This is a genomic window from Rhodococcus sp. BUPNP1 (genome assembly GCF_002215235.1).
GTDB lineage: Bacteria > Actinomycetota > Actinomycetes > Mycobacteriales > Mycobacteriaceae > Rhodococcus.
In genome coordinates this window covers 401,483-446,704 of sequence record NZ_NERM01000001.1, presented here as the reverse complement: position 1 = coordinate 446,704, position 45,222 = coordinate 401,483, and the positions used below count along the sequence as shown (strand labels likewise).

Here is a 45,222-nt window from a genome sequence, read left to right as displayed (position 1 = left end):
AACGCGCCGCGATCACCATGCTCACCGACACCCTACAGATGTCGGAGCGGTTCGCGTGCAAGGTCGTTGGGCTCTCCCGATCGGTTTACCGGCGGTTGCCGTTGGCGCAGACACCAGGCGACCCGGACGCCGATCTGCGCGCAGAGTTGCGCAGGTATTCCCGCAAGCATCCGCGGCACGGGTTTCGTCGGGCGTGGGCATGGCTGCGCTACGACCAGGGCATCGAGGTGAACAAGAAGAAGATCCACCGCCTGTGGAAAGAAGAAGGATTGCAGGTCCGGCGTGCTCCACGCCGCAAACGTGCCGGCCTGTCCTCCGTTCCGGTCGTCGACGCGGATGCTCCGAATGTGGTGTGGGCATTGGACTTCCAGTTCGATTCGACCGTCGACGGCAAGACGGTGAAGATCGCGTCGATGGTCGATGAACATACCCGGATGTCGTTGTTGAACATCGTGGACCGCTCGATCACCGCCGGGCGGTTGATCGAAGGCTTGGAGAAGGCGTTCGCGATGTGGGGTGGGCCGCCGCTGGTGTTGCGCATGGACAATGGGCCTTCAGTTCATCTCGGAAGCGCTGCGGGACTTCTGTGCTGGGTCGGTGGGGGTGTCCTACATTCCGCCGGGTACGCCGTGGAACAACGGGTTCATCGAATCGTTCAACAACCGGTTGCGCGATGAGTGTCTGAACCGCAACTACTGGCCCACTCTGCTCGAGGCCCGGGTGGTGATCGAGGACTTCAAGGACGACCACAATCACCGACACCGTCATTCGGCATTGGGGTACAAGACCCCCGCCGAGTACGCTGCCGGATGCACCCACCGGCACCAGCCGGTGGCGTGCGAGATCGACTGATCGACTGCACAGAGGAACCGGCTCTAGAAACGACCGGACCGACTATCGGGGACCTGCCAGTGGTCACATCGAACAGCAACAGTCCCAGCCCGCCGGTGCCGGCCGCGTACTCGAAGCAGCGGCGAGCGATCCGGTCGCGGTAGTCGCCGGCGATGATCCGCGCGAGGTGGCGTTGAATCGTTTTGTACGACACCGATTCCGTACCGAGATCGTCGAGAACGCGCAGGGCATCGATCTTCGAGGTCGGTTCCACGAGCCGCGCGATGACCAGGTCTTTGAACACCGCGTCGTCGATGATGTCGAAGCCGAGCCGGTCGTAGACGAAGGCGAGCACGTCGTAGAGCAACCGGGCGCTGGTGCGCACGGTTCGTCCCGCGCCGGCGAGTTCGCCGCGCGTGCTGGTGGTCGAGCCGGGCAGTTGACCGGTCCGCCAGTCGGCCACATCGGTGATCTGCTCGACGGGCGTCGGCACATCGAGATCCAACATGCCGTGATCGCCGTGCAGGAATTGTCGGGCGCGTTCGAGCAGAATGCCCAGCTCGACGTCGGTGTGCGCGGACCCGACGTGGGCGAGGATCTCGTGCCGGCCGCGGTGTTTGCGCACGACCTGCACCGCCACCGCCCCGGATGCGGTACGCACTTTCCGCACGAATGCCACCGCCCGAACCTACCTGCTTAGTGTCCCGATCCGCTCCGGCGACGCCGTGTATGCGCAGGTGGAAGCCCTGGCAGATGTTCTACCTGTCAGTAATGTCCTAACCCAGGTGGGGGTCGGTAGCTCCCATTAGGTTTGAGTATGGCAGCAGTGAGCGCCTTCTCTGAGCGACGAGGCACTCGGACTCGCTTGCCGGCAGCCCGACCAGCTAGTCATGATGTTCGATCAGCTCCGCCGGTGGCACCTATGCGAATGTAGGTCACGCTGAAGGACTTAACCTGACGGTATTGCTGAAGTTTCACTGCGAGGTCGAACGGATCGTTGGCAACGTACTGGAAAATGTCGAGACCTCGCCCTAAATTAATGCGCCAACCTGAGTTGGCGACGATCGATCGGTCGTGAATCGTTGGGTCAAACTTGACGTCGAGAGTTATACCAGCAGCCGCAGCGCCCTGTTTCACCTTGAGAAGGAACTCGAACTGCTTTTGGAGCTTCTCTTGACCATCAGAAGTCTCGGAAGTCACAAGCAGAATCTTGACCTCGTCTGCTGGATCTTTGATGGTCGCAATCGCCTCGATCAGTTCCATAAGGTTACGCGCTTGGTGGAACTGGCGGATATACGGGTCGACGATCGTGATCTCGGAGGCGCCACGCAAATAAGGGAGTAGTACGTTTTGGTAGGAAACGCCACGCTGGTTCTCCTGGAACTCACGGTGCCCTTCAAAGAGGGGCTCAAGTTCACTCTTCGACTCAACCGTCGACTGTGAAGGGACTTCAGTCACAGCATCTTTGGACGTCTCCGAAACTTCCCTATCTGCGACGTTTCCGCGGTGATAGTAGGCCGGGTACTCGTCTTCTTCGAGTGTAGTGACTCCGTGCCATTCTCCTGCCTTGTCGAGAAAGCCGAACTTAACCTCTGCCATCGTGGTGTCGATCCGCAGGATCTGGTCCTTGACGCGTTTGCGGCCTTCGATGGCGAACCGGAGGATTTCCTCGATCTCCCCTTCCGTGGCTTCTTGGTGGGGGTAGAGGATCTTCATCAACCCGGAGAACGTCTTGTGGATACCGTCCCGGTCTCGCGTGGAGATGTCCGATCCGAGGGTGAAGTACTGCTGGTAGCGGTCGGAATAGTCCGCATTACGCATGGATTTGAGCACTTCGGCGATGTAATCGACCACGAAGCCGTAGCCTTCGGAGAACATCTCGCCGCGGATGGTGTCGACTTCCCACCCCGGAATGTAGTAGTGGAGCCGGTCGAGGTAAGCGGAGTCGTGGTAGCTCTCGGGGAGTTCGTCGAACAGATCGGAATGTTTGAGCATGTAGGGCACGTTGTGGGACGTGTTTCCCACGAACACCATGGAGGCTTCGGCGCCGAGGGTCTCGACACCCCGGGAGAACGATTTGTTCGCCATGTAGTTCTTCATGATGTCGACGAGAGCTTTGTCGGTGCGCTTCTTCTTGCCCGCGAACTCGTCGAAGGCGACGACGTCCCAGTAGCCGACGAGCCCAATTCGGCCGTTGGAGTTGTTGACGAACAACTTGGGGACAGTGATTTCTCCACCGGAGATCAGCATCCCGTGCGGTGAGAATTCGGAGAAGATGTGGGACTTGCCGGTTCCCTTCGGTCCGAGCTCGACGAGGTTGTAGTTGCGCTCGACGAACGGAATCAATCGGACGAGCTGGATGAGTTTCGCACGGCGACCGAACATCTCGGGGTTGAAGCCGATGGACTGGATCAGCAGGTCGATCCATTCATCGGTCGTGAACTGGCGGCGTGCCGTCAGATAGCCATCGAAGTCGAAGTTCGACAGCTGGATCGGCTTGATCGAGCCGAGAATCCAGGGCACAACGCGTGCGTTCTCACTGTGGAAGTACTCGATGTCACAGATGCACCATACGCCGCTGACGAGCAGTTTCGGGTGCGCGTTGATGATGGCCGATTCGATCAGGACCTGTTTGATACCCAGGTTCGCGAACTCGGCCTCGTAGACGTCGTCTTTCTCGTTGAGGGTGACCGACACCTTGTCGATGACCTTGTAGCGACCACGTTCCTTGATGGTCGACTTGACCAGCTCGGCTTGGTTTCGGTGGACGTAGTGATCGGCGAGGATCTGCCGGACGGTATTGATGCCGGCGTTGATCGTGGACTCGTCGTCGGAAGCGGCGTACTGGCCCAGCAAGTACTCCAGGACGTAGGACGGCACGATGGCGTTGCCCTTGACCGCCTTGACCAGGTCCTTGCGGACCACCACCCCGGGGAAGTGCTGGTTGATCTTCTCGTCCAGAGCGGTCTTGGGGCGAGCCTGGCCCGGCGCCTGCTGGCTGAGCACGCCGTCGATCGGTTCCAGTTCCGTGTTTCCTGTCATCGCAGCCGCCTCAGAAATCGAAATCCGTCGTGAAGGAACGCTTGAGCGTGTACATCGCCTTTTCGTACGTACGCCACTGCGTCGTGTTGGGGATCTGCTCTTCGAGACGGAACTCCACGACACGGTTGTTGTAGTCGTCGGCGTCCTTGTTCAGCAGCAACTGCACACTGTGGTACCGGTTGCGCTGGTCAGCCGAGGTCGAATCGAAGGTCAGCTCCGGCTGCGGGTCGGTGGAGATCAGCGTCTCTCCCACATACAGGCCGGCGCGCAGAGACCTCGGCTTCACCTTCTCGCTCACCGGCTCGGACTGGAACAACCTCACGACGAGCTGACCCGTGGTGATCTTGTCCGTGTCCGGGAGCACCGTCACGTTGACCGCACGCGTATCACTCTTGCGCTTTTTGTTGATTTTGAGTACCGGTACGACGACTTCTTGAAGCGTTGCTCCACCGTGAACGAAGCGGGATCCCCCACCGGCCAGACGGAGGCGATGGATCGACTTGGGGATCTGGACCTCGATATCGCTGTCGAGTTCGAGTTGCACCGAGGTGAACGTGGTGAAGGCGACGTCGACTTTGAGGCCGTGGCCGAGGACGTATCGGCGGTTCTTGACCAGAATAGTGTCCCCTTGGGGTGCCTCCGAGAGGAAGAACTGTTCGGGGACCTCGTTGTTCTGGAACAGGAATCCGTGGTCGGCGGTGACGAAGATGTTGGTTGCGTTGGCGTTTGCGGCCTTCTTGACCAGGTCCACGATCTCGCTCAAGGCTTGCTCGGCTGCTTCGAACACGCGTCGCTCGGTACCCGGCTTATCGCCAGTGGCATCGATCAGGTCGTGGTAGATGTACAGCACCCGGTGGGACTTGTAGAGCTTGCGACGTTCCTCCGGGCTGAGGGCCTTGAAGTCCTCCGACTGGATGGCGGTGCCCCCGACCGAGGCGAGGATCTTCGCGCGCTGACTGGTGCCGTTGGTCGGTTGACCGTCGACGAGGACACTCTTGCCGTCGGCCGCATGCTCGAGCGTGCGATGGGGCAGCAACGCCGCCATTCCCAACTGGGTGTAACTGGGAAGCACCCCGAGAACCGCATCGAGGTCGGCGTCGAAACGGTCCTCCTGACGGATCCTCGAACCCAGCTCGTCGGCAACCTCGTACCGCAGGGCGTCGGAGACGATGACGACCGCCTTTTTGCCCTCGCCGATGAGCTTGTCGACGTAGTCGTCGTAGAACAAGCGTTGGGACCGCACCGTCGCCGACGTCCATCGACCGACATCATCGACCTGCTTCTGCCATGCATTACCGAGCTCGTAGACGAACGTGTTCGTGTAACGCTTCTCGACCAGCTCACTGAGGGGGCCGAGGGGGTGGCTTCCTTCGAACGCGCGACGTGCATATGTGAACTGTCGATACAGCTGGTCGATGCGGTACCAGTCGGTGCGGTAGCGCTCCAACGCCTCATCGAACGACCCGAAGGAGATCTCGATCGTGCTCAGCTCGGACAGAAGCTCAGCGGCCGCCTTGAGAGCCGTATACAGGGGACGGTAGTCATCGATCCACGCGCTGTTTTGTCGTGCCCGGACAACCTCGGCGACCTCACGGGCGCTGACCGTCTGTTCGGTGACCGCGGCCGCGAGATCCGCAATGATCTTGCGGTCGATCTCTTCGAACAGATCCACCGACACCAGCTCTCTGAAGCTGACATCCTGAATGCTCGCCTTGTAGTCGATATCACCGGCTACTCGCTTGGCCAAGGTCAGCATCGCGCTCTGGCTGCGTCGATCGTTGCGGAGACTCGCGAAGTCGAGCTGAATGTTGTGGAGGCCACCTGGCCGATCGGAGGTGAAGCCGTCGATGGCCTTGCGGAAGATCCACAGAATCAGATCATCGACGCTCGGGGACTCGGACTCGTATCCGTAGATGGACGCCGCGCCAGCCCAGTAGAAGGCGTCGAGGCCGAACTCGGCGAGAGCGGCGTACTTGGCGTGTTGGCCTGCCGCATTCTCCGACAGCAACGTGCGGGTGATCTCCAGAAGGCTGTGTTCCTTCTGGCCGAGCACAACGGCGCACATCTTGGCACGCAACCGAGCCACATCATCGGTCGGACTCAGCAACACCTTGAGGTTCCGCACACGCGTGCTGTCGTCGAAGAACGTCTCGTGCTCGTGCACGACCTCGTCGATGCCGTCCGCGGCAAGGCCGAGGTCCTGGGAAACCAGAGAACTGCGGTCCGCCGTGAAAACTCCGTAGGCCAACTCCAGATCCAACAGCCAGTTCTCGATACCGACCGGAGCCGGCCCGGATCGATAGATGAGAAATTTGTCTTGAGGCTGCTGGTGAAGTACACGATTCTTGATCGTGTACTCGTCGTTCGCCACCCGAACCGTGACCACACCTGGAAGGTCGAGGCCGTCGATGACCTCGGTGAACTGCCCCTCCGGGTCGTGCCAGAACACGACACGTCGGTCGAGAAACCGGCGCTCGAGATGCGGCTTGACCGCGGCGAGTTCACTCATCGGGGACCAAGCTTGTTCAACGCTGTTCCGAACTTCGGGTAGTTCACAGCCACCCCGTCATCCAAATCGATCTCGATGTTCCGGGAGGCCAACGGATAAAGCACATCGTGCTCGTACTCGTCGAGCTCCAGCAAAACCTTGCGGAGCCGATCGGCTTCCTTCGCGTTGTTCGAACGCTCGGCATGCTCAAGACTTGCCTTCAGCTTCGCCTGGAACTCACGTAGATACGTGAGCACCGTCGACACAGTGGACGGCGTATAGCGGTGCATGTAGATGAGCGCATTGAACGAACCCTTGGGGCTGGAGAACAGCCAGTAGATCGGCCGCTTCTTGTACCGTTTGACGTGATCATCATAGAATCTCGACCTACCAGATTTTGTGACGAAGTAGTCGCGCATGTTCTTTACGCCGAGCGATTCGGCAGTAAACCGAAGGTTCTCCTCGAAGTGCCGTTCACCAAACGCTACACGCAGAAACTCGCGGAATCGTTCTACGATGTCGTCCTCGAACCAGTTGCCGTCGACAATCGGCAGGACGCCGTCGGCGTCCGGGGTGAACGTCGGCGCCGGAACCTTCGCGAAGTAATCAGGCAGCGTTGCCCTCTGGCAAGCGAGGACTAACCCTGCCTCATCAATACTGTACCGACCGAACATGCAGCCTATTGCATATGAAATAAGGTCTCGAATGAGGTCGGCCGTCGCCAACGACTTGTACTCGGATTCCGAAAGCCCCGAACCATAGCGATAGCTAGGGTTCGCGAGTAGCGAGTGCTCGTGCCATGGGATCGGCTCGGGATCCGGGAGGCCGGCTGCGACCGCAACCTCTCGCTCAATCGCATTTTCGGCACTGGAAAGCGCAGCTGTCATGGCAGCACCCTCCTCCAATACCGTAGACACAGCGTCCGCCAGACGATCTTGTCTTCCCGAAGCCAGCAGAACTGATCGCGTGTAATCCAGGGAAAGTTCATCCCTGTCCCAGTCGCGCTTACTCAACTCTCTGCAGACTTTGCCGATCTCTGGGCTTACATCGACGAACGGGAAGTCAAGGAGCGCTGCCGGCCGCAAATTCAGGGTTGGATTCAGCTCCTTAACCAGAGACGCAACGGTTCGGGAATTCAGATAGGCCGAGATGCTATCAAGGGGCGTATCTCGTGCAACGACGAAGCAACTCGCGTCATTATGGACAACCCTGTCACTGCTGTAGCGGAAGGACGGAATCTTCGTGCCAATCTTGCTCCAGGACAGATTCTCCCGGAAGTACAGTCCGGAATTTCGGATCACTGCCCCTGGGCTTTCCCGCTTAATCAGCCCACCGTCACCCCGCCAATCCATCACGCTGATCGTCGGGTCGTACCACCGACGAAATTCTCCACCCTTGGTAGTTGGCGTCCACCTGCTGCGATCAACGCCCTCTCGTCCGGATAGATTCAATTCGTTGTAGGAAACCTCAAACCAGTAGCGAACGAACCGTTCATTTGCTCCAGTCTGCGATCCAACGCCAGCTTCCACGTAGTTTCGGATTGGCGTCCCTGCTAAGAAGTCTGAGATTGTGTTATCAGCAAAGTATGCGAGGAGGGCCCCACGGAGCGCGAGAAAATCAGTTGACGATCTATCGAATCGCTTCGCGTGACTCGGGTCGCTGGCAACGACGAAAAACAGCGATTCGCGATCCGCATCCCCAAGGAGCCGAAGATAGGTCCCTCGCGCTGGGGTGGACACGTGCCGGAATACAGTAGCTACAACGGCAACGACCTCGCCGCCAAAAGAGTCAAATACTCCCGTCCCAAGATGGCATAAAGTCGCGATACTCCTCGTTCGCAAGAGATGGCGTCTAAATAATTCGAACGAGGACAGGTACATCCAACTCTGCATCGTTACGAGCGCGCTCAGGCCACGAAACATGACCATTGAGCCAACACGCTCGATAAAGCATGCGTCAAGTCCACCCGAGGAATTCGAGTAGTTCGAGTCAACGAACTCCGTGAGGCACGGGCCCATATTTCCCCGCCCCATGTAGGGTGGGTTCGCTACTGCGACCGCGTACCGAGGAAGCAAATATTCTGCCTGCGCAATCACGCGCCTAGCCCGCATAAGTGCATCGGCCCTGAGTAGGTCTCCGTCATCGCCGAGCGCGCTAAGATGGCACGTAAGCGAAGCGACAAGCGAAGCATCGGGCTGAATTAACGATCCCAGCGTGTCAGCCTTGGCAAACTGGTTCCAGAATGCTTCCTCCGTATAGCGGTCACCGTCCTCAGTAACAAGGAAGTTGAGTTCGTATGGACTGAAGGAAATCGGTTCGATCACACAGATAGAGGGCTCGATTTTCTTGGTGAAGAACGTGCGTTGCTTGGCTCGGGCCTTCATCGTCAACGCGAACGCAGCGAGCGCACCTGCTCGCGGATCAATCTCAGTCCCGTAGAGGTTGTTCTTGAGGATCAGTCCGGGGATCTCTGCTGGTGCGTAACCCTCCTCCTCGTAGATCGCGTAAAGGAGGTCGAACGCATAGGTCAGCATGTGCCCCGAGCCGCAGGCCGGGTCGATGACCTTGAGTTCTTCGGGCCCGGCGATCTTGAGGAAGTCGGTCTCTTCGTCGACCGGGGCGATGTAGTACTCCATCCGGTCGACCAGCCTGGAGGACGGTCGGTTGAGCAGCCAGAGGCGGCCGAGGGAGTTTTCGACGAGGTAACGGACGATCCAGTGTGGGGTGAAGAGCTGGGTGGCTGCGGGGATCTCGGCGGCGCCGGCCTTCTTGTTCTTTTTGAACCCGGCGAAGACCTCGCTCTTCCGTTCCGAGATGTAGAACTGGTAGAGCCAGCCAATGACCTCGACGTCCTTGCAAACGTCTTCGGTGAGTACCTTAACGGAGCGGTTGAGCACCGAATCGTCGGCGAGAAGGTTCGCCGGGATAAGCAGTTCGGTGAAGTCACCTGCACGCTCGAACATGAACGGCATGGTCGTGTTCCAATAGCGGCAGTAGGCCGTCAACAGAAGCGCATAGGCTTCACCCTGCGGGTCACTGCTGGTGCGGGTGCCATCGAGCAGAGCGGTCACTGTCGCGTGGGTAGCCTGTCCGACGACGTCGCTGTCGATGACGCCGCGCTTGGCCTCTGCCAGGATCTCGGGTTGGCCGACGTCGACCCCGGCCTGTGGGGAGACGATGCCGATGCCGGTGTAGCCGTTGGCGTCCATGAAGCGCAGCGCGATGATCCGGTTGAACCAGGTGTAGGCGACCTTGTCGGCGACAGCGGCCCGTCCCGTGTCTCCTCCACCCGCTGCGGAGACTGCTTTTTCCAACGCTGCAATGGCTTTCGGCTGCTCGACTCGCTCTGGTGCGCCTGGAGCGAGTACACCAGCCATGCGTGCGGTCACCTCGCGGATGAGGGAGGTGCGCGCCCACGTTGCGAAGTTCTTCAACGATGCGGTGTCCATTACAGGCTGATTCGCTTTCCGTCGTTCAGGGTGTGCACAAGTGCGGTGCGCAGAGCAGCGAGATAGGTATCGACGTCGTCTTCGGATTCGAGGACGCCGGATACGCCCGGAACCGAAATGCTCTTGACCGAGACCGTCTGCTTGGGCAGCGGCTCGTCATCTCCACCGCTCTGCTGCGATGCAGCGAGTAGATCAAGGAGAGCGGGGTAGTCGCTCGATTCGAATGTCGAGCCGATCTGGAGGATGAGCGCGATCTGGTTCTCACTCGCCACCCGGTCGAGCGTGTGCTCGATGCGCTGGGTTGCCTGCTGCTGTGCATCCGGCGTTGCGTTCTGGTAATACGCGCTGCCGACAAGCTCGGTCCGGCGCGCCTCGATGGCGACCGACACCTCGGTGCGGTGGGAAGTGGCGACACTGTCGATCTGGCTGCGCAGCTCGTCTGCCGCCTGCTTGAGCTGGGCCATCTTGTTGCCGCGGAAAGCATTCGGATCAGCCAGCGCAGTCGTGACGAGGTCGTCACTGCCGGCGGGCAGGTAGTCCAGGTTGGTGCGGTGGGTCGAGAGCAGTTCGACTGCATCGTCGTAGATCGACCGCTGCGCACCGTTGAGAAAGCCCTGGATGGGGTCGATGAGGTTGTCTTTGGCCTCGAGCAACTCGTCACCGATATTGAACCCGCTCAGATACCAGTCGTCGGATCTTCCGACCGCCTGCTCAAGCAGACTGATCGGTGCGCTGAGCTGCTCGACGAAGGGGTACCGTGAGCCGCTGACCATGGCTTTGAGCTCGTCGAGCTTACTGTTGAGCATGTCGGCTCCGTGGCGAGCGAGCTCGAGCGGATCCTTCGGGGTCGTGCCTTCGTCGAAGAAGTCGATGCAGAACCGCCGGAAGCCGGCGACCTTACGCTCATCGAACGATTTCTGGGGCGCCACCACCGTGTGGGGGTGCTTTTGTGTATTGCGCAACACGGCGGCGACTTCCGAGCGTTTGAGCACGTTCCCGTCGACCGTCAGGGTGATCTTGGAACGGCCGACCAACGACGCGACGAGAACCTCGATGGAGGCCAGATCCCAGCCGTAGGGTTTGGTTTGGAAAGTCTCGACGATGGTCTTCATCGTGACCTGCTCGCCAAGGGCCTCCTTGCGGATGACCGCGGACAAGATCTCCTCACTCGGCTGCACCAGCTGAGAGGACAGTTCCTCGTCGAACAGCCCGTTGTCGGGGTTGGCAGCACCGGCAACCTGCTGTTCGCTGTAGGTCATGCCACCGAGCAGCTGAAGCTGGGTGTAGGTGCGGCTGATAAGTGATTGGAACCCTTCGGTCACACGACCGAGCGCATCGGAGGACGACACCGGCACGTCCGCGGCGTTGTGCACGAGCGTTGCCTTACCGACGGCGCTTTTGATGCGTTGGACGAGTTCTTTCTCCCGCTCCCGGTTCAGGGTCGCCTTCGCCTGCAGGATCTGCTCTTCGATGGCCGAAAGCGAGGTGGTTCGCTTCCTCTTGGTGTACTTGTCGGTCTTGAGCAGCAGCCGCAGGTCGGTCAGGATGCGATCATCCGGTGCCAGGATGACGCGCAGCTCGTCCTTGCCGGCACTGTGCATCCGGATCTGGTCCATCTCGTAGGGATAATCCGCGGTGATGAAGTGGACCGTGAGTTCCTTCTGCGACCCGTGCACCTGGTCATCCAGCTTGAACCCGAATGCGAAGTCCTGTCCGTTCTTGGCGTAGCGGATCTTGGTCGTCTTGAGCACATCGCCCGACAGGATCTTGAACAGCTGCGAGCTGACCTCGGAGGAGTCGATGTCGACGTTCTTGATTTCCTCCTCGATGACCTGCTCTTCGTTGGTGAGGTACTCGTAGACGTTCCCATTGCGCTGGATGTAGGTCTGCCGCTCAAGCTCGGCGAGCGCCTCCTTGACATCTTCGGCGAGCGCGGGAAGGTCGAGTCCGAAACGGTCGTACACCAGCACGGTGAGGTTACGCGGCGTGGCCTGGAAACTGTCGACGTACTTGACCAGGAACAGCGCTTTGAGCAGGCGGATGGCCAGTTGGTTGTCGAGGTTTCGTTCGGCGGTGAGGATCTGTTTCTGGGCTGCGGTCTTCAGCGACGCTCGGATGCCGGCGAACATGTGATCGAAGGTGGCCAGCGTGCCGACCTCGACGTTGCCGATGTCCTTGGCGACCTGCTGCACGACACCGAGCATCGAGCGTTCCCCGACCGAACTGTTGCGACCCTCGAATGCGTTGTGATCGGAGATACCTTCGATGGCCGCCTGGAACAACGGGAACTGGTAACTGACGAACGGGTACGTGCCGACGAAATGCTCTGCGCTGGTGTAGTTGCGGTAGTTCTTGGCTCCGTCGACGAAGTCGAACAGTGTCTTGAAGTTGCCCGACTGTTCGGCGTAGAGAGCTTCGAGCGCCGCCACACCGCGGTCGTTTTTCTCGAGCAGACGCTTACGGATGACCTCCTCGACGTCTGCGCTGGTGAGCTTGACGCGTGTCTTGAAGCGGGCCTGGATCTTGGAAAAGTCGTTGCCCTGGCTCCGGGTGCGGTCGCCGACAACTTTGTCCATGTCTTCTTGCGAGGTGACGAACACCCATGCGCGTCCTGCGCACTTGGTGTTCAGGCTCTCGGCGATCGTCTGGAGATTGAGCATCAGGTGCGTGTTGGAGCCGATGAACTGGCCGACCTCGTCGACGAAGAAGTTGAGCCGGTAGCCGGCCGGCTGCGTGTCGAGCCACGTGCTGACCTGATCAGCGAAGTCTTCGATGGACAGCCCGTACGAGGACTGGTACTGCTTGATGATGCCGGTCGATGCTTCGCCGTTGACCTCCGCGAACGCGCGGTCGATGCTGGCCCCTTCCAGCGCGCTCTGTTCGCGTCCCTGACTCCACGGAATGCCGGCGATCTTCTCGAAGGCCGCCTTGAAGGCGTCGTACTGACCGCGCTTGTCCAGATCGCGCTCGAACTGCGCGACGTGGCCTTGATTGCCGTAATAGCCGAGGCTTTCGTCGAAGACCTTGGCGAACACCTTCAGCAGAGCATCGGTCTGGTCCTTGGTGATCAGCGTGGCCTTCTGATCGATGTTGAACAGCAGACTCTTGGCCGGGATCCGGGCCGCCTTGTCCAACAGCGCCGGCAGGAACGCTCCACTGGACTTCGCCCGGAAGCTCGCCGTGACCTGTGCCCGGTCGAAGTGCTGTCCCTCCACATCCCCGAGCAGGTGGGCGAGCATCTTGAGCAGGTGGGACTTACCCGACCCGAAGAACCCGGAGATCCAAACGCCGTTGGCATTGGTGTAGTTGGTGTAGGCCTCGAGCAGCAGTTCCACACCCTTGGCGGCCTCGTTGGTGAGGACGTACTCGTCGACTTCGGTCCCGAGATGTGCGACATCGTCGGCCTTGATGACGCCCTCGATCGGACGCTGGACGTCCTTGGCGAAGATCTCGTTCAGCAGCATCGGGTCACGCTTCCTGTTCCAGGATGTTCTTGGCTCGGTAGTACTGGTCGTCCTTCAACCGCCCGAACAGCACCAGCGCCGAACCGAGGGTCTCGGACTGCTCGTAACGGCCGGGGAAGAACATGAGCATGGGCTTGCCGATCACCACGCTCTGAAGGTTGTTGAGCACGTTGTGAGACCGGATGTAGGGGAAGACCTCACCGATGCCCGAGAGGAAGAAAATGTCGAAATCGTTGCTCTCGACCTTGTCGCGGATCGCCGGTGCGAGGTGCAGCTGCGGGTCGAGCATCCCCTGAAGCATCTCGCGGAAATCGGCCTTATCGGTCTCAGGCTCCGCCCGCAGCAGCCGCTCCCACACGCCCCGCGCCTGGAGCATCTCGACCGCCAGGTCGTACAGGTTGACCTCGAAGACGGTGATGCCCTTGTGCGCAAGCTTGTTCTTCACCCGCTTCTTCGCGCTGTCGACCTGCAGGGCCGCCTCGGCGGGGTAGGGATAGATGAAGAACGGCACTTCGTTGCCCAAGCCCTCCATCTGAAGAAAACGCCTACTGCTGAGCACGTTGAACAGGTGCTCCTCCTGCTCGTGCAGATCAGCAACCACACTCATGCGAGACCACCATCCGTCGGAAAGAATCGGACATCGCTAGGGACGCGAGCGTCGAGACGCTCGGCCACGCGTGCCGACAACACCGCCGGCACGATGCGGCCATCGGACAGCAGTCCCGCTTCAGCGAGCATGCGAAAGACGGTGGCGCGGAGCTTGATCAACGTGGATTCCTTCAGATCGACAACTTCCTCATGCCACAGCGCCTTGCTGCGGATGAAACTGTCGAAGTCGTCGTAGTCGAGCGTGTGAGCGAGAACCAGAAACCGTTCCCGCAGTACTTCCTCGGCGAACTCACCGATGAGGGCATAGCGGCGGCAGGCGGCAACCCACATCAGTTGCCCCCGCTCGGTAGGCGTGGCGTCGAGGAACAACTCGATCTCGTCCACACTCAGCGCCGCCAACCGCTGTGCCACCTCACGACCGAGACGAGCTCCCGACGAACGCGTGCGGGTCTGGAGGAGGTTATCCTCCGCGATCCGCGTCCGCACCTTCGCCCAGTCCCGCTCTTGCAGATAGATCGGTGCTGCGATGAGCGCTTCACGCAGGAGGAGTGCACCGCTGGTGAAGGACAACGCGTACCGAGCTGACGCCGAGCTAGCCATAATATGCACCTCCCTCATTGTGATGAACAAAGTCGTTCAGGCTATCAATGCCGACCGACAGAACTCGTCGCACCGCTTCTATCCGCTTGGCGGTATCTCATCGTCTGATGCGGCGTCCCCACGACGGACCCAGTCATCAACCTCGCTGGCTTGGAACTTCCACAAACGGCCCACCTTATGGGCGGGCATGGACTTCTCCGAGATCCATGCGTAAATCGTGTCCTTGGTGACACCCAGATGGGCTGCGATGTCGTCGGCAGATAACCAGGGTTCAGACATCATCGGCACGCCTCCCGCGTTAGTGGACCGGATTAGTCCGGTATGACCTATCCAAACCGAGGATGGTACTGGTTTGCAAGGATTTCTCGGCACACGCGTGCCAGGGGCGACCTGAAATCGTCGGATAGACCCGGACTGATACGGTGAATCGGCCTCATGCTGGGGCACAAGCTGGCGTGGACCGCTCTTACGGGCCGCCGCTCAGTGCTGGTGGGATTGCCGATCGTGCTGGCGAGTACCCTATACAGCGCATCGGAAGAACACGACGAAGACTTTGCCCATTGGGGACGAACTTTCCATGTAGGCCAACAGCAGGACAGGAACGATTGATGCCTCTTCCGAAGATCGACATCCACTATCTCGGCACCGTCCACTCCCCGTTCAGCGGGCAGGTCGCTGAGACGGACGACGGATCGAACACCAGTGACCCGACCCTACTATTCGTCTACTACGGCGATGCCGGCATTTGGGACCACATCAGTACCAGGGTCACGGACCACCTATCCGACGATGCCGGGACTCCGGAGGATCTCGACCCAGACGAGCTCGCCGCACTTCTCGACATCGACGGCGGAATGGTCATGGTCGTCGACACCGACTGGAACGGCCTCAACTACTATGGATTCGCCCCAGTCGAAACCGGTGACTGATTTCCCTGCACATCAATCGTCTCCGCCCAAAGAGCTGGCGGAGCTATCACCTCGGATTGACAAACGAGCGGACGTTTCCTACCCGTGGCCCAGGCATTTTGGTCTGACGGACTGCAGCATAGGTAGGCGATCCTGTCATCCTCAACTCGATCCCGACGAAGCTGTTCTTTCACGACTTGAGACTCGGCTACGAAATGTTCACAACCCTACGGCGAGATCGACAACTCGGACTCCGCCGAGGACTATCACGATTGGCTCGTGCCGATCGTGTGGGAACCGACGGTCGACCATGAGTTGGCAGTTCGCGAGGCCGGTTTGTTCGCAAACAGAATTCCGCCCTTCAAGCTTCGCGACGAGCACACGCTGAACCGAGCGACAGAGTCTTCGGCGTCACGAATCTCGATCAATCTGTTCCACCACAAACGGGCATTGAGATTGGGGCGTGCTAGCGTCGACCTTCGCACACCCTTCGCGGCTCGCTCGTCTTCACCCAGCGCTGCGGAAACGCCCGTAACTGATTGCCAAGAGTTCTCGGTCGGGACGCTCATTGCGAGCCGGCGGAACGACCATGAGCTTCTGTCCGTGCCGTTCCTTGAGGCCGTGTTCGAGCATCGGGCCGTCGATCTCGTCGAGAAGGTCCTTGCGGATCTCCACGACCAAATCCGGCGTAATGCCGAGGATATTCACGTCGTACGCTGCGTGATGGATCTTACACAGCGCAAGACCATTCGTCACCGACGCGATGCCGGCCTCGTGTAAGTCAGGCACGATATGCGCAGCATCCAGCAGCTCACTATGACCGAGAGCGCAGACCGCGCACCGCGTTTCGTATGCGCGCATCACAGTTGCACGAAAGACCGGCTGATGGAGTCGACGTTTCGTCTCAGCCACGACATAACGCCGAAGCTGCTCCTCCGCTTGCGAATCAGGGCGATGGAGATCGCGAGCGACTTCCGTGGCAATGACGAACTGATGTTCGTCAGGTTCTTCCCCAACGATGAACACTGGATAGATAGGCTGGAACAAACTCGGACCGACGCCGTAGAACCAGATCAGCGGCACGCCCTCGTTCATGGCCGCGCGCAAACCACGGTTGTCCATGTTGTTCGGGTCGGTCGTCGACCACTTGTAACGCAGAAGCCCGTCTGAACCGACCCGATCCTCGTATGGGCGCTTCGCACCGGGCGCGCGGTACGTCGTGCTGATCGACAGGGCCGACGAAAGCTCTTTGGGCTTCCGGATCCCGCGCGTCGGGTCCATGAGCCGGAACATCTTTCCGTCGATCGTGAAGTCGAGGAGGTCCTGGCGACTGATCGGATCGCGACCGTCATTCGTCCTGATCGTCAACCATGCCATCGCCTCGCGGCGGAGACGAGCATCGAAATCGTCGCCGCTCCACGAACCGTCACTCACAGAACCTCCCGATTGTTCCGTCTAAAAACGCCTGACCCGACAAAACGAATTATTCAGTTCAGAACACCTGCCAAGAACCGGAAGGACTACCACAACCCGCCTTCAAGCTTCCATTCCTTGGTCAGCATCCCCACCAGTTCCTGCTGGCGCTCCTCGAGGATGTCGGCAGTCCACTTCTTCTGCTGCAAGACCTGCGTGGTGATCGCGAATGACGTAACGCCGTACCTGGCCGTGAAGTACTGAGTCTTCTTACGGTCGAAATCGTAGTTCCCCGCCGAAGCATTCTTCGTTCGATTCAGCAGCACCAAGTTGCTCAGGCGGTGCGTCCAGAACTCCCGCTGCGCAGGCGTGAACCACTTCATCCAATCCGATCCCGCCTTCGGATTCTGCGGAAGCACATGCTCGACAGAGATTCGGGGGTGATCGTACGAGACACCGGAAGCATTCGACAACAGCTCGTCGAGGCGCAAGAGCACATACTTCCGCACCGGGGCGACCTTGTAGATCTCCCCCTGCAACCGGTCACCGGTTTCTTTGATCTCTTCGTCGGTCAACCTGAAAGCAGGAGCATCGAGACCATGGCCCGCGGTGAGGTCCTTGAGCAATTGAATGTAGCGGGAAGCGCGGGGAGTTGCGTACACCCGGCGCAGGAGCATACTTGCCGCGAGTCGCTCCAGTGAGCAGAAAAAGCTGTTCAGGAACTCCGGGTCATCGCCCTTATTCCTCAACGCCCACAGAGCGGGTGCACGCCAATCACTGTTGTCCAGTTGATCCAGACGCTTCAGCCACCGGTTTACTTCCTCCGCACCCGACGAAGAGGTGTAGTTCTGGTCCCGCAGGACTCCATACGCCTCGGCGTACGGAACCACGACAGTGTCGACGAAGTCCGCTCCCCTACCGGGGATGTACGCGGAAAGAACCGATTCCTCGAATTCCTTCAGCAACTCCTTCTTTGGCCGTTCTCTGACGACAATCGTCCTGATGTGCAGGAACAGATCAGCGAAGTCATCCGTGCCCAGAGCTTCCTCGGCGTCATCCCACCTGTCGGCATACTCGTCTCGCAGACTCTCTGCCACATCGCCCACTACCCGCGCCTTGAAGATGTCCGCGGCCGAGAGGTCCAGCCCGCGAGAGTTCATGACGCTGAAGATTCGGTGTGCGCTTGCGAGGTCCGGGGTAGTCACCACGACAAGGAAGGTTCGGGCCGCAAGCATCTTGGTGAGCTGGAGCCTACGTTCCTCCGCCCATTCCGATACGGTTCCGAACAGCGCGAGACTGTTTCCATGGATCGAACGCTGTGCATCTGTCCTCAGGTTGTCCGGCCTGACGTCTCGGAGAAGCTGGATCCCACCTGATGACTGGACATGCTCGGCAAAGAACTTGCGGTCTCGTGCCCGCAGCGCCAAGCGCGGCTTGGCTTCGAGCTCGAGCATCAGGTTTCCCGGCTCCTGGAGCATCGCGTCGATCTGCTTCGCGAGCTCCGGATTCTCTGTGGAGTCACGAAGCACCGCAAGCAGGATCGTCAAGGTGGTCAGACGCTGCTGGCCGTCGATGACTTCCGCGCGTGTCGCGTTGGGAGACTTGACGAGAACGATCGATCCGAGGAAGTACGGCTCGTCGTCACCCCGGTCCATGGCTTCCACGAGATCTTCCAGCAGCTGACCGGCCTGCTCGACCTGCCATGCATAAGGCCGCTGATACTCCGGAATATGGAAGTCGTAGTCGCCACAAAAGACCTTGTTCAGCGGCACTTCACGCGCCTCGAGCTGTTGCATGGCGTCCATCATGCAGCATGCGCTACGGACTCAATGATGCAGCCCCCCAAGGCTACATAGATCAGCGGATCAGGCTCAACACACAACAGCGATGGCGAGCTTTGCAAGATCCGCGACGAGGTACCCGGCGCCCGTCAGGCCAATTGCCGTTTGAAGATCGCAAGGTAGAGCTGACCCTTCACATTCCCCGTCAGATTGCCCATCAAAGGGATGTTCTGGTAACTGATCATTTCCCACCCCTGCGCTCCGAGACCGTTCAAGCGGTCGCTGAAGTTCCGCAGCGACTCTGCTTGCTTCTTCGGGTTCCACCGCTCGGTGACACTGATCGACTCGGTGAGATATTCCCACTTGACCAAAGGATGCACGTTCACTCCGTTGCCCTAGTATCCGAGCCGGGGTCGTCACTGTCAGCGCGACCCCGGCTTATATATTCGATGTCGAATCAGCAGGGATTCGGCTCGGTCAGCTTCACCACCGAGAGCACCGCGTCACCTTCGCCGATCGGAACCCCTACGCCCGGAGCCTGTCCGACCACGACCCAGTTCGCATCGAGTACCTGGTTCCGTCCCTTACCGGTCGCATCGGTACTACGCGAATAGAAGACGCCGAGCTCCTGAATAAGATTCTGCGCGTCCTGAAGATTCATGCACACCACGTTCGGCATGGGCACCGTCGTCGGGACAGGCGCAGCCGACGACGTGGTGGTTCTCGGGGCAGCCACAGGAGCAGGAGGCAGCTCGGTGGTGGAAGAACTCGCGGGTGCTTTCGTCGTGGTTTCCACCGATGCACGTGACTGGGTCGTCGTAGATGGTTGAGACACAGACGATGTCACGGACGTCGAGGCCGATTCTGTCGTGGACTCGGAATCCGAGCCGCAGGCCGACAGACCTGCCGCCAACCCCACAACCGTCAAGATGGCTCCTGCACCACGAACAGAAGTACCGACGCTCCACGACATGTTCTATCTCCTTCTGGATACCGGCACTTCGAGCCGGCCAATGGAGAATCGCCGCGAGTAACTCTGTCGTTACACGGGATTCGGGATCGAAACAGCCTTGTCGACCGCGCATGCGTTCTGAAGCCAGCCGGCTATCGCACGCGCTGTCTCATACCCACACCCCACGCTGAGCAAGGATCCACCTCACCGGGTCCAAGCACCGGAACGGCGAAATGCCGTTGTGGTGCAGCCGATCCCCCACCGGCGACTCGCCGAGAGCCGACACAGCGAAGAATCTGCTGTTCAGCGTCACTCCGGTATGCGGCTGATCCACCGACATCACCATCGACTTCGCTTCGAGCTTGTCCAGCAGACTCCGGACCTCCTCGTGAAGGAGTCGCCCGTCCATCTCGTTGTACGGCGCGTACTGCAGACTCGGGTCGCGGGAGAACGCTGCACCCGGTTGCCCCATGATTTCACTCCAGTCGCTGCCCTCCACATTGTGAAGCGCTTGGAGCGCATCGAATTTGGACAGCACCACGGCAAGATTCGGTGTGGAGTTCCCGATGATCGAGAGGACTGTGCGCAGCACCGAACGCGGGTCGCCGCCGACCCTCTCCTGCACCGGCACCAGGTCGTGCAGCTGCTGACGTACGGATTCGACCCGGAGCGGATCGAACATGAACACCACCCCGTCGGCTTGCGCGAAGAAGCGCATGTGCTGGACGTGGACGTTGTTCGGGTTCTCCAAGTCCTCCCCCGCCACGTCCCGCAGGATCAGGTACTGACGACGTCCGTTCCATACTCCGAGCGAGAAGATCAGCGGCTCGCGCTGATACTGGTTGCTCGTGTGCGCGGCGGGAGTCGGTTCGAGGATGCCGCGTTCTTCATAAAGCGGCTTCTCGTACAGCTCTCGATACACCATCTCCGTCTCGGACGTCGCCGGCTCCACGACGCAGTTCAGTCGCTCCCCGAGCAGCTGGAGCGCCTTGACAAGAACCGCAATGTAGACGGTCTTTCCGGTGGCACGCGCTCCGGCCATGGCGATACAGGTGGTCTGGGCACCCCGAAGTCCGACAGGGAGTCGGTAATGGCAGGTCGGGCATGCCTCTACAGCCGGCCCTCCGGCCTTCTCCTCAACCGTCTCGGCCTCGGGCCACCAGTCCGCCCCTGCTCCAGCCGGGCGGTCGAGGTAGACAACCTTCCCCGACCGGACAGGTGTCCCTTGATGAGCAGTGGCGATCTGGTCCGGCTCGACCTCGGTGGGAGCAGTGGGCAACCAAGCAGTCCGGTCGGCCGGCAGGTCGGTGAAGCACCGTGGGCATTTCGTCATCAGAGGGCACCTTCCGTGTGCGTGCCAACGGCCAGTCCCGCCACGAGCGACTTCACGGTTCGGAACAGATCCTGCGGATCGTCCAGCCATCCGCGACTCGCGTGCGTATCGGTTGCGGTCGATACGACCGTGCCGCCCGCTTCGAGCTCGTTCCGTGAGTCTCCGGCCTGCAGGATGATGGGACGCCGGCGCACGCCCTCGACCGGCACCGCGGTGTGATCCGCCGGCACGGCGTCGGTCATCGTGAAGACAAGAGTGGGTTCGGCGGGGTGTGACCGGTCGACGGTGGAAGACCGGAAACCGATACCCAGTCCGGCAGCGTCCAGAGCACCCTGCACGGTGTCGGCGGCGCGACGTAGTACCTCGATCGGCAGGGGCGTCACTCTGTGTCCGATCAGGTTGACGTGCAGTTCCTCCCGGCGTCCGACGACAGCAGCGATGCCGGTCAGAAGATCTACGACGTCGCGTACGGTGCCGTTCTCGATGAGGGGAAGCATCGACATCGTGGTGTCGATGTCGACCTCGACCCGGACCTGTCCGGACTCCGGTAAACGGTCCACACCGAGCACTCCTCGGGCCGCCGAGCGCGCTCGCGCACCGAGTTCGTTCAGCGGGACGTCGACTGCGGTCTTGCGCGCGCGGACGACGAGCCGATCATCGACCGGGGTGATGGTGGCAAGTTCGACATGGTGCAGTCCCGACACGTCCAGCGGTGTGAGCTCGGCCCGATCCGGGTCGACGACATTCGTCGTGTCCACTGCGACGATCGCCTGAAGCACCGTGCCCTGCGGGAATCCCGATTCGTTTCCAGGGGTGGCAACCACGACGACATCCCTGTCGATCCGCGGCAAGACCACGAACCCGGGCTTCGGATGCAGCGCCGATGGTAGGTCCTGGCCGTCGGCGGTCGTCGCACGAACGACCACCGGAACGTCGAGCGCTGTGACGGTGACGGCGAGCGGTTGCCGAGGCAACTCCACCCGCCCTGCACCGTCGAGTACGTAACCCGGCATCAGATCGATCCTCTCGGTCCGGAAATCACACGTTCGGCGTCCGCCAGCCGCTGGTCGAACCACCACACGACGAAGGCTTCGTAGGCTTCGCACACCCGGCTAGCATCGCGGCGACCGCGAGCTCGCAGTTCTGCGTGGATCGTCGTCATCACAGCCCCGGGCCCACGGAACCACGACGCGGGCAGCAGACGCGTCACCACCTCGTCGAGCAGTCCCTGCCGGCCACCGTCGGACTCGATCACGAGCCGAGTCAGCAACTCGGTCTGCGCCGACAGTCCGCCCTCTCTCGGTGCTCTGGGCGAACTGAACACCGCATGCGCGAGCAGCCACTCGATTCCGATGACACCGGATTCGACGAGTTCGACGATCGACTCGACTGCATATCTCGCTTCGGTTGCAACTGCGTCGACGAGTGCGTCCTGGTGTGTCGCCGGCAGGTCGAGTTCCGCCCACGGATCTCGATGCGGTCGTGCAAGTGCTCCCAGGAGAAACACGACAAGCCGCGCGAGCACGTCGCTCGGAAGGTCGGCTGCGTAGTGTCGGGCGTAATCGGTGAGTACCGGTAGTCCGTCCTGCTGCCAGGCACGATCGAATTCGGTCCCTCCGACGGTCGACCAACTCTCCTGCCAACGGATCGCGGCCCAGCTCTCGGCGAGGTCATCGAGGTACCGATGCCCATGCCAGCGTCCCCTCAGCTCACCGCGACGTACTCGGATCAGGTGAGCGGCGACGGCTTCGACATCCGACGCCCATGCGTTGCACACGACAGCGTCCTGCAGATAGCGCGGCGCGACCACCTGTGGGAACGTCTCGATCGCCTGACACCATTGAACGGCACTCCACTTCTGGGCTGCGACCACCTCATCCAGGTTGTCGACACTCACAGCACCGTCTTCGAGTTCGAAGAAGGCACGCCACGACGCAACCGTCGCAAGATCGCTGCGAACACGTCCACCGTCGGCGGTGAGCCCGAAAACACCTTCGGCAACAAGGACACTCACCGGCGACGTAACGACGGAGCGGTCCGTCACCAGTTCGTCGAACGTCGGCCGCTCCCTCATGCTGCTTGCGACCCATGCGAAGACCGAACGCTCCAAGCGGCGCCCCAGTGGTCGGGCGAGGAAGTCGGGATGCGTGACTACCGCTGGCTGCACGAAGTCGACACAGGTGCTCTCCCCCACCTCTCCGATCTCGGCGACCACCGCAGGTCCTGCCTTCGGATCGCACAGGACGGGCACGACCGCGAGTTCGAGAATTTCGAAAACGCGATCCTCACTGCGTGCGGTGAGGAGTCCTGCTCGCACCACCACGTCGATCGTGCGTAGAGCTTCCACAGTGACGTCGATGCGGTTGCTTCCCGCGCCCACCTGGTGTCGAAGCCGGTCGATTGCGCGCTCTGCCGCGGTGACGAGTTCCGGTGCGCGATCGCAGTGATCGAAGAACTCGCGGCGCGTCGGGTCGGCACTCGCGATCCATCCGACCTCGGCGAATGCGCGATGCGCAAAGACCACGGCGGCGAGAGTGCGCACCGCCGGCGCCAGGGTGTCGTCGCGTGACCAGCGATCGAGTCCTCGAGCCGCGTCCTCGGTGCTGTCGCCGAGGTTGTGTTCCGCAATGTCGGCGATCAGTGCCGCCCATTCCGTACCTGCGACCGTCTCCGGACTGTATTCCAACAGAATCGTTGTCGCTTCGTCGAGAGCGTCGTGAAGTTCGTCGTCCGACACCACAGCTATCGCCAACGGCCACATCGCTGAGAGACCGTCGTCGCCTACTTCCGCTGCGATCGCGTCCTGACGGGCAAGCGCACGTCGCGCCGGTTCTTCCTCCACCAAGATCGTCTGGGCGAGCAGCGACCACGGAGTCACCGGCACAAGATCACCGTTGTCGACACAGTGCGGTTCGCCGTCGAGTTCACCGAGATCGGGCGACTCGTCTTCTCCGAAGACGACGCATCCGGGCGTATCTCCGGGCAGATCGTCGAGCGGCACGGCGATCAGGTGTGCGCCGCACGCGACCGCGTCGTCCACCGCATGGAGTCGATCGAACGTCGACCACCCGAACCGCCGGCTCGTGCCGGGCGACATGAAGTGCGAGACCGAGGCGATCCACAATGCTGCTCTGTGCGGATCCCGACAACCGAGAACCACCGGCGGCCCGCCTTCGAGCGCTCGTGCCACTGCATCCAGAAGAACGCTGAAGACACCGACGCGCCATGTGTCCGGATCGAGCAGGAACTCCAGCACGGCGTCGTGGGAGACGAGATCGCTCGGTTCCGGCTCGGTGGCACCGAGAGTTGCTGCAGCGACCTCGTCCGCACCGTAGGGCACGAGCCAACCCGACGAACCCCACCGCTCGATCGGACGACCATCGGCCGCTTCGCCACCGACACGATCGATGAGACAGTGCGCGAAGACATTTCCGGGTCGTCCCGACGCATCCGCACCGGCCGGAACCGTGTGCCAGTACATACCGGTACGACCTGCCCCGGGCGCGTACATCAACCGTCGTGGGCGATTACGAAGCTCCTCCGCATTCGGGAAACGAGGGATCGGAGGTATCGCGTCGAATCGGGTCACGATCCCCGCTCGCAACCGTTCCTTCTCGTCCGCGTCGAGGTCGCCGGTAGTGTCCTTGACCTGCCAACCTCCCGCGGTCGCGGTACCCGGACGGTCGAAGGAGGTATAGGTGAGCTGGCCGAACCTCGGGCGTTCGGTGTCGTGGGCGCTCACGTCACTCCAGCGGATCGTCGATCGGACGCCGGTCGATCAGATCGAGGTTGATCTGCTCCACCGGCGGGTCGAGCAACGCGATGGTGCGCGCCTTCTCGGGTCGCACATCCGCGAACACGCGCACGAATCCCTTCGGGTCGCTCACGTCGACCAACCACGGCTGAGACCACTCGCGACGCAGGCCGTTCGGATGGAAGCTCCGCGCTCCCGGTTGCGTACCACTGCCTCCGCGGACCTCGAGCGGTTGACCGTCCCGCGCACTCAGCGGCAGCCGCCTGAGATTGTGCACGATGAGGAAGGGTGGTGCGGTGGACAATTCGATCTCCGACGCCAACCGGATGGCCAGGGCCAGTCCTCCACCCGGAGCAGGCCGGGATTCGACCGTGTACTGGATTCGCAACAGTCCCGGATAGTCGACGGTGGACGGCTTACCGACGATGCGTTCGCCCGCCGTGTAAGCGATGGCGACGACATGCACGGCGCACCCCTGCTCGGGAAGCTGGTCCCGCAGATGCAGCCCACCGTCCCGCTCGTATTGCGAACGGGAGATCTCCGCGACCGGTCGCTGCTCGATGGCGTGTTCGGCAGGCACCTGTGCCGCGCTCACGTATACCGACACCGACGCGGCGCCGTCCGGCCACGGAAACGTCACCACCTGCTCGGCACACCGCTCGACGATGCGAACACCCTCGAGCGCCGGGAGCGGCCGGGTCGCGATGACGGTACGACCCACCTGCACCTGCCCGTCGAGAACGGTCACCGGAGTGAAGTAGGCACGCACCCACCCCCGCGGCCACGACACGTTGGCCATGCTGTGGCGGCCCTGCGAATCGATGACGACCGGGTGCACGAGCCGCGCGGACGCGGGAAGCCCACCGGAGACGTCCAGGGCACTCGCTTCCAGGAGTTCCCGGTCGATGCCCGCCTTCGGCGCGGTCTCCGTGCGGTACATGACGACGCTGCCGATGTCGGGCGGGGTCCACCCGAGGTCGAAGTGGAGACCGTCCTCGTGTTCGTGAGTGGTGACCTGCAGATCCGTCACCGGTTCGAGTACGGCGGAGACGAGTACCTCGGCCTGCGCCGCCGGCGACAGACGCGTCTGACCGTCCACCTCGATCTCGCAGATCGCGCGGTAGAGGTAGCGGTGACCACGCAGTGCATCACGGTCGACGAACCCACCGAAGTTCGGCTGATCAGCAAGGATCCGGTAGCGCGGGTCGTTCGTGACGGGCGAGCGGCCGTCGAGCGGGATGCGGAGAACCCGGACGCGGGAAACGCCCGGCCACACCGACCACTGGCCGATCACCGCACCGTCGTCCTCGATGACGACGAAATCCTGGACGGCACTGAGGACGTGTCCTTCGGCGATGAGCACCGGCTGACGCTCTGCGGCATCGCGCTCGTTGCTGCCGATGTGCGCCCACACCTGCAGATGACGTACCGCCGCTGCAGCAGGTTCGGTATCGACGATCATCGAGCCTCGGGTGACGCCGACGAGTCGACCTGCCTCGGGCTTGTAGGCCCGATGGGTCTCCCCCGATACGACTCGATACAGCACCGTAGTTCCGGACCGCCCGGGCAGCGGTGTCCATTCGATGCGGTGCCCACCTCGCGGTTCAGCGGTGATGGTGAGCGGACCGACCTCGTACTCCGACTCGCCGTGCAGATACTCGCAGAAGTCCTCGGTTCCGAGGTCGACCAGGAATTCGCTGCCAGGTAGAGGTTCGACCGGTTCGACCACCGGTTCCGGTTCGGGCTGCCGTGTCGCGGACGTCGTCTCGGACGGAGCGGTGTCGGGGCTCTGCACGCTGGCCGATGTGAGCGCTTCGACGAGACCCTCGACGAGAGGCTTCGCGTGGCGAGGGAGCATCGACTCGATCTCGGCGACAGTGCGCCGATTGGTTCGGACGATCTGCTGCAGATGGGTGTCCTTGATCAGTCCTGGCCGCAGTCGACCCTTGTCGATCTCGGTCTGCCGCCACTGCTGCAGCGCTTCGATGACACCTTCCGACACGGAAATCCTCGCTCTCAGAAGTTGATGCCGTCGACGGCAGGCGCGATGTACGAAGTTCTGCCCGAATTGTCGGCGGGTGCTTCCTCGCGCTGCGCGGGACGCAGATCGATATCGGGGATCTCGTGGATCTCCTCGGTCCGGACATGCTTCGACGTCGGTCGGGCGAGATCCTCTGCGGAGACACCCTCGGTGAACTGGGTGGTGACCGCGACGAGTCCGCAACCGACGCGTGTCCGCGAGTAGAGCTCACCGGCCACCGCCGAGGCACCGCGCATCGTCGCAGTGTCGGTGAAGGCCGCGCGGTCGAGGAAGCCACCCTCGGTCGGCACCCCGACCCCGGCGAGGAAGTCGTCGATACCGGAGCGATGGACGGTGCCGTCGATGCGGTACTCGATGACGTCGAGAAGGTCGCGTGCGAGTTCGGTGCGAGGACCGGTGAGTTCGCTCATCGCCCGCTGCCAGAGCACTGCCGCACCGGTCGACTGCACCCGGCCGCGGTAGAACATGAGCGACCATTCGTCGAGGGGAGAGCCCGAGCCGGCACCGGCCTTGGTGGTCAGCAGGCTCGGGTCGCGGGTGATGTCGTGTGCTACCCCGCCGAGAGCCACACCGGCTCCTGCCGAGACCGTGTCCCATGGTTCGGTGAGCCATCCGACGGTGAACAGATCCTGCCGTAGCTGATCGGCGACGCGAGCGATCTTGTCGTCGTCGGGACTGCCGGATCCGATGGCACTGTGGCGCGGCAGTCCCCAGTCGATCCGCCGGCGAGCAGTCAGGACGTGCTTCGGCACACCGAGGGGCCGGGCCAGGAAGGCGCCGAGCGCGCGGCTCCACGACAGGTACTGCCGGTAGGCACCGGTCAGAACCTCGATCTCGCGCAGAGCCGCACGAAGATTCACTCGGTCGGCCTCGTTGGCGGCGGTGATGGCTTCGCGGCTCGCCAGCAGATCCTCGAGGTATTGCTGCGCCTTCTGGCAGATCAGCGTGACAGCGATGGCCCACCCGATGACACACAGGGCGATGATCGGGCCGCCCGCCCACCAGGAGATGAACTCCTTCCACGCGAGGACACCTGCCAGCACGCCCAGCACGAGCGCGATCAACGTTGCGATGCGCACGCGCCAGAACATCCGCCTCTGAACCTCGGCGCTCTCCTCGGCAGGGTCACGCAGGGCTTCGACACCCTTGATCCGCTCGAGCAGTGTTCCCGCTTCGGTGATGTCCGCGCTGAGCCGGCTGGTGAGAATGGAGCCGAAGGACACCGCGAAGCTGTGGCGCCGCTTGGCAGCCCACGTCTGGATCGCTGCGCCGGTGCGTCGCGCGTCGAGACCGATCACCGGATCCTGCTCGAGACCACGAAGTGTGGTGCGGAGCTCCTCGACACCGAGGATGTCGGGGGCCTCCGCCACGTGCAACTGCGTCGTGGCGGAGACGACGCCGGGGATGTCGGTGAAGTCGTCATCAGGACCGGGCACGATGTCAGCGGCCGACCGAAGGACGGCACGATGCGCACCCACCTGGATCGGGGGCAGACCCGCCGATCGTTCACTGGCGTCGGCGAGTGTCAGCGCACCCCTGGCGTAATCCCGCCACAGGGCCGACAGGTCGGGTGCTGCTACTTGCGGCGTGCCCTTCGCCTCGTCGAGCGCCGCGCCGAGCTGACGCGAGGCCGATTCGTACTCGGTCCACGACACGCGTTGACCGTCGGCGTCGACACCGCCCACGAGGACCCGGTATGCGCCGGGCGTCGATCCGAACAGTGCTCGCTGCGCGGCGGAGGCCACTGACGTCGAAGCACGGTGGATCGCCCGCGTGATGAGGAGGGACGGAGCATTCTTCAGCACCGCGAGAAGAAAACGTCCGGTCATCCGCACCGCGTCCATGAAGGTGATGGTGCGGACGTCCCGCTTCGGGGGCGCGCTCTTTCGCGGACTGGTCAGCAAGTGTCCGTGCTTGACCCACACGGCGTGGGCCATCTGCCGGGTCGCTGCCGGAACATCATCGGCGTAGAGCACCGCGGTGCCCGCGTCGCGCGGAAGCGGGAGCTGTCCGTCGAACTCCAGCAGTTCGGAGTGCAACCGGTGTTCGGCGTGCGAGGTGTCGAGGCGGCGGTAGAAGGACCGCACCACGCGCAGCGAGTTGCCAGGCAGGACGGGAGCATCGTCGAACGGGGTGTGCTCGATGTCCGTCCACAACCCGGTGATGCCGGCGATCACCGGTGCGGCCTGGCGGCCCACATCCACCGGATCGTGCGTTGCCGTCAGCGACTCGTGGCCCATGCCGGGTCCACGGGAGTCCTCGGGTGCGACGAGCAGGTTGTGCCAGCCGGCCAGAGCGGGGATCGCGGAAGCAGGCTGCTCGTCGGCAGGACGACGCAGCAGAACCCGCAGTCGCACGCACCGCGCGCCTCCGGAGTTCGACGACAACAGCTCGGCGAGCATCGTCTCGGTGGCCAGACGTACCGGTACAGCGCCCGGCCCACTCGGCACCAGGACGCACAGTCGAACCAGGTCGTAGTGACGTGAGGCCAAGACGTCCTGAAGCGTGACCGACTGGGAGATTCCTCGCTCGGTCTCCACGGCCGGCACCCGGGTTCCGGCGCCATCGATCTCGGAGTCGTCCACCCACACGAACGAACCCACGAGTTCCGCTGTCGAGAGGTCGCGCAGGACGTCCCGAACGCCGTCGGCCGGACCGACCGAGCCGACGAAGACCGTCAGAACGCTCTTGCTCTCCGTCGCCATCTCAGAACTGCCCCATGTCCGGGATTCGGAAGGTCTGCGCCGAGGTGGTCGCGGTGCTCACAGCGGGAGTGACGGTGTCGACGTGCTCGGGCTGCTCGGCGCGAGCCTTGCATTCCTCGACCAACGCGATGAGTTCGCCTGTCGCCCAGTACACATCGGCAGCGATGTCGCGGTAGATCGGGGTCTGGGACGCCTGCTCACGCACCGTGATGGTCGAGAACACGCCTCCGCCGGGTGCTCCCTCCCGCCCCGGTGCCAGATAGTGCTGGCCGGTCAGATCGCGGACCTTCGTCAACCAGGCGATCGCGTTCTTCGCGCGTGCATCGATCGAGACACCCGCGCCGGTGTCGGCGACCTGGGACTGCCAACCGGTTCCCGTGTCGCCGGTGCGCAGCCAGTCGGTAAGCACGGACTTGGCCGACACCTCGAGGATGCCGCTCGCCGGCTTCTCCGCCGACGCGTCGTAGATCCCTCGCAACGCGCGGTAGGGAGCCATCGACGACATGACAGGCGACTCGTGCGAGCGAGCCATCGCGATCAACACCGATTCCATGACGGCGGGAAGCCAGTCGTTGTTCGCAAGGAACCGTGCCGGCGGGGTGAGCAGCGGGTTCGGGAAGTCCACCCAACTCGACGTGGCACCGTCCCACACGCGGACCGGCTCGTCGTAGGGCTCGGAGGGCAGACGCAGTCGACCCGTCACCAATCCGAGGAACCACCCGGCAGTCATCGCGCGCCGTTCACTCTCGTGCATCGGCAACGACGCGGCGAGCGGACGTGCACGACGCCACTGCCAGAACGCTTCCTGCTGCGCCGGAGTGGAATCCGCCCACTGCTTCGCGGCCGGAGCGAGCACGGAATCGTATGCCAGCGGGGAGTAGTTCGGATACGAGCCGAAGATGTCGATGCGAGTGAGCTTGTCCTCCTCGGACAACAACCGGACGAACTCCGACCGGGTCTCGTGATCGATCATCGGGTTCTTCTGCAACACCTGCGACAGAGCATCCGCCACAGGGAGATTGAGGAACGGGATCGACGTGAACTTGTAGCGGTACTCGATCTGCTGACCGGGATGCAGCGCCTCGAGAGCCTGCTGGTTCACACTCGCCAACGGTCGAGCGAGCGAGAGCGCCTCGACGAACTTGGAGCGGAGACGCTCGCGACGCTCGTCGAGTGCGTACTCGGGCACCGAGATGTCCTCGATGTACTCACGCAGGGAGACCCGGCAGAACCTGTCGAACGACTCCCCCGTCCTGGCCACGAATTGCCGTGCGCGTTCGAGCAGTTCGGCCGGTCGCACGTGCACGTCGAACCGCGCGGCGGAGGGCACGAGGGCTTCACGGGTACCGGGATCGAACGGGAAGGCACGAGTGCGCCATGCCGAGGTGCGTTCGAGCAGCGGGTGCTCCTCCCCCGGCGGCCGGCTGCCGTCGATGGTGGCCCAGATACCGGTGACCACCTCGGCGACCGCACGTTTGACGGACTCTTCGAACGGCGGAGTGCCCAGACCGTCCGACGCCACCGCCAGCGGAAGGTCGGACCGGTACTGATCCATGAAGTCGGCCGACGGAGTGAGCATCACTTCGTTGTTGGCCTCGGCGAAACGCTTGGGGACACGATCACTCTTGTCGGCCGGCCAGGCGCCGTACTGGTCGGTGGCGAGGCGGGCGAGTCCGACGTCGCTCGCCGGCTTGCTCCGCGCCTTGCGCAGCGCCGTCTGAGACTCGTTGAGGGCGTCGAGCAGCGGCTTGAGGATTTCCGGCACGAGTGCGGCCGCGACCTCGGAAACCTTGCCGGACAACGACGCGTACAGCTGGCGGTAGACGTTGTTGCTGCAGCTGGAGATCACCCGTTCGAGGAGGTCGGCGTCGCTCTCGATGTTGCCCTTGAGCGCGGAGAGCATCTGCAGGGTGTCGGCGGACTGGACGGTGATGTCCTCGGGCGCGTGGCGCGAGAGTTCCTCGGCACCGGCCCGGAGCTGGTCCTTCACCAGAATCGACAGCCTGTTGACCACTGCCGTCGCGTAGGGCAGTCCGAGGTCGGCAACCGCCTTGGCCACCTGCTGCTCGATGCGCTGCGCCAGTCCTCGGTGCCACTGGAAGGCGTGACCGAGCGCATGCTGTTCGGCCGAGTTCACCAGTGCCTGACGACGCGCCGCGAGTGCTCGCCGGACCTCGGGAACCCACTGCGACGCGCTCAGGCCACTGCCGGACGGAAGGTAGGCTCGCAGCTCGGTTTCCACGATCTGACGTGCCATCCGCTGGCCTTCCGCCGACGGAAGAACGCTGTCGGTCAACCACGGTCCGACACCGACCTGCGCTCCGGCGGGATTGTTCTGCATGACCGGCAGTCCCATGTTCGTCAGCAGTGTCTGCCACTGGCTGTCGAGGATCGCATTGACCTGGTCCTCGTCGGAGGCAACGCTGGCCGCGTTGCGGTGGCCATCGAGCAGACGATCCACGGTGCTGCGCGCCAGTCGCTGAGCGGAGTACTCGGCGTAACGGTCGCGTCCCATGCTCAGGCTGGAGAACCCGTAGGTGCCCCACGGCAGGTTGTCCCACTGCCCGCCCCAGCCGATGTTCTCGCGCTGGCCGGACAGACCCGCACCGTTGGTCAGGTCGTATTGCACGAACTGGCGGGTCGCGGCGCCACTCATCATCATCCCGGCGAGACCACGTGCGAGACCGCGGTAGATCGCCTTCTGCGAGCCGTCACCGAAGGGTGCACCCTCCACACCCACGCGGCGACCGACGGGGAACACGCGGGCGAAGGGCACCTTCTCGCCTTCACCGGCCTGCTGACCGAGCGCCCGCAGGATCTCGACGTCGTGTTCGCGTGCGGAGCCGAGCTGGCTGGCGACGATCTCGCCGAGCATCGCGAGCGCGTTCGCGCGCACACCGGTCGTCGCGCTGCGGCCGAGGCCGTCGAAGATGTCGGGAGCCACCATGAACACGCCCATCAGGCGCGGGTCGAGCTTGGGGATGAGGGTGAGCAGTCGGCAGATGTCCAGTGCCATCGATGCGCCGGCACCACCGGCCATCGACGAGACGACCAGGACGATCGGCGACTCCTCCTGCTCGAAGCTTCCCCCGCCGGGGATCTTCATGGCAGACATATCGGTCGCCGTCTGCACCGTGAACAGCTGGTCCCACGCCTGCTGCAGCGTGTCGCGGATGCCGCCGGCCTTGCTCAGGGTGATCATGCGACCGAGGGCCCGATACTGGCCGGCACCCGAGCCGATCGGCACCGTCACCGCGGAAGGGTCACGGGGTGCCCAGGTCGCGATCTCGTGGAGGCTGTTCCGTGCGCCCAACTGATTGCTCAGCGCATTGTCGAGCACGGCATACGAGTCGCCCTGCGGACCGCTACCGAAGTAGTAGCCGCCCTGGTCGCGCACATTGCCCAGACCGTCCGGGCCGGCCTCGGGGGCGGTGGGCACGTCGACGCTGACGAACTGCCAACCGCCCGGAATCTTGTCAATGCCTACAGCAGCGAGATCGGACCGCAGCTGGTCCATCATGTACGCGAGGGTGACGGCACCGGATCCGCCGCAGCCAACTACCAGAAATCGCCTCATTGCGGTCCTTCCGAATCGAGATAGAGAGTTGTTGCGCGGCCGTCAGGAACCGGGCGGACGGAACGGGTCGAAGGGTTGTCCCGGCGGTGTCGAGCCGGGACCGGTCGGCGGTTGGCCACCGAAGCCGGGGCCACCGGTGAACGGCGGCGGAGCACCGAAGGTCGGAGCCGAAGGTGTCCCCGGTGCGGTGAACGGATCGAACGGAGACGCGGGGGCACCCGCCGTCGCCGGCTGAGGCGAAGTCGGGTTCTGCGGGGTGTTGCTGTCGGAACCCTGTGCGCGGGCCCGCAAGTCGTCGATGATCCGCGGTGCTCGCCGACCTGCCTCGTCCACGAGTCCCCGTACCCGTTCGTTCGACGCATTGGCACCGACGAGCAGGAGCAGGACCGCCTCGTCGACGGGTCCCTTGGGGTCGTGGAGCAGCACCCAGTTGTTGTGCACCGCGAGAGGCAGACGTGCCTGGCCGGTACTGCGATCGGTAGCGGGAGTCGCACCCGAAGCGCCGAGCATCCCCTCGGCACGAACGAGGACGTAACCGGCGCCGACGGGCGACATACCCATCTTGGCTTCGAGGCGAGCTCCGTCGACGTCGAGGTTTCGAGCCGGCTTGTCGAGGTTGCGGACGATCTCTCGCAGGTCGTTGTCGTTGAGGGTGAACGGTCGACCGTCGCGCAACAACCCACCGTCGGACACTCGCACGAGGAAGCTCTGCGACTTGAGGGTTTCGGCCGGGATGCGAGACGCCCACCACTTGAGCGCATACAGGATGGCGAAGGGGATTCCGACACCCAGGAGGAACACCGCCAGGAAGCCCAGCAAGAAGCGTGTGGTGTCGAGCGGCTTGAGCAGATCCGCCGTGAACGGAACGTCGACGGGCATCGCGCGATCCGGCTCGCCTTCAGGGGCGATCATCAGACGGACCGCACCGTTGAAGGCACCGTTGCCCGCTTCCGGGACAGCGAGTTCGAGGGGCAGCGTGCCGCTCGTTCCTTCCTCGATGGTGAGGCAGTTGTCCGGCGAAGTGGCTCCGCCGACGGTGAGTGCGGCATTTCCGACGCCATCGGGAATTGCATCGATACGGACGGGCGAGGCAGGGTCGACCCACACGCACCCGGGCCCCTGGATCACGAGCTCGCCGGGGAAGGTACCGGCACCTTCCACCTGCCCGAAGTCGATCCGGCCGGGCACCGTCGGGTAGCCGATCGGCGGAGCCAAGTTCAGCGGCACGTCCACGTACTGCGGCGTGAGGTCGGTGCCGGGAGCGATCACGGAGCCCGACTCGTCGGTGGCGTCCGCCGTGGTCACTTCGAGGACGAGACGCAGTGTCGCCTCACCGGGCGCCACGTTCGTCAAGTCCAGCTCGATCGGCTCACCGATCGCGTCCTTGGAAACCCCGGACGCCAACGTGTGATCGACCTGCGCCGCGTCGGTGAGCGACACGCCCAGGTACGCGGATCCGAGAAGCTCGGACGGATCGATCTCCTCACGGTCGGAGTCGACGATTCCCAGTCGGACCGCGGACGTGACCTCACCGGCGTGGATGGCGGTGACGTCCTGGCCGAGCAGCGCCGGGAACAGGTTTCCGGAGATGTGGATGTTCGACTTGGAGCGGGCAGCCGGCTCGGACCCGTCGGGGTCGACGAACACGAGAGCCCACATACCCTGCCACTCGCCGGCGGCGTTCTCCGGCTGTTCCATCGTGAACGACACCGAGCGATCGGAGAGCCAGCGGTAATCGACCGCGACGCCGTCGACCGACGAACCGGACTCTGCCGCGGTGTAGGCCATAGGGAGCTCGTCGCCACTCGGGCTGACGAGCGTCGGCACCAGACCTTCGGCATCGGCGAATCCGAGAACCGTGACGGAGCCGATCGAGTCGTCGAGCACGAAGCGGTGCTGCGCCTCCTCGCACACCTCGTAGGCGCAGACACCCGTCTCGTTCTCGAGCGGAGCCTGACCGGGGCTGCTGAAGGCGTCGAATGCGAACAGCAGGTCGTCGATGTTCTGCGCGAGGTAGAAGTCGCCCGGCGTGGGTTCGGTGCGCGCACCACACGCTTGACCGGCCACGGGCTCGCCTGTCGCGATGGAGCGCATCAGGTCGAAGTCGGCGGCCTGCGCGGTGCCGTTGGCGAGGCCTACCGCGAATGTCGCGATACCGGACGACCGCAACTGGTCGGCGACGCCTGCGGGTCGGCAGATGGACTCGCGTGCCGCGCCGACGACCTGGGCGACACCTTCGTCGGTGGACAGCGAAAGCCCCGGCGCATAGGGCTTCTCCCCGTCACGAGCGGTGAAGTCGAGTTTGCCGTCGGAGAACCACGCGATGGCCTGGCACGAAGTGGAGCCTCCGGACGAGTGCTCCGCCAGTGCGCTTCGGGCGCCGTCGAGCGCGAGCCAGTAGTCGGTGTCGAGCCCGGACGTCCGTGAGCGGAACGCATCGACTTCGGATTGCAGTTCGCCCAGCGTTCCGGGCTCCAAGCGGGTCCACGGGGCATGCATCGTGAACTCGGACGAGAAGCCCGCCACGGCGACATCGAGCGCGACACCTGCGGACGCACCGAAGGAAGCAAGCTGGCCGAGAAGGTAATTCGCGGCTTCGACGCGGGCGGCATCGGGGTCCGACTGCTGCAGACTGCCCGATTCGTCGATCATCAGGAGCAGGTCGCCCTCGCGTTGCGACGCCAAGCAGCCACCGAAGTCGGCCACCGCGGTCTCACGGGGTTGGCCGGACGCCGTTGGCGCGATCAGCAGGCAGCCGAGGAGAACGATGATGACGGTTGCAAGCTTCTTCACAGTCGACCGAACCAATCCGCAATCTGCCATGCGCCGAGGAGCACTCCCGCCGCCGCGCATGCGACGGTTACCCAATAGATGACCTGTGCCGCTTTCAACGGCTGATAGACCGGAAGAGCACGTTGCTTCGTGTCCGCGATCATGTACGTGGCGAGGAGCAGAGCGGCGATGGGACCGGCGAGGGCCCAGCCTGCGACAGCGAAACCCGCGGAGCCGAGCGCGAGTGCGATGATCGCCAGAACCAAGCCCGCGACGGCGACCGCGCACGCCGCGACGACGCGCCCGACGGGGGTCTTGCCCTGCGAGAATCCGGACGAACGCACCGGTTGTTCGGAAGCGAACACATCGGTTGACGCGAATGCCGGCGACGACGCTCCCGGCCCGAACGGGTCCGGGTGGGAACCGAAGGTCGGAGCGCTCCCCCATGCAGGTCCGCTCGGGGTCGTCGATGGTGTGTCTATCCCGTCTCGCGAACTCGAGTACTCGCTGAAATCGAACGGGTCGGACGGTGACTGCACAGGCTTCTCTCGGGGGCTAGCTTCGGACCGATTCCTTGGCGAGTACATCCCGGCAGGTATCGGCGTTATTGATCCTTCAATCGGGGCATAGTCACTCTCCGTTACGAACGCTAAAGGGATCGTTATCCCAACGTAATATCGTGCGCAGTTGGTCCCGCCGATGCAGAGGATTTGGTCCTCTGCAGACGCTGAGATCTCGACGATCCGCCCCTCTCCTCCCCAATCCGGCCGTCCATGCCATGCGGACGGGACCGGCGGTTGATTTGTCCGGGTCGAATGGCACACTGTGCCGACCACATGAAGGAGAGCTCATGGTCCTACCTCTGATTCCGGCCGCGCTGATCGCCATCGGCGCCGTGACGGGCGGCGGCGGCGTCGCGCTCAGCGGCAAAGGCATCGCCGACCGCAAGAAGGCTTCGGACCAGCTACGCAGGGCTCAAGAGCAGTACACCAAGCGTCGCGACGCGATCGAAGAACGCGTCGGGAAGACCAACGCCCACCTCGAAGCGTTGGGTGCTCAGCAACAACAGGCTCTGATCGACGTGGTTGTGCGCATGGCGGAGTTCTTGCGTCGACACGAGAAGCAGGTACGGGAGAACGAGCGGTTGCTGGCCGACGGTCTCCAGGCCGGCATCGCCCGGGTCGACGGCCCGAACGGCCTCGACCTGAATCTGGGCGGTTGGCTCGGCGGAGCCATGGCATCGGTTGCGACCGGTGTCGGCACCGCATCCGCAGTGTCAGCGGCCGCGACCAGCTTCGGTGTCGCCAGCACAGGTGCTGCAATATCGGGACTGTCGGGAGCAGCCGCGCAGAGCGCCGCAATGGCATGGCTCGGCGGAGGCGCGCTCTCGGCCGGCGGTGGCGGTGTGGCACTCGGCGCGGCCGCGCTGAATGTGGTGACGATCGGTCCCGCTCTGCTCATCAGCGGATTCGTCATCAAGGGGCAAGGCCAGAAGGCACTAACCGAAGCGGCCGAGTTCCAAGTCAAGATCGACATCGCGAATGCCGAATTGGGCACCACCGACACCCTCTTGACCGCCGTCGACCATAGAGTCGACGAATTGCGCTCCGTGCTCGGCACACTGACTGTCAAGGCAGTCGCAGCCCTGGACGTGCTCGAGTCCGAGCCCTTCGATGCACGGGCTCATGCGTCGCGCTTCCAGAAGGCGATGGCATTGTGCGTGGCCGTCCGGGATGTCGCCGCGACCCCCATTCTCGACGAAGACGGCGAACTGACCGAGAACAGCGCGAATCTGACGGTGCGGTACCGCCCGATGACAGAAGGAGACGACCGTGGCGCCGAACAAGGCTGACCGGAAGGTGTACGAGGGCGAGGTACTGGGCTCGGTGAAACGCAAGATTGCTGCGGTCGACGGTTTCGCAGCGCTCTCGCAGCTGGTCACCGCCGCGCAGGAATGCATCGAGATCCACGCCGTCGAACAAACGAAACGCACCCGCCTGCACACATACGCAACCGCGGAAGTTCAGCGCATCAAGTCGGCCGAGTCCATTGTCAGAGACTACTTCGAGCAGTCCTTCGCCGAACGCCGCACAACCTTCGATGCCTTGTTCTCCCGACTGGATGAGGCACTGGAGCAAGAGAATTCACAGGTGATCAGCGAGGTCCTACGAGGGATCGTCGACATCGCCAAGACCTCTCCCCTGGCCGACCTCGGTGATCTCGGGCAGATTCGCGCGGCGCTCGATGATCCCGATCAGGTGTGGGATCTTTGAGTCGTCTCGTTGCCTCTCTCAGTCGACCATGACCGCAAAACGACCCCAATCGGTGAATTCCCAATCCCATCGTCGACATACCCGCTCACGTGAGAGCTCAGGGCGGGAGGGATCAAGGATCATCAGCTTCGAATGGCGTTCGGAGCCTACGACGATGGCGAGGAGGTAGGGCGCTGAACTGTTCAACATCAGTGACATCTCGTTGTTCGTCAGCGCGAAGCGAGCATCAAGCGAATCGACCTTCTTGACCTCGATATTCACCCGCTGCCCTGATGGGTCTGCACCTTCCAGGTCGTAACCGACGTTCTGTGTGCTCACGTCGCGCAGCGACCAACCTCGCCCGTTCAGGTACTGCATCGTTGCGACCTCGGCGGTACGCCACTGCGTCATCACTGCACCCATAGAGTTGGTCGCCGACGCGAGAGCGGAAGGACGACTCACCACGACCTCGCTTGTCACAGACTGCGACTCCTGAGCAGGGAGCAATTCCACGAGTGCTTGTTCTGTAGGTGTCAGCGAGCGCCCATGAACCCGCGCCAAGTCCTGGAAATGCTTACCGAGGCGCGTACGCAGCTGTTCCGATAATTGAGAGGCGACTGGCTCGTCAGCAAGTGCCGACAGATCAAGCGTTTCCAACCCGAGAACTGCTTTGAAGGTCCTCGCCGCTGCTTGATTTGCAGCGGAATACAGCGCTGCAGGCGCCCCGCCCGGGAAAATCGTCGATACATCTTTCTCTTCGAGAACCACGCTGGAGTACTTGAACGACGGTCGATGCTCCATCATCTCATCGCGCAGCGAACTCAGTAAGACTTGACTCGCACTTCCGGTCGCGGATACCAACAGGCTCCGGATGTCCTCGCCCTGCAGGATGAGTTCCCATAACCGCTCGAATGTCGACGTGCCCGGATTTCTCAACGCATAAGCGATCGCTCTGGCAGCATCGCGCAAGACTCTGGTTGTCGACTCGTCTGCTACGACGGCGTGAGTTCTCGAGGGGTCGGTCAACATGTCGCCAGAGATGACTACCGGAAGTCCCACTTCGTCATTGAGAGGCAAGAAGCATGCCAACCGCCCGCGGACGCTGGTGAGTGCGAGTGCGCGCGTATTCATGGGGACGGCTACGGTCGCGGCGCCTTCCCGCAAGATTGCGAAGTCGGCATCGCTCCCGGAGCTACGGACCACCACCCGATCATGGGCCCGTTCGATGCTGACCTGCATTTCGTCATCGCGAGAGCGAACCAGAACTGTGCGCACGTTTCGGAGGAAGAGCAGACTGATGGGGTCGAGCTCTCCCAGGCCATCACCGGCATCAGGCGTCCTCGTAACTGTGAACGACGCCCCACCTAACCACGGGGTCTGCTCGATTCCTACAGGGATGCGAATCAACGGCACCGAATCGAGCGCTTGCTCTCTCAGCAGCTCGGCGGCCAATGCCTTATCGAAGCTGAAAGTGACGTCACCTGAACGAACCTCAATCTTGGAAGCTACCGCAGCCAGGGATTTGAAACCGATTCCGCGGTATCCGATGGAGGCATCACCGCGAGTCTTTGTGGAGCTGGCACTTCGACACAAAGACTCGATGTCGGCTCCGTCCATCACACGGCCGTCATTACTCCAGGAGAACGTGCCGTCAGGACTTTCGACGACCGTGACCGTCGAGGACCCCGCATCGTCGGAATTCTGAAGTAGCTCGTACGGCACTCGATTCCGGTAGGTCTCCGCCAAGAGACCCTCCATCCGAGCGATCTCCCGAAAGAGGCCCGGTGCCTGTAGGTGTTCATCGATCAAAGTGTCCTGCAGCTGATGCAGGAACAAGTCCGTGGCACTCATTCGTCCGCATCCACAATGCGAACGACGACGCGGGTGGGCTTTCCGGACATGTCCTCCACATCCAGGTTGTCCTGCGCGACCCAACGAGGCGGTCGCCCAGGCAATTTCCCACCCTTCTGTACCCGAATATGCGCATAGGTTTGAAATCCGCTGGTGGCAATCAGGAACCCTTCGCCGTCCAAGACCTCGACTTCGATTTCAGGAACTCCTACCTCGAACGGGCACTCCCCTTCCAATGTAGGAGTCTCGTCCCTCCAATCATCGTCGGCCACGTAGTCGTCGAGCAGCTGCTGTGCAGTGCCGAATTCGAACACACCCTCCATGTGAACGCGGAGAGTTTTCGAATAGCTTTCAGGAACGATCTGCGCGGAAACGTTCGACACACGTGCCCTTACACCCGCACGAGTGGTGTCGTCGATGACGTTGACTTCTACTTCTGCACCCTCCCTCGTCGGGAGCTCGAAGTTGGAATCCACCTCCGAGATATCAAAGGCTGTGAGCCGAAGATGCAGATCGGCAGGACTCAACGGTTCACTGCACTCCCATCTCCGACTTGTCTCGGAGAATCTCAGCGGACGTTTCCGCGCCTTCTTCTCCGTCTCGAAAAGGGCCCGCTCGTAGGTAGGCGGAGTGTTGCTGCCTTTGCGGCTGAACACCAGAAGAGGAGGCGGGGCATAGTCGCTACTCGTGAACTTATCCGACCTGTCCTCAGGCAGGAATCGCACGGTGCCGGACACAACGACTTCTTGCCGGTAGTCGTTCTTACCGTAAGTCTTGGTGACCAGTCGAGCCTGAACCTCGTCGACCTGCCATCCGACCAGGGACAGGGCCAGCTCATCCACCTCGACGTCGAGCGGCTCAGCACTCTTGTCTTTCCCCAAGGCCGTTCTCCTAGATCTATCCCGCCAGTGATGACTACTGGATACTCAGCTTCGACCCGGCACCAACGACTGTGGCACTTCCGGTCGCGAATAACCTACGCAACTCCCGTCGGAATGGCCAGATCATGTTCAAGCTTCGAACGGAGCGAGTCGATGACAGGACGTTCCTACTTGGAACGAATCCCCTGGGAAGACGGATGACCGGTGAAACCCTGGGTACGGACCAGGCGCGCACCGACTTTGAAAGATGTGTTCGTGAGTAGGCGGCGGAACCCACGATCCGGACGTATACCACCCAAGTTGCAGATTGTGCCCTACTGACATACCCCAATCACGCGGAGGGTCGATATTCGGCGTACACGTTCCGTATTAGTTACTGTCGCATCGTGACCGCTCCCGCCACGCCCGTCGAAATCGACGAGTCGAGTAAGGACACCCGACGCCACCTCTCCGTCTTCGGCCTCGACTTCGTCGGCCTTGTCGTCGCCCTGTTCTTCTTCGCGTGGAGCCTGAGTCCCTCCCTCATCCCTCGCGAGTGGTATTTCCAGGGACTCATCAGTGGCGTAACAGGCATCGTCGGTTACGGCATCGGTGTCTTGGTGGCCTTCCCCGCTCGCCGATGGATCGCACCGCGGCTCACGTGGTGGCGACGGCGCCACACGGTCCGCCGCATCGCCGAGGTGATGGTCGCTCTCGTCGCGGTAGGGACACTTCTGGGGAGCCTGCTCGCCGCGGCGGAGTGGCAGAACGAGGTCCGTGCACTCATGGGCATCGAAACCACGACGGGCTTCGCGTACCTGCGGACCGGTCTGGTGAGTGTCATGATCTTCGCCGCCCTCCTTTACATCGCACGCGGATTGCGTTGGGTCGGACGACGCTTCGCGGAGTTCCTCGCGACCCGCCTGCGTGTTCCGGTCGCCGCGGCCGGCATCCTCGCACCGGTGATCCTCGTGCTCGCGGTGGTGGTGTTCGTCGACCAGGTTCTGCTCGCGAGCAGTTCTATGGCAGCACGCATCGTGTTCGCCGACGACAACAACAGCACCGATCCCGGCGTGGAGCAGCCTCAGATTCCCGAGCGGTCGGGCAGCCCGGCGTCGCCGTCGACGTGGGAGAGCCTCGGGCGTCAGGGGCGTACGTTTGTCGCGGGCGGGATGGACGCCGAGGAATTGACCGAGCTGAACGGCGCTCCCGCGCTCGAACCCATACGGGTGTACGCGGGACTCGAAGCCGACGGCACCACCGATGAGCAGGTGCAGTTGATCTTCGACGAACTCGACCGCACGAAGGCGTGGGAGCGCGAGATCCTCGTGGTCGCCGGCACCACCGGAACCGGGTGGGTGAATCCGTTCGCTTCCGATTCGATCGAGGCGATCTACAACGGCAACTCGGCGATCGCTGCGATCCAGTACTCCTTCCTGCCGAGCTGGATCTCCTTCCTCGTCGACGGCTCCGCAGCGAAGGCGGCCGGTAACGCACTGATCAACGGGGTACACGAACGCTGGTCGCAACTGCCGGAGGACCAGCGCCCGAAGCTGGTCGTCTACGGCGAGAGCCTCGGCTCGCAGTCTGCCGAGGCGGCCTTCGACGACCTCGCCGACATGCGCAGCAAGATCGACGGCGCACTTTTCGTCGGGCCTCCAAACTCGAACCAGCTGTGGCGCAGCATCGTCGACCATCGCGATCCCGGCAGCCCCGAGGTGCTTCCCGTCTACGAGGACGGTGTCGCGGTGCGGTTCGCCTCCGACCTGCAAACGCTCGAGGACCAGCAGGGACCGTGGAACGACCCGCGGGTGCTGTATCTGCAACACGCGTCCGATCCGGTGGTGTGGTGGGGACCGGGACTGCTGTTCGAGCGACCCGACTGGCTCGCCAAACCTCCGGGCGCGGATCGCTCACCGTCGATGCGGTGGTACCCGATCGTCACCTTCGCTCAGGTCGCGGCCGACATCATGGTCGGCACCTCGCCGCCTGTCGGTCACGGGCACAACTACGAGGACCTCATCCCCTACGGCTGGGCCGCCGTGACGTCGCCCGAGGGGTGGACGTTTGCCGACACCCAGCGGATTGCCGAGGCCGTCGAACAATTGAACACCTCGGACGAGTAGCCAACACGGCACGCTGCTTGAGGATCTTCGGGGCCGGCATTCTCGGAATCGAGGACGACGCGCGCGCGAAGGCGGTCTTCGACGCATTGCCGTCGGGCGGATGATGCCGCAAATTCACCCTCGTTCTTACTGACCGTTTCAGAATGAGTTCGGCGTGGTAGATGGCGTTCCGGGACGGTTTCGGGCACCGTGTCGAGAGTGTCTGTTGATCTTGTTCCTGACGATCTGTGGGAGCGTGTAGCTCCGCTGCTTCCGCCCAGATCTGCCCGCCGGTTCCGGTTTCCGGGGCGCAAGCCGGTCGACGACCGGGTCGCCCTGGCCGGCATCATGTTCGTTCTGCGCACCAACGTGGCCTGGCGTGATGTGCCGGCAGAGACGATCGGGTGCAGCGGAGTGACCTGCTGGCGCAGGTTGCGGGAGTGGACCGAGGCCGGGGTGTGGCCGCGGCTGCACGAGATGCTGCTCGCGGAGCTGCGAGCCGCCGGGTTGCTTGAGATGGACGACGTCGCCGTCGACGGCTCGCACGTGCGGGCCCTCAAAGGGGGGATCACACGGGACCCTCACCGGTCGATCGCGGCCGCACCGGCAGCAAGCACCATGTGATCGTCGACCGGCACGGAACCCCTCTTGCGGTGTCGCTGACCGGCGGAAACCGCCACGACGTCACTCAACTGATGCCGCTCGTCGAGGCGATCCCCCGTATTCGAGGCCGGCGGGGCCGGCCGCGGAATCGGCCCCGCCGGTTGTTCGCCGACCGAGGCTACGACTACGACAAGTACCGAAACCTGCTTCGCGAAAAGGGGATCACCCCGATGATTGCCCGCCGAGGCGCCGCGCATGGCTCCGGGCTCGGCAAGGTCCGCTGGGTCGTCGAGCGGACCTTCGCTTGGTTGCACCAGTTCAAGCGTCTGCGAACACGTTCCGAGGTACGAACGGACTTGCATCAGGGGCTGCTCGAACTCGCGTGCAGCATCATCTGTTTGAGGCGACTGCGGAGATCATTCTGAAACCGTCAGTTAATCCGACCAACCGAGTTTCTTCCGCGTTTCTCGCACCACGCCGTGATAGAACATCGGTATTGCTCGTGAATCGACTCAAGAATGCGAACCGAAGTACGTCGATTCACCGGTACCGGAAACTCGTCGACGCGGATCTGCCGCGGAGTGGTGTCGCGCATGTGCACGTGAGTCGTGTGGATCGGCCCATCCGGCCGGGACCGGCAAGCACGCCGAACCTTCTCGTAGTCCGACACCACATATACGAAAGATCCCCGAAGACAACGCCTTCGGGGATTCTTCGGCGCTCGCGGACTACTGGCCGCTGAGGCTGCTGATGCTGCCGATGAGCTCCATGAACGGGCCGAGCAGCTTCGCCAGCTCGATGAGGGTCTGAAGTTCTTCCATGGGGGACTCCTGTCACAGGGGGAATTACGCGCAACGAGACTCGCTGCGCATCAATAAATATCAGGAACCCGTGTACTTCGCTGAAGAAAGCGCGTGAAAAGACGCACTGTAACGTTCCCAATCGAGAAACGATGTGACCGAGTCGATTCAGTAGTCGTCCGTCCCCGCAATCATTCGCGTACCCGGATCGACAATCTCACCGACGACCGTTGCATCCGTCCGACCGACTGATTCGACGAACTCGTGCGGCTGCCCGTCAGTGCGGAACTCGATCGACGGCCGGGACAGTTCTGGCGCAGGAGTATCCACTCGACCGGGCGTGATTCCGCGACGCTCCAGCTCCTCCCAGAGTCCTGACAGGGCTGCGACCGGGTCGAGGTAGTACTCCGATTCCCGGACCCGCCAGAACTTCCAACCGCTGCGGTGCAGTTCGCGCTCCCGCTCCAGATCGGCGCTCTGCCGTTCGGGGCTGGTGTGCCACTGTTCGTCGTCACAGGCGACGGCCAGCTTGCCTGCCGCCCCGGTCACGACCAGATCGATGAAGTGACCGTTCACCTCGACCCGCGGGTTCACGTGATAGCCGCGGGCGGCGACGTCGAGGAAGACGTCCTGCTGGAAGAGGCTGTCGAACGCCTCGTGCCGCTCGTCGCGCGTCACGCCGTCGGGCATCGGCTCGGCCGGCCGCGGGGACGTCGTCCGCATGTGGGTGAGCAGCGAGTACCGCAGGTCGGTGCGGCGCAGCGTGTCGATGGTCCTCGAATGGAACAACCACAGCTGGTCCTGGGCACGCGACGCCGCCACGTTGAACCGTCGCTGGTATTCGGTCCGCGTCAACGCCGCGATGTTCTGTTCGGGCGCGACGACCATCGACAGGAACACCACGTTCCGCTCGTCGCCCTGGAAGTCCGGGGGCGTGCCGACGCGTAGCCTGCGCTCCTCCCACTGCTCCGGGGTGAGCCGATCCAGCAGTTCGTTCTGGATGATGTCGACCTGCAACTGCCCCTGCAACAC

At 62.7% G+C, this 45,222-nt stretch carries 31 protein-coding genes (1 of these 31 running past the window's edge); 8 read left to right on the top strand and 23 right to left on the bottom strand.

Annotation, left to right across the window (positions count from 1 at the left end; genetic code table 11):
* On the top strand, positions 1-677 hold a 677-nt coding region (locus B9C99_RS01880), incomplete at its 5' end, for an IS3 family transposase (RefSeq protein ID WP_143543533.1).
* Positions 598-852, top strand: coding sequence for an integrase core domain-containing protein (locus B9C99_RS26325; protein WP_367301593.1), 255 nt, complete (start codon positions 598-600; stop codon positions 850-852). The genes B9C99_RS01880 and B9C99_RS26325, both read left to right, overlap by 80 nt.
* Here B9C99_RS26325 and B9C99_RS25530 read toward each other — a convergent pair.
* From B9C99_RS25530 to B9C99_RS01835, 8 genes are all read right to left on the bottom strand, one after another.
* Positions 737-1,471, bottom strand: coding sequence for a hypothetical protein (locus B9C99_RS25530; protein ID WP_143543532.1), 735 nt, complete (start codon positions 1,469-1,471; stop codon positions 737-739). The genes B9C99_RS26325 and B9C99_RS25530 overlap by 116 nt on opposite strands.
* Positions 1,472-1,719: 248 nt before the next feature.
* Positions 1,720-3,873, bottom strand: a complete 2,154-nt coding sequence (brxL, locus tag B9C99_RS01865) for a BREX system Lon protease-like protein BrxL (RefSeq protein WP_088896785.1) — start codon at positions 3,871-3,873, stop codon at positions 1,720-1,722.
* A 10-nt stretch (positions 3,874-3,883) separates the two neighbouring features.
* Entirely contained in the window at positions 3,884-6,382 is a 2,499-nt protein-coding gene (gene pglZ, locus B9C99_RS01860) for a BREX-1 system phosphatase PglZ type A (protein ID WP_088896784.1), read from the bottom strand.
* Positions 6,379-9,810 (bottom strand): BREX-1 system adenine-specific DNA-methyltransferase PglX, encoded by a 3,432-nt coding sequence (gene pglX, locus B9C99_RS01855; protein WP_088896783.1) that lies wholly within the window; start codon positions 9,808-9,810, stop codon positions 6,379-6,381. The genes pglZ and pglX overlap by 4 nt, the downstream gene beginning before the upstream one ends.
* Entirely contained in the window at positions 9,810-13,274 is a 3,465-nt protein-coding gene (brxC, locus tag B9C99_RS01850) for a BREX system P-loop protein BrxC (RefSeq protein ID WP_088896782.1), read from the bottom strand. The genes pglX and brxC overlap by 1 nt, the downstream gene beginning before the upstream one ends.
* A gap of 4 nt (positions 13,275-13,278) precedes the next feature.
* Complete coding sequence (locus tag B9C99_RS01845; RefSeq protein ID WP_088896781.1) at positions 13,279-13,881, bottom strand: DUF1788 domain-containing protein; 603 nt, start codon at positions 13,879-13,881, stop codon at positions 13,279-13,281.
* Entirely contained in the window at positions 13,878-14,483 is a 606-nt protein-coding gene (locus B9C99_RS01840) for a DUF1819 family protein (protein ID WP_088896815.1), read from the bottom strand. Before B9C99_RS01840 ends, B9C99_RS01845 begins: the two co-directional genes overlap by 4 nt.
* A gap of 78 nt (positions 14,484-14,561) precedes the next feature.
* The gene (locus tag B9C99_RS01835; RefSeq protein WP_088896814.1) at positions 14,562-14,762 is read right to left on the bottom strand and encodes a helix-turn-helix domain-containing protein; all 201 of its coding nucleotides are present in this window, start codon (positions 14,760-14,762) and stop codon (positions 14,562-14,564) included.
* A gap of 329 nt (positions 14,763-15,091) precedes the next feature.
* Between B9C99_RS01835 and B9C99_RS01830 the strand changes: the two genes are divergently transcribed.
* Complete coding sequence (locus B9C99_RS01830) at positions 15,092-15,412, top strand: hypothetical protein (RefSeq protein WP_088896780.1); 321 nt, start codon at positions 15,092-15,094, stop codon at positions 15,410-15,412.
* Between the two features lie 486 nt (positions 15,413-15,898).
* Here B9C99_RS01830 and B9C99_RS01825 read toward each other — a convergent pair whose 3' ends face one another.
* The 4 genes from B9C99_RS01825 to B9C99_RS26070 form a co-directional block, all read right to left on the bottom strand.
* Complete coding sequence (locus B9C99_RS01825) at positions 15,899-16,825, bottom strand: HNH endonuclease (protein ID WP_253249947.1); 927 nt, start codon at positions 16,823-16,825, stop codon at positions 15,899-15,901.
* 86 nt (positions 16,826-16,911) lie between these two features.
* The gene (locus B9C99_RS01820) at positions 16,912-18,600 is read right to left on the bottom strand and encodes a DUF262 domain-containing protein (RefSeq protein ID WP_088896813.1); all 1,689 of its coding nucleotides are present in this window, start codon (positions 18,598-18,600) and stop codon (positions 16,912-16,914) included.
* 134 nt (positions 18,601-18,734) lie between these two features.
* On the bottom strand, positions 18,735-18,965 hold the full coding sequence (locus tag B9C99_RS01815) for a DUF4177 domain-containing protein (protein ID WP_160329004.1): 231 nt from the start codon (positions 18,963-18,965) through the stop codon (positions 18,735-18,737).
* A gap of 77 nt (positions 18,966-19,042) precedes the next feature.
* Positions 19,043-19,246 (bottom strand): calcium-binding protein, encoded by a 204-nt coding sequence (locus tag B9C99_RS26070; RefSeq protein ID WP_253249946.1) that lies wholly within the window; start codon positions 19,244-19,246, stop codon positions 19,043-19,045.
* Here B9C99_RS26070 and B9C99_RS26065 point away from each other — a divergent pair.
* On the top strand, positions 19,245-19,415 hold the full coding sequence (locus B9C99_RS26065; protein WP_253249945.1) for a hypothetical protein: 171 nt from the start codon (positions 19,245-19,247) through the stop codon (positions 19,413-19,415). The two genes, B9C99_RS26070 and B9C99_RS26065, sit on opposite strands and share 2 nt — an antisense overlap.
* Before the next feature lie 291 nt (positions 19,416-19,706).
* On the opposite strand, the gene B9C99_RS01805 is transcribed toward B9C99_RS26065, so the two are convergent.
* Genes B9C99_RS01805 through B9C99_RS26060 form a run of 8 tightly spaced genes read right to left on the bottom strand, consistent with a single transcriptional unit; the run spans position 19,707 to position 36,084 of the window.
* A complete protein-coding gene (locus B9C99_RS01805; protein WP_088896777.1) occupies positions 19,707-20,870 on the bottom strand; it encodes a hypothetical protein in 1,164 nt (387 codons plus the stop codon).
* A complete protein-coding gene (locus B9C99_RS01800; RefSeq protein ID WP_088896776.1) occupies positions 20,870-21,883 on the bottom strand; it encodes a hypothetical protein in 1,014 nt (337 codons plus the stop codon). The genes B9C99_RS01805 and B9C99_RS01800 overlap by 1 nt, the downstream gene beginning before the upstream one ends.
* Positions 21,883-24,612 (bottom strand): hypothetical protein, encoded by a 2,730-nt coding sequence (locus B9C99_RS01795; protein WP_088896775.1) that lies wholly within the window; start codon positions 24,610-24,612, stop codon positions 21,883-21,885. Before B9C99_RS01795 ends, B9C99_RS01800 begins: the two co-directional genes overlap by 1 nt.
* Position 24,613: 1 nt before the next feature.
* A complete protein-coding gene (locus B9C99_RS01790; protein WP_088896774.1) occupies positions 24,614-26,626 on the bottom strand; it encodes a hypothetical protein in 2,013 nt (670 codons plus the stop codon).
* A gap of 14 nt (positions 26,627-26,640) precedes the next feature.
* The gene (locus B9C99_RS01785) at positions 26,641-29,370 is read right to left on the bottom strand and encodes a magnesium transporter (protein ID WP_253249943.1); all 2,730 of its coding nucleotides are present in this window, start codon (positions 29,368-29,370) and stop codon (positions 26,641-26,643) included.
* 1 nt (position 29,371) lies between these two features.
* Positions 29,372-32,947: a tubulin-like doman-containing protein gene (locus B9C99_RS01780; RefSeq protein ID WP_088896773.1), complete on the bottom strand. Its 3,576-nt coding sequence runs from the start codon at positions 32,945-32,947 to the stop codon at positions 29,372-29,374.
* A 42-nt stretch (positions 32,948-32,989) separates the two neighbouring features.
* A complete protein-coding gene (locus B9C99_RS01775; RefSeq protein WP_088896772.1) occupies positions 32,990-35,740 on the bottom strand; it encodes a vWA domain-containing protein in 2,751 nt (916 codons plus the stop codon).
* Positions 35,737-36,084: a hypothetical protein gene (locus B9C99_RS26060; RefSeq protein ID WP_253249942.1), complete on the bottom strand. Its 348-nt coding sequence runs from the start codon at positions 36,082-36,084 to the stop codon at positions 35,737-35,739. The genes B9C99_RS01775 and B9C99_RS26060 overlap by 4 nt, the downstream gene beginning before the upstream one ends.
* 413 nt (positions 36,085-36,497) lie before the next feature.
* Between B9C99_RS26060 and B9C99_RS01765 the strand changes: the two genes are divergently transcribed.
* Positions 36,498-37,571, top strand: coding sequence for a hypothetical protein (locus tag B9C99_RS01765; protein WP_301179086.1), 1,074 nt, complete (start codon positions 36,498-36,500; stop codon positions 37,569-37,571).
* The gene (locus B9C99_RS01760; protein WP_088896769.1) at positions 37,552-37,992 is read left to right on the top strand and encodes a hypothetical protein; all 441 of its coding nucleotides are present in this window, start codon (positions 37,552-37,554) and stop codon (positions 37,990-37,992) included. The genes B9C99_RS01765 and B9C99_RS01760 overlap by 20 nt, the downstream gene beginning before the upstream one ends.
* A gap of 18 nt (positions 37,993-38,010) precedes the next feature.
* On the opposite strand, the gene B9C99_RS01755 is transcribed toward B9C99_RS01760, so the two are convergent.
* Positions 38,011-39,822 carry a DUF3883 domain-containing protein gene (locus tag B9C99_RS01755; protein WP_088896768.1) on the bottom strand — a complete coding sequence of 604 codons (1,812 nt, stop codon included), beginning with the start codon at positions 39,820-39,822 and terminating at the stop codon, positions 38,011-38,013.
* The gene (locus tag B9C99_RS01750) at positions 39,819-40,703 is read right to left on the bottom strand and encodes a hypothetical protein (RefSeq protein WP_088896767.1); all 885 of its coding nucleotides are present in this window, start codon (positions 40,701-40,703) and stop codon (positions 39,819-39,821) included. Before B9C99_RS01750 ends, B9C99_RS01755 begins: the two co-directional genes overlap by 4 nt.
* Positions 40,704-41,089: 386 nt before the next feature.
* On the opposite strand from B9C99_RS01750, the gene B9C99_RS01745 reads away from it, so the two are divergent.
* On the top strand, positions 41,090-42,808 hold the full coding sequence (locus B9C99_RS01745) for an alpha/beta-hydrolase family protein (protein ID WP_088896766.1): 1,719 nt from the start codon (positions 41,090-41,092) through the stop codon (positions 42,806-42,808).
* Positions 42,809-43,006: 198 nt separating this feature from the next.
* A protein-coding gene (locus B9C99_RS01740; protein WP_088896765.1) for an IS5 family transposase occupies positions 43,007-43,815 on the top strand; the annotation gives its coding sequence in 2 pieces (ribosomal slippage) (positions 43,007-43,346 and positions 43,346-43,815; 810 coding nt in all).
* 543 nt (positions 43,816-44,358) lie between these two features.
* Here B9C99_RS01740 and B9C99_RS01735 read toward each other — a convergent pair.
* On the bottom strand, positions 44,359-45,222 hold the final stretch of the coding sequence (locus B9C99_RS01735; RefSeq protein ID WP_253249941.1) for an AAA domain-containing protein. It continues 3,570 nt past the right edge of the window; only the last 864 of its 4,434 coding nucleotides appear in the window; the start codon falls outside the window, past its right edge; it ends in the stop codon at positions 44,359-44,361.

What these genes read in the sequence shown, in the direction of transcription:
- B9C99_RS26065 (WP_253249945.1), top strand. Translation starts at nt 19,245, where the DNA reads ATGCACACCACGTTCGGCATGGGCACCGTCGTCGGGACAGGCGCAGCC.
- B9C99_RS01835 (WP_088896814.1), bottom strand. Translation starts at nt 14,762, where the DNA reads ATGTCTGAACCCTGGTTATCTGCCGACGACATCGCAGCCCATCTGGGT.
- B9C99_RS01780 (WP_088896773.1), bottom strand. Translation starts at nt 32,947, where the DNA reads ATGAGGCGATTTCTGGTAGTTGGCTGCGGCGGATCCGGTGCCGTCACC.
- pglZ (WP_088896784.1), bottom strand. Translation starts at nt 6,382, where the DNA reads ATGAGTGAACTCGCCGCGGTCAAGCCGCATCTCGAGCGCCGGTTTCTC.
- B9C99_RS26070 (WP_253249946.1), bottom strand. Translation starts at nt 19,246, where the DNA reads ATGAATCTTCAGGACGCGCAGAATCTTATTCAGGAGCTCGGCGTCTTC.
- B9C99_RS01845 (WP_088896781.1), bottom strand. Translation starts at nt 13,881, where the DNA reads ATGAGTGTGGTTGCTGATCTGCACGAGCAGGAGGAGCACCTGTTCAAC.
- B9C99_RS01820 (WP_088896813.1), bottom strand. Translation starts at nt 18,600, where the DNA reads ATGCAACAGCTCGAGGCGCGTGAAGTGCCGCTGAACAAGGTCTTTTGT.
- brxL (WP_088896785.1), bottom strand. Translation starts at nt 3,873, where the DNA reads ATGACAGGAAACACGGAACTGGAACCGATCGACGGCGTGCTCAGCCAG.
- B9C99_RS01800 (WP_088896776.1), bottom strand. Translation starts at nt 21,883, where the DNA reads ATGCCGGGTTACGTACTCGACGGTGCAGGGCGGGTGGAGTTGCCTCGG.
- B9C99_RS01765 (WP_301179086.1), top strand. Translation starts at nt 36,498, where the DNA reads ATGCGGACGGGACCGGCGGTTGATTTGTCCGGGTCGAATGGCACACTG.
- B9C99_RS01840 (WP_088896815.1), bottom strand. Translation starts at nt 14,483, where the DNA reads ATGGCTAGCTCGGCGTCAGCTCGGTACGCGTTGTCCTTCACCAGCGGT.
- B9C99_RS01755 (WP_088896768.1), bottom strand. Translation starts at nt 39,822, where the DNA reads ATGAGTGCCACGGACTTGTTCCTGCATCAGCTGCAGGACACTTTGATC.
- pglX (WP_088896783.1), bottom strand. Translation starts at nt 9,810, where the DNA reads ATGGACACCGCATCGTTGAAGAACTTCGCAACGTGGGCGCGCACCTCC.
- B9C99_RS01805 (WP_088896777.1), bottom strand. Translation starts at nt 20,870, where the DNA reads ATGACGAAATGCCCACGGTGCTTCACCGACCTGCCGGCCGACCGGACT.
- B9C99_RS01830 (WP_088896780.1), top strand. Translation starts at nt 15,092, where the DNA reads ATGCCTCTTCCGAAGATCGACATCCACTATCTCGGCACCGTCCACTCC.
- B9C99_RS01785 (WP_253249943.1), bottom strand. Translation starts at nt 29,370, where the DNA reads ATGGCGACGGAGAGCAAGAGCGTTCTGACGGTCTTCGTCGGCTCGGTC.
- brxC (WP_088896782.1), bottom strand. Translation starts at nt 13,274, where the DNA reads ATGCTGCTGAACGAGATCTTCGCCAAGGACGTCCAGCGTCCGATCGAG.